This is a genomic window from Phyllobacterium sp. TAF24 (assembly GCF_052113785.1).
In the GTDB taxonomy this organism is placed as follows: domain Bacteria; phylum Pseudomonadota; class Alphaproteobacteria; order Rhizobiales; family Rhizobiaceae; genus Phyllobacterium.
On sequence record NZ_JBFRDN010000029.1, the window covers coordinates 1 to 54,590 of the forward strand.

General features: G+C 54.9%; 65 protein-coding genes (1 of these 65 running past the window's edge). 28 read left to right on the forward strand and 37 right to left on the reverse strand.

The features are described from left to right. Positions 1–939: 939 nt before the first annotated feature. The 5 genes from lpdA to AB4Y96_RS20750 form a co-directional block, all read right to left on the reverse strand. Positions 940–2,337 carry a dihydrolipoyl dehydrogenase gene (gene lpdA, locus AB4Y96_RS20730; RefSeq protein WP_441919567.1) on the reverse strand — a complete coding sequence of 466 codons (1,398 nt, stop codon included), beginning with the start codon at positions 2,335–2,337 and terminating at the stop codon, positions 940–942. A 4-nt stretch (positions 2,338–2,341) separates the two neighbouring features. Further along, complete coding sequence (locus tag AB4Y96_RS20735; RefSeq protein WP_441919569.1) at positions 2,342–3,640, reverse strand: dihydrolipoamide acetyltransferase family protein; 1,299 nt, start codon at positions 3,638–3,640, stop codon at positions 2,342–2,344. Positions 3,641–3,649: 9 nt separating this feature from the next. Beyond that, entirely contained in the window at positions 3,650–4,663 is a 1,014-nt protein-coding gene (locus AB4Y96_RS20740; RefSeq protein WP_091884692.1) for an alpha-ketoacid dehydrogenase subunit beta, read from the reverse strand. A 3-nt stretch (positions 4,664–4,666) separates the two neighbouring features. Beyond that, positions 4,667–5,914, reverse strand: coding sequence for a 3-methyl-2-oxobutanoate dehydrogenase (2-methylpropanoyl-transferring) subunit alpha (locus AB4Y96_RS20745; protein WP_091884694.1), 1,248 nt, complete (start codon positions 5,912–5,914; stop codon positions 4,667–4,669). Positions 5,915–6,205: 291 nt separating this feature from the next. After that, positions 6,206–7,354 (reverse strand): DUF2336 domain-containing protein, encoded by a 1,149-nt coding sequence (locus tag AB4Y96_RS20750; protein ID WP_091884696.1) that lies wholly within the window; start codon positions 7,352–7,354, stop codon positions 6,206–6,208. A 146-nt stretch (positions 7,355–7,500) separates the two neighbouring features. On the opposite strand from AB4Y96_RS20750, the gene AB4Y96_RS20755 reads away from it, so the two are divergent. Then, positions 7,501–7,995, forward strand: a complete 495-nt coding sequence (locus AB4Y96_RS20755; protein ID WP_441919649.1) for a MaoC family dehydratase — start codon at positions 7,501–7,503, stop codon at positions 7,993–7,995. After that, positions 7,995–8,861 (forward strand): HpcH/HpaI aldolase/citrate lyase family protein, encoded by an 867-nt coding sequence (locus AB4Y96_RS20760; RefSeq protein WP_441919571.1) that lies wholly within the window; start codon positions 7,995–7,997, stop codon positions 8,859–8,861. The genes AB4Y96_RS20755 and AB4Y96_RS20760 overlap by 1 nt, the downstream gene beginning before the upstream one ends. A gap of 359 nt (positions 8,862–9,220) precedes the next feature. On the opposite strand, the gene AB4Y96_RS20765 is transcribed toward AB4Y96_RS20760, so the two are convergent. Together AB4Y96_RS20765 and AB4Y96_RS20770 are read right to left on the reverse strand one after the other, a co-directional pair. After that, positions 9,221–9,826: a flavin reductase family protein gene (locus AB4Y96_RS20765; protein ID WP_441919572.1), complete on the reverse strand. Its 606-nt coding sequence runs from the start codon at positions 9,824–9,826 to the stop codon at positions 9,221–9,223. Between the two features lie 6 nt (positions 9,827–9,832). After that, positions 9,833–10,414 (reverse strand): nitroreductase family protein, encoded by a 582-nt coding sequence (locus tag AB4Y96_RS20770; protein WP_441919574.1) that lies wholly within the window; start codon positions 10,412–10,414, stop codon positions 9,833–9,835. 136 nt (positions 10,415–10,550) lie between these two features. Here AB4Y96_RS20770 and AB4Y96_RS20775 point away from each other — a divergent pair, with 136 nt between their 5' ends. Then, entirely contained in the window at positions 10,551–11,582 is a 1,032-nt protein-coding gene (locus AB4Y96_RS20775; RefSeq protein WP_441919575.1) for a hypothetical protein, read from the forward strand. Between the two features lie 3 nt (positions 11,583–11,585). Here AB4Y96_RS20775 and AB4Y96_RS20780 read toward each other — a convergent pair whose 3' ends face one another. The 4 genes from AB4Y96_RS20780 to AB4Y96_RS20795 form a co-directional block, all read right to left on the reverse strand. Continuing rightward, positions 11,586–12,407: a lysophospholipid acyltransferase family protein gene (locus AB4Y96_RS20780; protein WP_441919577.1), complete on the reverse strand. Its 822-nt coding sequence runs from the start codon at positions 12,405–12,407 to the stop codon at positions 11,586–11,588. 95 nt (positions 12,408–12,502) lie between these two features. Then, positions 12,503–14,485, reverse strand: a complete 1,983-nt coding sequence (gene thrS / locus AB4Y96_RS20785; protein ID WP_441919579.1) for a threonine--tRNA ligase — start codon at positions 14,483–14,485, stop codon at positions 12,503–12,505. Between the two features lie 327 nt (positions 14,486–14,812). Continuing rightward, on the reverse strand, positions 14,813–15,172 hold the full coding sequence (yidD, locus tag AB4Y96_RS20790; RefSeq protein ID WP_441919581.1) for a membrane protein insertion efficiency factor YidD: 360 nt from the start codon (positions 15,170–15,172) through the stop codon (positions 14,813–14,815). Positions 15,173–15,177: 5 nt separating this feature from the next. Next, positions 15,178–15,624 (reverse strand): iron-sulfur cluster assembly scaffold protein, encoded by a 447-nt coding sequence (locus AB4Y96_RS20795; RefSeq protein ID WP_441919583.1) that lies wholly within the window; start codon positions 15,622–15,624, stop codon positions 15,178–15,180. Between the two features lie 273 nt (positions 15,625–15,897). Between AB4Y96_RS20795 and folE the strand changes: the two genes are divergently transcribed. The 3 genes from folE (at position 15,898) to AB4Y96_RS20810 (ending at position 18,087) form a co-directional block, all read left to right on the forward strand. Beyond that, complete coding sequence (folE, locus tag AB4Y96_RS20800) at positions 15,898–16,524, forward strand: GTP cyclohydrolase I FolE (protein ID WP_091884717.1); 627 nt, start codon at positions 15,898–15,900, stop codon at positions 16,522–16,524. A gap of 27 nt (positions 16,525–16,551) precedes the next feature. Further along, positions 16,552–16,971, forward strand: coding sequence for a phosphoribosyl-AMP cyclohydrolase (hisI, locus tag AB4Y96_RS20805; protein WP_091884719.1), 420 nt, complete (start codon positions 16,552–16,554; stop codon positions 16,969–16,971). A gap of 141 nt (positions 16,972–17,112) precedes the next feature. After that, positions 17,113–18,087 (forward strand): patatin family protein, encoded by a 975-nt coding sequence (locus tag AB4Y96_RS20810; RefSeq protein ID WP_441919586.1) that lies wholly within the window; start codon positions 17,113–17,115, stop codon positions 18,085–18,087. 24 nt (positions 18,088–18,111) lie between these two features. Here the strand turns inward: AB4Y96_RS20810 and AB4Y96_RS20815 are convergent, their stop codons facing one another. Both AB4Y96_RS20815 and AB4Y96_RS20820 read right to left on the reverse strand, forming a co-directional pair. After that, positions 18,112–18,543: a CBS domain-containing protein gene (locus AB4Y96_RS20815; protein ID WP_112529875.1), complete on the reverse strand. Its 432-nt coding sequence runs from the start codon at positions 18,541–18,543 to the stop codon at positions 18,112–18,114. A gap of 129 nt (positions 18,544–18,672) precedes the next feature. Further along, positions 18,673–19,386 (reverse strand): rhomboid family intramembrane serine protease, encoded by a 714-nt coding sequence (locus AB4Y96_RS20820; RefSeq protein WP_441919588.1) that lies wholly within the window; start codon positions 19,384–19,386, stop codon positions 18,673–18,675. Between the two features lie 313 nt (positions 19,387–19,699). Here AB4Y96_RS20820 and AB4Y96_RS20825 point away from each other — a divergent pair, with 313 nt between their 5' ends. Continuing rightward, positions 19,700–20,329: a PAS domain-containing protein gene (locus AB4Y96_RS20825; RefSeq protein WP_441919590.1), complete on the forward strand. Its 630-nt coding sequence runs from the start codon at positions 19,700–19,702 to the stop codon at positions 20,327–20,329. 102 nt (positions 20,330–20,431) lie between these two features. Continuing rightward, positions 20,432–21,040, forward strand: a complete 609-nt coding sequence (locus AB4Y96_RS20830; RefSeq protein WP_441919591.1) for a PilZ domain-containing protein — start codon at positions 20,432–20,434, stop codon at positions 21,038–21,040. 6 nt (positions 21,041–21,046) lie between these two features. Here AB4Y96_RS20830 and AB4Y96_RS20835 read toward each other — a convergent pair whose 3' ends face one another. Next, positions 21,047–21,508 (reverse strand): cupin domain-containing protein, encoded by a 462-nt coding sequence (locus AB4Y96_RS20835; protein WP_441919592.1) that lies wholly within the window; start codon positions 21,506–21,508, stop codon positions 21,047–21,049. A 353-nt stretch (positions 21,509–21,861) separates the two neighbouring features. Here AB4Y96_RS20835 and AB4Y96_RS20840 point away from each other — a divergent pair, with 353 nt between their 5' ends. Beyond that, complete coding sequence (locus tag AB4Y96_RS20840; protein WP_091884738.1) at positions 21,862–22,470, forward strand: transglutaminase-like cysteine peptidase; 609 nt, start codon at positions 21,862–21,864, stop codon at positions 22,468–22,470. Between the two features lie 70 nt (positions 22,471–22,540). Here AB4Y96_RS20840 and AB4Y96_RS20845 read toward each other — a convergent pair whose 3' ends face one another. Continuing rightward, a complete protein-coding gene (locus tag AB4Y96_RS20845; RefSeq protein WP_091884740.1) occupies positions 22,541–23,068 on the reverse strand; it encodes a gamma carbonic anhydrase family protein in 528 nt (175 codons plus the stop codon). A gap of 142 nt (positions 23,069–23,210) precedes the next feature. On the opposite strand from AB4Y96_RS20845, the gene AB4Y96_RS20850 reads away from it, so the two are divergent. After that, entirely contained in the window at positions 23,211–23,936 is a 726-nt protein-coding gene (locus AB4Y96_RS20850) for a hypothetical protein (RefSeq protein ID WP_441919595.1), read from the forward strand. A 43-nt stretch (positions 23,937–23,979) separates the two neighbouring features. On the opposite strand, the gene AB4Y96_RS20855 is transcribed toward AB4Y96_RS20850, so the two are convergent. Both AB4Y96_RS20855 and cysE read right to left on the reverse strand, forming a co-directional pair. Further along, positions 23,980–24,186 carry a DUF3126 family protein gene (locus AB4Y96_RS20855; RefSeq protein WP_091884745.1) on the reverse strand — a complete coding sequence of 69 codons (207 nt, stop codon included), beginning with the start codon at positions 24,184–24,186 and terminating at the stop codon, positions 23,980–23,982. Positions 24,187–24,292: 106 nt separating this feature from the next. Beyond that, on the reverse strand, positions 24,293–25,117 hold the full coding sequence (gene cysE, locus AB4Y96_RS20860) for a serine O-acetyltransferase (protein ID WP_441919596.1): 825 nt from the start codon (positions 25,115–25,117) through the stop codon (positions 24,293–24,295). A 112-nt stretch (positions 25,118–25,229) separates the two neighbouring features. On the opposite strand from cysE, the gene AB4Y96_RS20865 reads away from it, so the two are divergent. Then, the gene (locus tag AB4Y96_RS20865; protein WP_441919597.1) at positions 25,230–26,039 is read left to right on the forward strand and encodes an enoyl-CoA hydratase-related protein; all 810 of its coding nucleotides are present in this window, start codon (positions 25,230–25,232) and stop codon (positions 26,037–26,039) included. A gap of 3 nt (positions 26,040–26,042) precedes the next feature. Here the strand turns inward: AB4Y96_RS20865 and AB4Y96_RS20870 are convergent, their stop codons facing one another. The 3 genes from AB4Y96_RS20870 to AB4Y96_RS20880 form a co-directional block, all read right to left on the reverse strand. Then, positions 26,043–26,798: an alpha/beta fold hydrolase gene (locus tag AB4Y96_RS20870; protein ID WP_441919599.1), complete on the reverse strand. Its 756-nt coding sequence runs from the start codon at positions 26,796–26,798 to the stop codon at positions 26,043–26,045. A gap of 231 nt (positions 26,799–27,029) precedes the next feature. Beyond that, on the reverse strand, positions 27,030–27,542 hold the full coding sequence (locus AB4Y96_RS20875) for a DUF192 domain-containing protein (RefSeq protein ID WP_441919601.1): 513 nt from the start codon (positions 27,540–27,542) through the stop codon (positions 27,030–27,032). Between the two features lie 10 nt (positions 27,543–27,552). After that, positions 27,553–28,134 (reverse strand): cold-shock protein, encoded by a 582-nt coding sequence (locus tag AB4Y96_RS20880; RefSeq protein ID WP_091884757.1) that lies wholly within the window; start codon positions 28,132–28,134, stop codon positions 27,553–27,555. A gap of 267 nt (positions 28,135–28,401) precedes the next feature. On the opposite strand from AB4Y96_RS20880, the gene AB4Y96_RS20885 reads away from it, so the two are divergent. The 3 genes from AB4Y96_RS20885 to AB4Y96_RS20895 all read left to right on the forward strand — a co-directional run bounded on the left by AB4Y96_RS20885 (position 28,402) and on the right by AB4Y96_RS20895 (position 29,561). After that, complete coding sequence (locus AB4Y96_RS20885) at positions 28,402–28,842, forward strand: VOC family protein (protein ID WP_091884886.1); 441 nt, start codon at positions 28,402–28,404, stop codon at positions 28,840–28,842. Between the two features lie 111 nt (positions 28,843–28,953). After that, complete coding sequence (locus AB4Y96_RS20890; protein WP_441919603.1) at positions 28,954–29,199, forward strand: BrnT family toxin; 246 nt, start codon at positions 28,954–28,956, stop codon at positions 29,197–29,199. Beyond that, positions 29,196–29,561, forward strand: coding sequence for a BrnA antitoxin family protein (locus AB4Y96_RS20895; protein ID WP_441919605.1), 366 nt, complete (start codon positions 29,196–29,198; stop codon positions 29,559–29,561). Before AB4Y96_RS20890 ends, AB4Y96_RS20895 begins: the two co-directional genes overlap by 4 nt. A gap of 25 nt (positions 29,562–29,586) precedes the next feature. Here the strand turns inward: AB4Y96_RS20895 and AB4Y96_RS20900 are convergent, their stop codons facing one another. Next, positions 29,587–29,793, reverse strand: coding sequence for a hypothetical protein (locus tag AB4Y96_RS20900; protein ID WP_441919607.1), 207 nt, complete (start codon positions 29,791–29,793; stop codon positions 29,587–29,589). Positions 29,794–29,986: 193 nt separating this feature from the next. Here AB4Y96_RS20900 and AB4Y96_RS20905 point away from each other — a divergent pair, with 193 nt between their 5' ends. From AB4Y96_RS20905 to AB4Y96_RS20920, 4 genes are all read left to right on the forward strand, one after another. Then, positions 29,987–30,226, forward strand: a complete 240-nt coding sequence (locus tag AB4Y96_RS20905) for a helix-turn-helix domain-containing protein (protein ID WP_441919609.1) — start codon at positions 29,987–29,989, stop codon at positions 30,224–30,226. A gap of 79 nt (positions 30,227–30,305) precedes the next feature. After that, positions 30,306–30,542, forward strand: coding sequence for a helix-turn-helix domain-containing protein (locus AB4Y96_RS20910; protein WP_091884768.1), 237 nt, complete (start codon positions 30,306–30,308; stop codon positions 30,540–30,542). Between the two features lie 16 nt (positions 30,543–30,558). Continuing rightward, complete coding sequence (locus AB4Y96_RS20915) at positions 30,559–30,789, forward strand: helix-turn-helix domain-containing protein (RefSeq protein WP_441919611.1); 231 nt, start codon at positions 30,559–30,561, stop codon at positions 30,787–30,789. Beyond that, positions 30,790–31,425: a hypothetical protein gene (locus AB4Y96_RS20920; protein ID WP_441919613.1), complete on the forward strand. Its 636-nt coding sequence runs from the start codon at positions 30,790–30,792 to the stop codon at positions 31,423–31,425. Positions 31,426–31,469: 44 nt separating this feature from the next. Here the strand turns inward: AB4Y96_RS20920 and AB4Y96_RS20925 are convergent, their stop codons facing one another. Both AB4Y96_RS20925 and AB4Y96_RS20930 read right to left on the reverse strand, forming a co-directional pair. Next, positions 31,470–32,537 carry a M48 family metallopeptidase gene (locus AB4Y96_RS20925; RefSeq protein ID WP_441919614.1) on the reverse strand — a complete coding sequence of 356 codons (1,068 nt, stop codon included), beginning with the start codon at positions 32,535–32,537 and terminating at the stop codon, positions 31,470–31,472. Further along, positions 32,527–33,621 (reverse strand): YjgN family protein, encoded by a 1,095-nt coding sequence (locus AB4Y96_RS20930; RefSeq protein ID WP_441919616.1) that lies wholly within the window; start codon positions 33,619–33,621, stop codon positions 32,527–32,529. The genes AB4Y96_RS20925 and AB4Y96_RS20930 overlap by 11 nt, the downstream gene beginning before the upstream one ends. A gap of 178 nt (positions 33,622–33,799) precedes the next feature. On the opposite strand from AB4Y96_RS20930, the gene AB4Y96_RS20935 reads away from it, so the two are divergent. Continuing rightward, positions 33,800–35,332, forward strand: coding sequence for an acyl-CoA carboxylase subunit beta (locus AB4Y96_RS20935; protein ID WP_441919618.1), 1,533 nt, complete (start codon positions 33,800–33,802; stop codon positions 35,330–35,332). A 39-nt stretch (positions 35,333–35,371) separates the two neighbouring features. Here the strand turns inward: AB4Y96_RS20935 and AB4Y96_RS20940 are convergent, their stop codons facing one another. Further along, complete coding sequence (locus AB4Y96_RS20940) at positions 35,372–35,509, reverse strand: hypothetical protein (protein WP_175540707.1); 138 nt, start codon at positions 35,507–35,509, stop codon at positions 35,372–35,374. Between the two features lie 310 nt (positions 35,510–35,819). On the opposite strand from AB4Y96_RS20940, the gene AB4Y96_RS20945 reads away from it, so the two are divergent. Further along, the gene (locus tag AB4Y96_RS20945) at positions 35,820–36,251 is read left to right on the forward strand and encodes a DUF2267 domain-containing protein (RefSeq protein WP_441919619.1); all 432 of its coding nucleotides are present in this window, start codon (positions 35,820–35,822) and stop codon (positions 36,249–36,251) included. 18 nt (positions 36,252–36,269) lie between these two features. Here AB4Y96_RS20945 and AB4Y96_RS20950 read toward each other — a convergent pair whose 3' ends face one another. The 11 genes from AB4Y96_RS20950 to AB4Y96_RS21000 form a co-directional block, all read right to left on the reverse strand. Continuing rightward, a complete protein-coding gene (locus AB4Y96_RS20950) occupies positions 36,270–36,449 on the reverse strand; it encodes a hypothetical protein (RefSeq protein ID WP_112529920.1) in 180 nt (59 codons plus the stop codon). 99 nt (positions 36,450–36,548) lie between these two features. Then, a complete protein-coding gene (locus tag AB4Y96_RS20955; RefSeq protein ID WP_441919621.1) occupies positions 36,549–36,914 on the reverse strand; it encodes a GFA family protein in 366 nt (121 codons plus the stop codon). Between the two features lie 82 nt (positions 36,915–36,996). Next, entirely contained in the window at positions 36,997–37,740 is a 744-nt protein-coding gene (locus AB4Y96_RS20960; RefSeq protein ID WP_441919622.1) for a GNAT family N-acetyltransferase, read from the reverse strand. A 9-nt stretch (positions 37,741–37,749) separates the two neighbouring features. Further along, the gene (locus tag AB4Y96_RS20965) at positions 37,750–38,928 is read right to left on the reverse strand and encodes an NAD(P)/FAD-dependent oxidoreductase (RefSeq protein ID WP_441919650.1); all 1,179 of its coding nucleotides are present in this window, start codon (positions 38,926–38,928) and stop codon (positions 37,750–37,752) included. Beyond that, positions 38,928–39,722 (reverse strand): YdcF family protein, encoded by a 795-nt coding sequence (locus AB4Y96_RS20970; RefSeq protein ID WP_441919623.1) that lies wholly within the window; start codon positions 39,720–39,722, stop codon positions 38,928–38,930. The genes AB4Y96_RS20965 and AB4Y96_RS20970 overlap by 1 nt, the downstream gene beginning before the upstream one ends. 9 nt (positions 39,723–39,731) lie before the next feature. Further along, positions 39,732–40,211: a GNAT family N-acetyltransferase gene (locus AB4Y96_RS20975; protein ID WP_091884791.1), complete on the reverse strand. Its 480-nt coding sequence runs from the start codon at positions 40,209–40,211 to the stop codon at positions 39,732–39,734. After that, complete coding sequence (gene gatA / locus AB4Y96_RS20980; protein ID WP_091884793.1) at positions 40,202–41,683, reverse strand: Asp-tRNA(Asn)/Glu-tRNA(Gln) amidotransferase subunit GatA; 1,482 nt, start codon at positions 41,681–41,683, stop codon at positions 40,202–40,204. The genes AB4Y96_RS20975 and gatA overlap by 10 nt, the downstream gene beginning before the upstream one ends. A gap of 12 nt (positions 41,684–41,695) precedes the next feature. After that, positions 41,696–42,178, reverse strand: a complete 483-nt coding sequence (locus AB4Y96_RS20985) for a GNAT family N-acetyltransferase (RefSeq protein WP_441919625.1) — start codon at positions 42,176–42,178, stop codon at positions 41,696–41,698. 8 nt (positions 42,179–42,186) lie between these two features. Continuing rightward, positions 42,187–42,474, reverse strand: a complete 288-nt coding sequence (gene gatC, locus AB4Y96_RS20990; RefSeq protein WP_091884799.1) for an Asp-tRNA(Asn)/Glu-tRNA(Gln) amidotransferase subunit GatC — start codon at positions 42,472–42,474, stop codon at positions 42,187–42,189. Positions 42,475–42,563: 89 nt separating this feature from the next. Then, complete coding sequence (locus AB4Y96_RS20995; RefSeq protein WP_441919627.1) at positions 42,564–44,120, reverse strand: hypothetical protein; 1,557 nt, start codon at positions 44,118–44,120, stop codon at positions 42,564–42,566. A 105-nt stretch (positions 44,121–44,225) separates the two neighbouring features. Next, positions 44,226–44,930 (reverse strand): metal-dependent hydrolase, encoded by a 705-nt coding sequence (locus tag AB4Y96_RS21000; protein WP_441919628.1) that lies wholly within the window; start codon positions 44,928–44,930, stop codon positions 44,226–44,228. Between the two features lie 117 nt (positions 44,931–45,047). Between AB4Y96_RS21000 and ruvX the strand changes: the two genes are divergently transcribed. Beyond that, on the forward strand, positions 45,048–45,542 hold the full coding sequence (gene ruvX, locus AB4Y96_RS21005) for a Holliday junction resolvase RuvX (RefSeq protein ID WP_441919630.1): 495 nt from the start codon (positions 45,048–45,050) through the stop codon (positions 45,540–45,542). Here ruvX and AB4Y96_RS21010 read toward each other — a convergent pair. Both AB4Y96_RS21010 and AB4Y96_RS21015 read right to left on the reverse strand, forming a co-directional pair. Next, a complete protein-coding gene (locus AB4Y96_RS21010) occupies positions 45,512–45,874 on the reverse strand; it encodes a DUF6105 family protein (protein WP_091884809.1) in 363 nt (120 codons plus the stop codon). The two genes, ruvX and AB4Y96_RS21010, sit on opposite strands and share 31 nt — an antisense overlap. A gap of 527 nt (positions 45,875–46,401) precedes the next feature. Beyond that, positions 46,402–48,033 (reverse strand): acyl-CoA dehydrogenase family protein, encoded by a 1,632-nt coding sequence (locus tag AB4Y96_RS21015; RefSeq protein WP_441919632.1) that lies wholly within the window; start codon positions 48,031–48,033, stop codon positions 46,402–46,404. 280 nt (positions 48,034–48,313) lie between these two features. On the opposite strand from AB4Y96_RS21015, the gene AB4Y96_RS21020 reads away from it, so the two are divergent. The 7 genes from AB4Y96_RS21020 to dprA form a co-directional block, all read left to right on the forward strand. Continuing rightward, complete coding sequence (locus AB4Y96_RS21020; protein ID WP_091884815.1) at positions 48,314–49,261, forward strand: ABC transporter substrate-binding protein; 948 nt, start codon at positions 48,314–48,316, stop codon at positions 49,259–49,261. A gap of 240 nt (positions 49,262–49,501) precedes the next feature. After that, positions 49,502–50,278, forward strand: a complete 777-nt coding sequence (locus AB4Y96_RS21025) for an ABC transporter permease (RefSeq protein ID WP_112529969.1) — start codon at positions 49,502–49,504, stop codon at positions 50,276–50,278. Next, positions 50,275–51,060: an ABC transporter ATP-binding protein gene (locus AB4Y96_RS21030; protein WP_091884819.1), complete on the forward strand. Its 786-nt coding sequence runs from the start codon at positions 50,275–50,277 to the stop codon at positions 51,058–51,060. The genes AB4Y96_RS21025 and AB4Y96_RS21030 overlap by 4 nt, the downstream gene beginning before the upstream one ends. A gap of 519 nt (positions 51,061–51,579) precedes the next feature. Then, positions 51,580–52,545, forward strand: coding sequence for an aspartate carbamoyltransferase catalytic subunit (locus AB4Y96_RS21035; protein ID WP_441919634.1), 966 nt, complete (start codon positions 51,580–51,582; stop codon positions 52,543–52,545). Beyond that, entirely contained in the window at positions 52,542–53,828 is a 1,287-nt protein-coding gene (locus tag AB4Y96_RS21040; protein ID WP_091884825.1) for a dihydroorotase, read from the forward strand. Before AB4Y96_RS21035 ends, AB4Y96_RS21040 begins: the two co-directional genes overlap by 4 nt. A gap of 20 nt (positions 53,829–53,848) precedes the next feature. Then, the gene (gene plsY / locus AB4Y96_RS21045) at positions 53,849–54,457 is read left to right on the forward strand and encodes a glycerol-3-phosphate 1-O-acyltransferase PlsY (protein WP_441919636.1); all 609 of its coding nucleotides are present in this window, start codon (positions 53,849–53,851) and stop codon (positions 54,455–54,457) included. Further along, positions 54,454–54,590, forward strand: the beginning of a protein-coding gene (dprA, locus tag AB4Y96_RS21050) for a DNA-processing protein DprA (RefSeq protein WP_441919638.1). Its footprint extends 997 nt past the window's final position; only the first 137 of its 1,134 coding nucleotides appear in the window; its start codon is at positions 54,454–54,456; its stop codon lies off the right edge, out of view. The genes plsY and dprA overlap by 4 nt, the downstream gene beginning before the upstream one ends.

Consider the following 54,590-nt stretch of genomic DNA (forward strand, 5'->3'; position numbering starts at 1 on the left):
ACATAACACCATGAGGGAGATGGTGGGTTGCACAACCATTGTCGCGCCCTTCGACAGGCTCAGGATGAGGGAGAGTGTTGGCTGCAATGCTAATCGCCAACCGGTGCAGAATAGAGCACCTTGCAACCCTCCCTCTCCCTCATGGTGAGCTTGTCGAACCACGCGCTATGTTACTGCAACAATCTTTTCAAAGAAAAATCATGCCAACTTATCCAACACCATCCCAGCTCGCTTATTCTGATGGTGTCCTTTCCGGCGGGAATGCTCCGGAAACTTTCTGAAGTCAGGAAAGGATCGGTGATTTCATCTGCGGGAAGAACCCAACCGCAGGGGAAGCGGTTTTATCTCACAAGGGTAAAACCAGTCATCGGGACGGGTGATCCGGGAGTTTCTTGTCTCAAACAGGAAAATCTCTGGGAAACGCACTGATTAAACTACCAATACCAAGACTTCCGCGTTCCCCTTTGGATCGCCCGTCTTTCCCACCTTATCAATAGCCAGACGCAAAAGCGGGCGTGGCAATGGGAGAGGTGTGTTCTGCAACTGCAATGTTGAGAATGTATTCACCCCCCTCTGTCCTGTCGGACATCTCCCCCACAAGGGGGGAGATCACATTGACATYWRCGCCTTYGCACAACCGGAAACGTTGCAAATTGTGCAAAGGCGGCAGTGACAGCTGATCTCCCCCTTGTGGGGGAGATGTCCGACAGGACAGAGGGGGGTGAGCGCCACCGATACGTATGCATGGTGCGAGGTTCGTGGTTCGACAAGCTCACCATGAGGGAGAGTGTGGATGCAACGATAATCGCCCATATTGCAGATCACAAAGGCCGCAGAATCTAGCACCCCTCATCCTGAGCCTGTCGAAGGGCGAACCACAAACCACCCACAAACAAAAAGGGCGCCATCACTGGCGCCCTGATGCGGCAATAAATCTGATTAGATATGCAGCGCGTGACCCAGCGCCTTGAGGGCGGCTTCCTGAAAGCCCTCGCCCTGTGTCGGGTGGGCGTGGATTGTCCCGGCAATGTCTTCGAGACGCGATCCCATTTCCATGGCGAGCGCAAAGGAAGCCGAAAGCTCGGAAACCCCATGCCCCACCGCCTGAATACCGAGTATCAGATGATTGCTTGAAGCGGCGACCACACGCACAAACCCCTCCTCGCCTTCCTTGGTCATGGCGCGGCCATTGGCGGCGAAAGGAAAGAGCCCGATCTTGATCTCATGCCCGGCGGCTTTCGCCTCATCCGGCGACAGGCCTACCGTGACAATCTCTGGGTCAGTGAAACAGACGGCAGCAATGGCGCGCTTGTCCCAGCTGCGGTTTTCGCCCGCAACGATTTCCGCCACCATCTCGCCCTGCGCCATGGCACGGTGTGCGAGCATGGGCTCGCCGGTGACATCGCCAATGGCATAGACGCCCCGCATGGATGTGCGGCATTTGTCATCAATGCGGACAAACCGGCCATCCATATCGAGGTCGATCTCTTCCAGTCCCCAGCCCGACGTAACAGGCTTACGGCCAACGGTGACGAGTATCTTGTCGGCAGGAATTTTTTCATCCTTGCCATCAGCCGTTTCAATGAGCAGTGCATCGCCCTTGGTGGCAACGCCCTTGGCCTTCACACCCGTTAATACGGTGATGCCAAGCTCGTTCAGGTGTTTGACCACCGGACGGGTCAGTTCCGCATCATATTGCGGCAGAACTTTTGACTGTGCTTCGACCACAGTCACCTTGGAGCCAAGCTTTGCATAGGCAGTGCCGAGTTCAAGTCCGATATAACCACCACCGACAACCACGAGATTTTCAGGAATCTCAGGCAGTGACAGCGCTTCGGTCGAGGAAATGACATTGCCGCCAAAGGGCAGTGACGGCACTTCAACCGGCGCTGATCCCGTGGCAATCACCACATTTTCCGCGCGGATGATCTGTTGGCCCGTCAGCGTTTCCACCTCGATTGTCTTGCCATCGCGGAATTTTGCCTTGCCCGTGACGATCTTGACATTGGCTTTCTTGAGCAGCCCGGCAACGCCATTGTTCAGGCGGCTGACAATGCCGTCCTTCCAGGCGATCGTTTTGGAAAAATCAATCGCGGGTTCGGTAACGGAAATGCCAAGCGGCGTCTGCTTTGCGGCGAAATGCGCGACCTTTGCGAATTCATCCGCCGCGTGGATCAGCGCCTTGGAGGGAATGCAGCCGACAAGCAGGCATGTACCGCCAACCTTTGCTGCCTCGACAATCACCGTGTCGACATTGAGCTGTCCGGCCCGAATGGCGCAGACATAGCCGCCGGGACCAGCGCCGATGACCAGCAGCTTGCAGGAAATATCTTTCATCGGATCAACCCTCCACGAAAATCAGCGCTGGTGTTTCGAGCAGCGTCTTGATCCGCTGAATAAAGACAGCGGCGTCCCAGCCATCGATGACGCGATGATCGAAGCTTGAGGACAGGTTCATCATCTTGCGCGGGATAAAAGCCGCACCGTCCCACATTGGCCGCGTCATCATCTTGTTGACGCCGATAATGGCGACCTCGGGATAGTTGATGACAGGCGTGGTGACGATGCCGCCCATGCTGCCCAGCGAGGTGATGGTGATGGTCGAGCCAGTCAATTGCTCGCGCGTTGCCGTGCCTGTTTTGGCAGCGTCTGCCAGAAGATTGACTTCGGCAGCACAGCCCCAGAGATCACGCGCTTCCGCATGTTTAACGACGGGCACTACAAGACCCGAAGGTGTCTGAGCAGCGATACCAATATGCACGCCGCCATGCTGATGAATGATATTGGCGTCATCATCGTAGAGCGCATTCAGCTGCGGCTGTTCGGCAATGGCTTTCACCATGGCACGCATCAGGAAGGGCAGCAGCGTCAGCTTTGGCTGGTCGGCGCGCTTCTTGGCATTGAGCAAGGCACGCAGCTCTTCCAGCGATGTGACGTCGATTTCTTCGACATAGGTGATGTGTGGAATGTGCGATTTGGCAATCGCCATTTTTTCCGCAATCTTGCGGCGCAGGCCCACCACCTTGATTTCCTTGACCGATGTATCGGGTGCAAGACCTGAGACCACAGGCTTTTGCGAGCCACGGGCAAAGAAGGTGTCGAGATCCTCATGGGTAATACGTTCGGCAGGACCAGTGCCGGTCACCTGCCTGAGGTCAACACCCGCATCTCGGGCCCGCAGGCGCACGGCCGGTGAAGCAAGTGCCTTGTCGCCCTCGGCACGCGGTGCGCCGATGGTCACAGGCGCAGCCAAGGGTGTGTGAACAACCGGAGCTGCGGGTTTTTCAACCGGCTTCTCGGCCTTGATCTCGGGCTTTGGCACGGCCTTGACGGGTTCAGCCTTTGGCTGTTCTGCCTCGGCAGGCTTCGCCGATTCCGGCGCCGGGGCATGGCCCTCGCCTTCGATCTTCAGGCGGATAATCGGCGAACCGATGGCAATCACCTGCCCGATCTCACCGCCCAGCCAGATAATTTCGCCGTCCACGGGTGACGGAATTTCTACGGTTGCCTTGTCGGTCATGACGGCGGCAAGGACCATATCCTCGCGCACGAGATCACCGACCCTTACATGCCATTCGACAAGTTCGGCCTCTGCAACGCCTTCACCGACATCCGGCAGCTTGATGACATATTCACCCATCGCCAGCTCCTACCCTTCCAGCGTTTCAACGAATGCACGGCCAACGCGCGCGGGACCGGGGAAATAATCCCACTCCTGCGCATGCGGATAGGGCGTATCCCAGCCCGTGACCCGCGCAACCGGTGCTTCAAGATTGTAGAAACAATGCTCCTGGACGAGTGCCGCCAGTTCCGCGCCAAAGCCTGATGTCAGCGTTGCTTCATGCACGATGACGCAGCGGCCCGTTTTGGCGACTGATTCCACGATGGTTTCAAGATCGAGCGGCAACAGCGTGCGCAGATCGATGATCTCCGCGTCGATACCGGTTTCCTCGGCGGCAGCTTGCGCGACATAGACCATGGTGCCATAGGTGAGGACGGTCAGTTCTTTGCCTTCGCGGCGCTTGATGGCCTTGCCCAGCGGCACCGTGTAGTGGCCATCAGGAACCTCACCTAGCTCATGCTTCGACCACGGCGTAACCGGGCGATCATGATGGCCGTCGAAAGGACCGTTGTAGAGCCGTTTTGGCTCAAGGAAGATGACCGGATCGGGGTCTTCAAGGGCTGCAATCAACAGGCCCTTGGCGTCATGCGGATTGGATGGCACCACCACTTTGAGCCCCGATACATGGGTGAACAGTGCTTCCGGGCTCTGGCTGTGCGTCTGTCCGCCGAAAATACCACCACCGGCAGGCATGCGAATGACAATCGGGCAGGTAAAGCCGCCATTGGAGCGATAACGCAGCCGCGCCGCCTCCGATACGATCTGGTCATAGGCCGGATAGACGTAATCGGCGAACTGGATTTCGATGCATGGCTTCAAACCATAGGCAGCCATACCGATCGCCGTACCGACGATACCCAGTTCGCTGATCGGTGCATCGAAACAGCGCGTCTTGCCATATTTCGCCTGCAGACCATGGGTGCAGCGGAAAACACCGCCGAAAAACCCGACATCCTCGCCGAACACGACCACATTGTCGTCGCGTTCCATCATCACATCCATCGCATCGCGGATGGATTCAATCATTGTTTTACGCGGCATTGATCAAACTCCCGCCTGCTGACGCTGTCGACGCAGATGCGGCGGCATTTCCTCATAGACCCCTTCGAACATATCGCGCGCCGATGGCTTGCCACCCGCATGCAATGTTCCAAAGCTTTCAGCTTCCTTCTGGGCAGTGATGACAGTGTCGAGAATCTCAGCTTCGGCCTGTGTGTGGCGTTCTTCGGACCAGACACCGCGACCGATCAGATGGTTCTTCAGGCGCATGACCGGATCACCCAGCGGCCAGGCATCGGATTCGGTTTTTGGCCGGTAGGCGGAAGGATCATCCGAGGTGGAATGCGCACCGGCGCGGTAGGTCACATATTCGATAACCGTCGGCCCGAGATTGCGTCTCGCCCGCTCAATCGCCCATTTGGCCACGGCAAAGACGGCAAGATAATCATTACCGTCAACGCGCAACGCGGGCATGCCGAAACCAAGACCGCGCGCAGCGAACGTACCCGCACCGCCACGGGCAATGCCCTGGAAGGTGGAAATCGCCCACTGGTTGTTGACGATGTTCAGAACAACCGGCGCCTTGTAGGTGGACGCGAAAACGAGGGCAGCGTGGAAATCCGACTCTGCCGTCGATCCATCGCCAATCCAGCCTGCAGCAATCTTCGTGTCATTCTTGATCGCCGATGCCATGGCCCAGCCAACAGCCTGAATATATTGCGTGGCCAGATTGCCTGAAATCGAGAAGAAGCCATGTTCCTTGGAGGAATACATGATGGGCAGCTGGCGGCCTTTCAGCGGATCTTTCTCGTTGGAATAGATCTGGCACATCATTTCGACCATCGGATAATCATTCGCGATCAGGAGACCGGCCTGCCGATAGGTCGGGAAATTCATATCACCCGGTGCGAGCGCCTTGCGGAAGGCGCAGCTGACGGCTTCTTCACCCAGATGCTGCATATAGAACGAGGTTTTGCCCTGCCGCTGTGCGATCTGCATGCGCGCATCGAATGTGCGCAGCGTCATCATATGGCGCAGACCTTCAACCAGTTGCTCGTCCGAAAGCTCGCCAGCCCAAGGACCAACCGCTTCGCCATCCCGGTTCAAAACACGAATGATGGAAAAGGCCAGATCGCGGATTTCTTCCGGATTGGCATCAACGGGCGGGCGGCGCACCGAACCTGCTTCAGGAATATTCACATTGGAAAAATCCGGCTCGCCGCCGGGGCGCACGGCCGGCTCAGGCACGTGCAGGCTTAGTGGACCAAATTCACTAAGGGAATCATCAGACATTCAGCAGACCTCCCAGTCAGGCGATTTTCCACGCAGTCTAACATGAAATATTAGGTCAGTAATACTGTCTTATTATTCCGCCCTCTCCTCCCAGAGCTGCAGAAAATTGGTAACATCCGGATATAACCATCTGAAATAAATACTTGTTCCGGACGAACGGTGGTTTTGTTTTCGCTCAGCCTATCGCAAAAAAGCAATATTGCATCCCAGAATACGCGAGCCGCGTATTCATTCGTTCATCCGGGCATCTGATTTTGTAATCAAATGCGCGCTCAACCATGAAAACAGGGCTCAGGCAGCAGCCATCGCCAGCGCATGATCCCGCGCATTCTCTCGAATCGCCTCCAGATAGATCTTGCGCAGCAGGGACTGCATATCATCGTTAGCGACAGTGAAATCCCCCGATAGACCATGATTCTCAGGCACAAGATGCTCCATCATGCGGCGGGTGACTTCCTGTGGTCCAATCGCCAGCTTGCCATTGGCAACATCACGCCAGGCATGAAGCGCAATGCGCAGCGGTTGATGGGTGCTGTCAGGCAGGCCAGCGGCGGTGAACAACGCGCCAAGTGCCGCATCGCGGCCATCAATCAAAAGGTTGCGCACCCGTGAAAGGGTATGGCCGGACAATGAAACCAGAATAGCGCCAAAGAAATCGATCTTGCCCGAGGCGACAATGCGGATGACGAAGGCGGTGGTCAGATCACCACGCAGCTGCAAATGTTCAATCAGTGCCGGATATTGCTCCGGAGGCGTTGCGGCCACGAGGCTGATCGACGCCTTTACGCAGGCTTCACTGGTAATGCGCTTTGCCCGGCGCTCGCCCATCAGCGCCATGACGATATCCATCCGGCACAAGGCTTCAGCAACTTTCAGCGCCAGCGCATGGCGGCAATCGGCTGGCAATCTATTATCATCTGCCAGAAGCGCACGGATATCGGCCACATGGCCAAAGCGCTCGATCAGGCGACGAAAACTGATATCGGCGATCTGGGCGCGGGTATTGGCGAGCAGCGCAAGCATTGCGACTGGCTCGGCAATCTCGATAAGAGCCGCACTGACAGCGAAGGAAACCTTCGCCCTGCCCGCAATCACCTTCTGGGTTTCGCCGCAGCCACCGGCGATGCAGTCGATCAGGTCAATATCGGTCAGCACCGTGGACCTTGCGAGCATATAGGCAGCGATTTCGATCTGGTCGCGGGCAAGGCTGGCAACGATATGAACAGGTGCATGTGCGCTGGTTGAAAACGCTTCCGCCAGTGCAAGGCGCACCTTTGGCGAGGGATCATCAAGCAGCAGCGTCAAGGCGGCTTCCGCCGCACAGCGGTCTTCAAAGGCACGGCCAGTTTCAAGATAGATATGAGCCAGAGCCCCTGCAGCGTGGCAACGTTGTGCCGCCGCAGCATGTCCGACCATTGCCAGATAATGCTGTATTGTCATGAACTGTTAAACCCCAAGCTTTTTATTAAGACGGAGGCTAATGGCAAAAGGTTTACGATCGGTTCACCATATCGATTAACCATACTCAATTGACGTCCTGAGAGAAGTTTTCTCCGGCCCGTTGCGAAGCCGGTAAAGCCGCCCTAATCTTTTGCAAAAATTCGCATCGAGGAGACGCCAGACAAATGGCCGGACTATATCTGGAAGAATTCGAAGTCGGGCACGTCTTCAATCACAGCCTGCGCAAGACCATCACCGAAAGCGACAATATGCTGTTTTCGGTTATGACCCTGAATACACAGCCGCTGCATATTGATTTTGACTTTGCCGCCAAGACCGAATGGGGCAAGCCGCTGGTCAATTCCCTGTTCACGCTGGGGCTGATGATCGGTATTTCGGTCAATGACACCACTATCGGCACCACCATTGCCAATCTTGGTATGACCGACGTGACCTTCCCTTCCCCGCTGTTCCATGGCGATACGGTGCGGGTGGAAACATCTGTTCTGTCAACACGGCCCTCCAAATCCAAGCCGGATCGCGGCATTGTCGAGTTTGAGCATCGCGCCTACAACCAGAACGGCGTTCTTGTTGCCAAATGCACGCGTCAGGCGATGATGAAATCCAAGAGTGCTGCCTGATGCGCTCGCTGCTGTTTGTTCCGGGCGATTCGGAAAAGAAACTGGAAAAGGGTCTGACCAGTGGTGCGGATGTGCTGCTGATCGATCTTGAGGATTCGGTCAGTGCCGAGCGCAAGGATGCAGCCCGGCAGATCGCTGCGGATTTTCTGAAATCCCACCGCGATAAAGACGCGCCGCGTCTGTTTGTGCGGATCAATGATCTTTCCAGCGGCTTGGCCGATGCGGATCTCGATGCGGTGATGCCGTCGCTTCCTCACGGCATTCTTCTGCCCAAATCCAACAGCGGCAAGGATGTGACGCGCCTTTCAGCCAAATTGAACGTGCATGAAGCTCATGCAGGCGCGGCAGAAGGCTCGACGCAAATACTTGCGATTATCACCGAAACCGCGCTTGGCACGTTATCGACAGCCACCTATCCCGATGCCTCGTCGCGGCTGATTGGTTTGAGCTGGGGTGCGGAAGATTTGTCCGCCGTGATCGGTGCACGTGCGGTGCGTGATGATAATGGGCGCTATACGGATGTGTTTCGATTGGCCCGTGCGCTGACAGTTCTGGGTGCTTCCGCCGCCGATGTCGCTGCGATTGATACTGTTTATATCAATTACCGGGACGATGAAGGTCTTGCGCGCGAATGTGCGGAAGCCGAACGGGATGGATTTACCGCAAAACTCGCCATTCATCCGGCACAAGTGCCCGTGATCAACGAGGTGTTTACGCCATCCATTGACGCGGTCGCCCATGCGCAAAAAATCATTCAGGCATTTGCCGATGATCCCACTGCCGGTGTTATCGGCATCGACGGCCTGATGTTCGATCGCCCGCATTTGAGAAGAGCGGAGCGGTTGATGGCACGGGTGGGTGGTTAGACAACAAGATTGCAGGACTGTTGCGGGTGGTTCGTGGTTCGTGGTTCGACAAGCTCACCATGAGGCAGATGGGTGATGCAACGATAATGTCCAACGTTGCGGCCCATCACAGAGTTTGCAGAATATCACGCCCCTTCATCCCCACTCTCCCTCATGGTGAGCTTGTCGAACCACGAACCACGCAGGTGCTCACCCCCCTCTGTCCTGTCGGACATCTCCCCCACAAGGGGGGAGATCACATTGACATCAACGCCTTTGCACAACCGGAAGCGTTGCAGATTGTGCAAAGACCGTATTGAAGGCTGATCTCCCCCCTTGTGGGGGAGATGTCCGACAGGACAGAGGGGGGTGAAATTACATCACTCCTCCCATTTCGGGCGGTACATCTGAAATGTCTCTGATACCGTGGCGAAATCCATATAGCCGAGGCGGGAGACCGGCTGGGCCTTGGTCATATCGACAAGACCATCTTTGAGAATTGCCTCGTTGATATGCACACCGACCACTTCACCCGTGACCATGATTGCTTGAACCGGATTGCCGTGCCGATCCTTCGGATGCTGGATATCGGTCACAACGCATTCCAGCGTTGCAAAAGCCTCGGCCACACGCGGCGCGCCGATGAGATTGCAATCGGCGGCATGAAGCCCGGCATATTCAAATTCGCTGATACCGCGCGGGGCATTCACCGATGTCTTGTTCATGGCAACAGACAGGTTGGCGCTGACCAGATTGGCGGCAAATTCGCGTGTTTCCTCAATGAAGGTCACACTGTCCTTGCGTCCTTCCGAGGAAAACATGATCAGGCACGGTTTGGTGCTGATCATGTTGAAGAAGGAGTAAGGCGCCAGATTAACCCTGCCATCAACTGAGCGGCTTGATATCCAACCGATAGGACGCGGTGCAACAATGGCCTTTAGCGGATCGTGCGGCAGGCCATGGCCATCATCATATTTGTAGAACATTGATGCTCAGCCCTTCCAAGGCCCGGAATATTCCGACAGGATGTCCTTCACATCAGGGCGCGGGCGCTCCGGCACTTTTGTATCGCAGGTGCCAATATGGACAAAACCGGCAACCCGTTCGTGTGGTGCAAGGCCCAGCAAGGCGCGGCCCTTTTCATCGGAGGAATACCAGTTGCTGATCCAGTTGGTGGCATAGCCAAGGCCATTGGCCGCATGAACAAGGTTCATTGCCGCTGCGCCCGAGGACAGGAACTGTTCCCATTCAGGAATATGATGATCCACCTTGGAAAAGATCACGCCGATGACCAGCGGAGCGCGGGCAAAGCGTTTCAGCTCCTGCTCGCGGCGCTGCTCGGTTAGCGGCCCTTCCCGCTCTTCGGCAAGGTCAGCCAGATATTTGCCGACTTCAACGCGGGCATCGCCACGATAAAGCACAAAGCGCCAAGGGGTCAGCCGACCGTGATCGGGCACGCGCGAGGCAATGCGGATCATGGTTTCGATATCCGCATCGCTTGGGCCCGGAAGGCCAATGGCCGAGATGGGCGTGGAGCTGCGCTGCGACAAAAACTCTATAATGGGAGAAGGCATAGAATGATCCATGGAATGATGTACCAGGTCCTGTTTTTCGAATGGGCGGACAATGTCTTGGTTTCATCGCCTGTGTAAAGTCACGATCGTGCGAAAAAGCCTTGAAATTGCCACCCGCTTGAGATCAAAACAGCGAATGGGCAAATTCTTCAATCAGCAAGCAGCCATTGGCTCCGGCAAACACAGGCAATTGCTTGTGGCGCTGGCTGTGAGCCTGCTTGCCCCGGCAAACTTGTTTGCCGGGAGTGCATCGGCACAGTCGCTTGCGCCTGAAGTAAAGCTACCGACGATTCCCGCCATCAATGAATATGCCAATCCGAAAGCGCCAGCCAACAACCCTATTGCCAATGAGCCGGAACTGGTTCTGTCGGCAAAGCTTGCGGAAAATGGCGAAAATATCGGGCGCGGCCTTGTCTGGCGCGTATTCTCACCGGAACCTGATCCCGACGGCAAGTTGCAACTTCTTGCAACTTCGAAGGGCGGCACAACCTCGTTCAATCTGGCACCCGGCAGCTATCTCGTGCATGTGGCATTCGGACGGGCGGGCGCCACAAAACGCATCACCATGACGCGCGCCAAGCGCAACGAGACGATGATTCTTGATGCGGGCGGGGTTAAGCTGAATGCCGTTCTCTCAGGTGGCGGGCGTATTCCGCAGGACCAGCTGCGCTTCTCGATCTATGAAGATCATGAAGATGCAACGGGCGAGCGCGCGCTGATCATCCCCGACGTCAAGCCGGAAAGCGTTGTGCGGCTCAATGCCGGGACCTATCAGATCGTTTCCAATTACGGCACAGCCAATGCGGTCATCCGTGCGGATATTCGCGTCGAAGCGGGCAAGATCACCGAAGCCAATGTGGAACACCGCGCGGCGCAGCTGACCATGAAACTGGTACGTGAAAACGGCGGTGAAGCACTTGCGGATACGGCCTGGTCTGTACTGACGACCTCAGGCGATATTGTGCGTGAAAGCGTGGGCGCTTTTGCATCCATTGTTCTGGCGGAAGGCGAATACATCATCATCGCCAAGAACAAGGACAAGATTTACCAGCGCGATTTCAAGGTCGTTGCCGGGCGCAATCAGGATGTTGAAGTGCTGGCAACAGGTGGCGCCAGTGCGGCGTCCACAGCCAATCAACCTGTTGGCGGCGACGAACCGCTGGATTAATGCCTAGCGGGACTTGGCCGGATCAAGCGAAAACACCGCGCCATACATATAATCCAGCAAAGCTTTACGATCGACCAATGGGGCAAGTTCCGACCAGTCCATGGTTCGGCCAATGCGCACATTGATGGCCTTCCCCGACAGTTTACGGAATTCCCGGATAAGCAGCGAAATACGCAGGGTCATGGAAATCTTGCTGGCAAGATGGAAGAAGCGACCATTCTGTCCACCGAAATATACAGGAATGACCGAGGCCTTGGCCTGCTGCACCAGCTTTGCCGGGAAAATCTTCCATGGAAGGTCTTCCGCCCGGCCAAAGCCCTTGCGCGCTGTCGCAACGCCGCCCGCCGGGAAGACAACAATGGTGACGCCCTCTTTCAACAGGCGCACGGCTTCGTGACGTGTCGCCATATTCATCGCCATGGCTTCCTTGGTCTCGTCAAAACAGACAGGCAGCGCATAGGGACGGATTTCCGGCACTTTCATCAGGTCATTATTGATGAGTACCCGGAACGGACGCCCGAGCTGTTCGGCCAATGCCAGGGCGGCAATGCCATCGCCAATCCCGAAAGGATGGTTGGCAACGATCACCAGCGGTGTTTCAGGCAAATGCTGCGGCGGCCATTGATCCTGAACATCGAGTTTGATGTTGATCAGGTCCATCATGCGGCAGAACACATCGATACCAACAGGGACAATATCCGTGCGCCACGCATTGTAGAGCCGCACATAATGATCGCGGCCCGACAGACCTTCAATCGAACGGATCAGCCATTGCGTTGCGCGTGACTGGGTGTCGTTGGCGTAGGAGAGTTCTCTGAACTGCACGTTTGCATCCCGGCAAATAGTGAATCGGCTGAATAATCACGCCATTCCATGACAGCGTGATGAAATTCACCACGCTGTCATAAAGTGTTTCGGGATTACTCGGCGGCCAGACGCAAAAGATCGGGCGGCGTTGCTTCATGGCTGAGCTGCTTAAGGGCGTCGTCAAGGCTGAGTGAAACCTGATTCTGCGAGCCAAGACGGCGCATGTTGACCGTGCGCTCTTCCGCCTCACGCATGCCGCAGACGAGAATGACCGGCACTTTCTGCAAGGAGTGCTCGCGCACCTTGTAGTTGATCTTCTCGTTGCGGAAATCCGTGATGACCTGAAGACCAGCAGCTTTCAGTTCCTTGGCGACCTGCCTGCCGTAATCGTCCGCTTCCGTGGTGATTGTGGCAACCACGACTTGCACCGGCGCAAACCACAGCGGCAGATGACCGGCAAAGTTCTCGATGAGAATGCCGAGGAAACGTTCCATCGAGCCACAGATGGCACGGTGGATCATCACCGGCTGTTTCTTTTCCGAGGTCGAGTCGATGTAGAACGCACCAAAACGCTCAGGCAGATTGAAATCCACCTGTGTCGTTCCGCATTGCCACTCGCGGCCAATGGCGTCCTTCAGCGTGTATTCGAACTTGGGGCCGTAGAAGGCACCCTCGCCCGGCAGAATGCCGGTTTTGATATCGCTCGACTGCTGCTGGATCTGCTCCAGAACGCCCATCATGACCTCTTCGGCGCGATCCCAGAGCGCGTCCGAACCGACACGCTTTTCGGGACGTGTCGAAAGCTTGATGGTGATCTCATCGAAGCCAAAATCCTTGTAGACCGACAGGATCAGATCATTGATGCGCAGGCATTCGGCCGCCATCTGTTCGTCCGTGCAGAAAACATGCGCGTCGTCCTGTGTGAAGCCACGCACGCGCATCAGGCCATGCAGGGCGCCCGATGGTTCATAACGATGTACATTGCCGAATTCTGCAAGCCGTACAGGCAGGTCACGGTAAGACTTCAAGCCATGCTTGAAGATTTGCACATGACCCGGGCAGTTCATTGGTTTGAGCGCAAAAATGCGTTCATCATCGGTTTCGTCGCCGGCAACCGTCACCTTGAACATGTTGTCGCGATACCAGCCCCAGTGACCCGACGTCTCCCACAGGGATTTGTCGAGGACCTGCGGTGCGTTGACCTCCTGATAGACGCCATCGAGACGGCGGCGCATATAGCTGACCAGCGTCTGGAACATGCGCCAGCCCTTGGCGTGCCAGAACACAACACCGGGGCCTTCTTCCTGGAAATGGAACAGGTCCATCTCACGGCCAAGCTTGCGGTGATCGCGCTTCTCGGCTTCCTCAAGCACATGCAGATAGGACTGCAATTCCGCATCGGTTGCGAAGGCCGTGCCGTAAATGCGGCTGAGCATCGGATTGTTGCTATCGCCGCGCCAATAAGCACCGGCCACTTTCATCAGCTTGAAGGCATTGCCGACCTGCCCCGTCGAGGCCATATGCGGGCCACGGCAAAGGTCATACCAGTCGCCCTGCGCATAAATCTTCAGGTCCTGATTTTCAGGAATGGCATCGACAAGCTCAACCTTGTAAGCCTCGCCCTTGTCGGCAAAGACTTTCCGAGCCTTTTCGCGTGACCAGATTTCCTTGGTGAATGGCTTGTTGCGGCCAATAATCTCGCGCATCTTCTTCTCGATGACAGGCAGGTCATCGGGCGTGAAGGGCTCGTTCTTGGCAAAATCGTAGTAAAATCCGTTTTCGATCACCGGACCAATGGTGACCTGTGTGCCCGGAAACAGTTCCTGCACGGCTTCGGCCAGAACGTGGGCACAGTCGTGCCGGATCAGCTCAAGCGCACGCGGATCATCGCGGGTCAGGATTTCAATGCTGCCGGAAGCCAGCAGCGGGTCGGAAAGATCGCGCACAACGCCATCAACCGCATAGGCGACTGCCTTCTTGGCAAGGGATTTCGAGATTGATTCAGCAAGTTCCGCACCAGATATGGCAGCGTCATATTCGCGCGTCGAGCCATCGGGGAATTGCATGGATACAGTTTTGGAAACTGTCTGTGACATCATGTTGCTCCTATCCAGTCCCGCCAACGGTTGCGGGTGGTGTTTGGTAACCGGAACGGCTCCGGCGAGCGGACTTTTAATCAGAGTTGTGACCGGCGTAAAGTACCTGTGGATGAAAAGGGGATTAGGCTGCCTTACTTTACCTCAAGCCCCTTTTCTCCGTCATCCTCGGGCTTGACCCGAGGACCCACGGTAAACAGCAGGAATACATCCGCAATTTTTTAAGTTTCACGTTAGGGCAAACGTTGAATGCGCCGTGATCTCGGCTACTCAGTCGTGGGTCCTGGGGTCAAGCCCGAGGATGACGGAGAGTGGGAGAGATGGGTGTCAACTCTGCTTGCCAACACCCCAATAGCGCCAAGGCAAGTACCACACAAACCGCGCATCGAGCGATGTCGGCACAGGATCATGACCATGGCTGCCACCGGGGCCGCAGCGGACAAAGCGGAAGAGCCCCATCCAGCCACCCGTCCACAACCCATAGCGGGCAATGGATTCATAGGCATATTCAGAACAGGTCGGCAGGTGCCGACAGGAATTGCCGATAAAGCCTGATAAAGTCAGCTGGTAGAGCCTGACAAAGCCGGTTCCAAACAATCGTCCCGGGGTTTTCGGCCAGACACCGCCCCAGTTACGGGAATATTTCTTGGGTTTCCCGGCGGGATCATCAGCCGAATGCTCACACATGAGCGTCAGGCCGCAGCTTCGGCGTTTTTCTTCTCGATCTGGTCGAGGCAATCGACCACGGCCTCGAAAGTCAGCATGGTGGAATTGTGCCGCGCCTTGTAATCACGCACCGGCTCCAGAAACTTCAATTCCTCGAAACGCCCTTCCGGCGGCGTGCCATTTTCTTTCAGCATTTTAAACATGGCATCGCGCACATCGCGCAATTGCTGGCTTGTCGCCCCGATCACATGGCGGGCCATGATCGACGAGGACGCCTGACCAAGGGCGCAGGCTTTGACGTCATGGGCAAAATCCGTCACCACACCGTCTTTGACCTTGAGATCGACAATCACCGTCGAGCCGCAGAGTTTGGAGTGGGCTTTTGCGGATGCATCGGGGCTATCCAAACGTCCAAGCCGTTGAATATTTCCTKCAAATTCCAGAATACGCGTATTGTAGACGTCGTTGATCATAATGGACTTCCGCACCTCATCCGAACCAAAGTGTAACCAGAGAATTGTCTGGTATTTGGCCCTATGAATCCTGAATTCACTCTCTATATAGTATTTGAGCGGGCCAGCATAAAGCACCATGGCGTAAATTCTGCGACAATGGTATTTGTGATCGCCCAGGCGGAAGCTTTCGGGCCAAGCCGGCTTCAATACACCGCGTACTCGTTACGGAACGATTATCGTGTATTGCCGTTTAACTCGTCGCTCCTCTGAGGGCGACTACGGGAGATCGCGATGGATGCGGTAATAAAAAGTTTGCAGTCAACGACTGTCAATCAGAACAATCTACGACGTCCGACACAGGAAGAAGCGGAAGCAGCAGTGCGCACGCTGTTGCTCTGGGCCGGTGACAATCCGGATCGTGAAGGTCTTCTGGATACGCCGCAGCGCGTCGCCAAGGCCTATAAGGAGTTGTTCTCGGGCTATGATGAAAGCCCTGATGACGTGCTCGGCCGGACCTTTGAGGAGGTCGCCGGATATGACGATATTGTCTTTATAAAAGACATTCCGTTCTTTTCACATTGCGAGCATCATATGGTTCCCATTATCGGCAAGGCGCATGTTGCATACCTTCCCGATGGCGAAAAAGTGGTTGGCCTGTCCAAGATTGCCCGCGTGGTTCACATGTTTGCCCGCCGTCTGCAGACGCAGGAGAGCATGACGGCGCAGATTGCCAATGCCATTCAGGATTCGCTGCGCCCGCGTGGTGTAGCCGTCATGATCGAGGCCGAGCATATGTGCATGGCCATGCGCGGTATTCGCGTCTCCGGCTCGACAACAACCACGACCACTTTCACCGGTGCGTTCAAGGCTGACGTCAACGAGCAGGTTCGCTTCATGACACTTCTCAAGGGTCGCTAGGCGCTTTCATTTCCAGAATTGGCATTCATGAGCAACGGTTCCTTTTCGTCTCCCCTTGCGGACAAACATGACAATGAAGAAGGCGCGGTGTTTGCACCGCGCTTTGACGCTGCTGGTCTGGTGACCACCATCGTTACCGATGCGCATGATGGTCATTTGCTGATGGTGGCGCATATGAATGCGGAAGCATTGCGCCTCACTTTGGCGACCGGTATTGCCCATTACTGGTCCCGTTCGCGTCAGTCGCTCTGGAAAAAGGGCGAGACGTCAGGAAATCTGCAATCAGTCGTAGAAATGCGTACCGATTGCGATCAGGATGCTCTTTGGCTCAAGGTGACAGTGGCTGGAAATGGCCCTACCTGTCACACTGGCCGCAGATCATGTTTCTACCGCCAAGTCGTCAGCGAAAATGGCACATCCCATCTGGTCATGACACCCGCGACGTAGCGCAACTTTTGCTACCAAGCACTGTCGAACGACTGCTCTCATTTTCGTTGGTTGGCTAAGCGGCCATAATTCCGCAATATTCATGCTTTGGATACCAAAGTGAGGGGATAATGTGCGAATACGACTTTAGGAGTGCAAGCCATGCTCGAATGGGCATCGCGACGGTTGCGTGCGGCGGAACCGATCGGCGTCACTGACGGCCCGAAGGTACCTGTTCTGGACCCGTCCCCACATGTTGAAAAAAGAGCCCCCATTGCGCTGGCGCTTGGCGGCGGCGCGGCGCGCGGCTGGGCGCATATTGGTGTCCTGCGTGCGCTTGACGAAGCGGGTATCGAAATTTCCATGATCGCGGGAACGTCGATTGGCGCACTGGTCGGCGGCTGCTATCTTGGCGGCAAACTCGATCAGCTGGAAGAGTTCGCGCGCAGCCTGACCAAACGCGGTATTTTCAGTCTGCTGGATCTGCGTTTCGGTGGCAACGGCATTTTCGGCGGCATGAAACTTGACCGCCGCTTGCGCGAGCATCTGGCCGAACTTGCCATTGAGGATTTGCCAAAGCCTTTCGTTGCGGTGTGCACCGAGATCAATACCGGTCATGAAATCTGGCTGACGCGCGGCAGCCTCATCACTGCCATGCGTGCTTCCTATGCCCTGCCCGGCGTGTTTGAACCCGTTGCCTGCAATGGCCGCATTCTGGTTGATGGCGCGCTGGTAAACCCTGTGCCGGTTTCCGTCTGCCGCTCCTATGAACAGCCGCTGGTGGTGGCGGTGAACCTGCATTACGACCAGTTCGGCCGTGCAGCGGTGATCAAGCATTCAGCGGAAGCACCGAGCGCGCAGGACCTCGAACCGGAAGGCGCAGGCAGCCATTTTCGTGCAGCGCGGGCCACGCGGCTTGGGATAACAGGCGTGATGATGGAATCCTTCAACATCATTCAGGACCGGATTTCACGCGCCCGCATGGCAGGGGATCCGCCTGATATCGCGCTATTGCCGAAAATCGGCCATGTGGGGCTTGCCGAGTTTCATCGTGCCGATGAGGCGATCAAACTCGGCTATGAGGAAACCATGGCCCGGCTCGGCGAACTCGAGCGCATGCAAAAGGTTGTTTTTTAAACCGCTAATATCAACGCAACCGCTTCAGGCGGTTGCGATATAGCTACGAATTTCTTCGGACTCGCGCTCGACCTCTTCGATACGCAGTTTCACCACGTCACCGATCGAGACGATGCCATGCAATGCCCCGTCTTTTTCGACTGGCAGATGGCGGAACCGTCCGCGGGTCATCATTTCCATCACCTGATTCACCGTGTGCATTTCCGAGCAGACACTGACCTTGATGGTCATGATATCCGAGATCGGACGCCAGAGTGCGTCGGCACCATCGGCAGCAATGGCGCGCACCACATCGCGCTCGGACAAAATGCCTTTAATAGCTCGTTTTTCATCCACGATAACAATTGCACCAATCTTGTGCTTTGCAAGTGCAGCAACAGCATCACCGAGTGTCGTGTCGGGTGCAGCGCTAAAAACGTCGTAGCCTTTGCGTTCCAGTATCAATTTGACTGTCATGTACGTCCTCCTTGCACATTAGCCTGATGAACACCTGACCGCCGGAATCCTCCTTTATCCCCGCGACCAATACGCCATGGTGCGCGTATGTTGCACCCAATGCAACAGCTTTGCAATTATTCCAACAGTTCAGCGCCGGTCACTGCGATCGAACAGGGCAACACCGAAAAAGCCAAGGAGAAAGCCGCCAATATGCGCTTCCCAGGCTATGGTTGCCGCGCCCTGGCCCGGTGTGAAGGCAAAAAGACCGGTTGCTATATTGGTAATGAACCAGACTGCGACGAAGACAAGAACCGTGCGGGTTCTCAAGGCGACCGCGATTGGCAGGATCGGTCCGGTAAACGCAGCAGAATTGCGCTGCGTTGAGCGGCGGAAGCCGAAACGCGCAGCAGCACCCATCATGCCTGAGATGGCGCCCGAAGCGCCAACCAGAGGGATCGGGCTTGCCGGATAAATGGCAAAATGCAGCATGACGGCGGCAATCGCCGTGACGACCCAGAACAGCGATGTACGCAGCGGCCCGATACGCGCAGCGAGCGGCGAGCCAAACGCAGCCAGCCAGATCATGTTGAGCGCGATATGGGCAAAACTGCCATGCAGGAAGGAATAGGTGACGGTGGTGAGCCACGCCGCCGGTGAATAAAACCCGCCAAACTGGGAAAAGCGCGCCGGGATGAAAGCATAATCCAGCAGGAAATTATTGTCCTGCGCGTCGGTCAGCACATAATTCTCGATCAAAAACACCGCGACGCAAATCGCAAAAATGGCAAGGATGACGCCGGGAATGTTGAAGATAGGCTCGCGTGCCGGTGGCTGATTGTGCGCGTTCGTAGGCTCGGTCATTCTTCCCGCCGCTGATTCACTTGAGAACTCTGCTTAGCAGCAAACTCACCAAACAAAAATAAGGCCGTTCAATGAACATGAACGGCCTCAATTTGAATACTTCAACAGATAACTCTACTCGCCATCCTTGTGGCACAGAGCACCCACCCGCTCAATCTAAACCATTTGTTAACCTTGACTGCCCCCCACGGTGGACACAGCCGCATCATCAATGGCGCTTCTGAGCCGCCGGTGCGAATGTCTGGCTCGTTACACACACTCTCCATGCAGAATTAGAAACCAGCGGGTCTCAACCCTCAACCGGAAGCATCATATGCGGCATGATGGAGCGAGCGAGCTTTTCGCCTATTGGAACGATCTGCGCGGAACCCGCGCAGCACCGGAGCGGCGGGAAATATCACCTGCCCTCATCCGCTCGCGCCTGTCCGACACGTTCATCCTGCGCGCCAGCGGGGCATCTGAAGCACGCTTCCGGTTGGCCGGAACACGCATCTGCTCGATCTATGGACGGGAACTTAAGGGCCAGACATTTACCTCAATCTGGCAGGCCAAGGACAAAGCAGTCATTGCGCGGATCATTTCCAGCAGCCTGACAACCAAGACCGTCGTCCAGTCCACCTATGAGGGCAAAAGCAGCCGTGGCCGCAAGATGCTGTTCAATCTCATTCTCCTGCCGCTGGCAAACGAGGTGAATGAACGGCATCTCCTCGGCATGATCACCGCCGCGGGTAAACCGTTCTGGCTGGAATCCGATGCGATCATCGAGAACAGTCTCCGGTCGATATCCATGGTCGACCCGCTTCAATCAACTGTTGTGCCGGTCAATCATCCGTTACAGGAAGACCACAGACTTATGGTGGCGAACAGGCTGTTGCCTGCTCCCAATGGCAGCCGCCGGGTGAGGCATCTCATGGTTTTCGAAGGTGGAAAGATCCCCGATTAGGTCGGTAAACTCTAATAAATCCTTACCCTGTTACCTCGCCGTTAAGACTTGTGTTCTAATCTGGATTGATCGAAATCCATTTTAGCCTCCCGGATACACTTCATGCATCTGACCCGTGACGATACAAATCCGACTATCGGCGCCATGGGAAAGTTTCATCGCGTGAAGGTGGAGCTTTATGGCCGCTTCATGCTGGAAGACCGCACCGAGCATGTCTGTCAGATCGACGAGATGTCGCCGGGCGATGCCCTCTTCACGACGGAAGTCATGGCAAGCACCGGCGAGCGTATCATCGCCTATATCGATCATATTGGCCGGGTTGAGGGGCATGTGGAGCGTCTGGTCAGTGGCGGCTTCCTGCTTGCGCTCATTGCTTCAGACCGCAAGAAGAACAAGATCGCGGCGCAGCTGACCTGGCTTGCCAACAAGCATGAACTTGATATGCCCGAGGACCGGCGCCATCAGCGCATTGCGCCAAGCAATCCGATTTCCATGCTTGGCATGTCCGATGGCCGCGAATATCCCTGCCGTATCATCGATCTGTCGATTTCAGGTGCCGCCGTCGAAATCCGCATGCGCCCTGCCCTGAACAGTCAGGTTGTTCTGGGTTCCATGCGCGGGCGTGTCGTGCGCCATTTCGAAGAAGGGATCGCGATTGAGTTCGCAAACGTCCAAAGCCGCGAAACAATCGAAGTCGCCTTCGAGAACTAGACGGCTTCAGGAGCCGGTATAGGGCGTACCGTCCTTGTGGACGAACCGGCCATCGGAACTGGCGCTCATCATATCAATATCGGAACAGGTGATAAGGTCTTGCGGGTTGCGTGAGCCCACCTCGAGATAAACAGCCATAGCCGACGATCTGTTGATCATGTGATGGCCATTACCGGTGTTTTTGGCAAACGTTGCACAGTCGCCTGCTTTCAATATCGTTTCGCCGCCATCTTCGACAAGCGTCACTTCCCCTTCAAGGATATAGACAAACTCGTCCTCGTGGCTATGCCAATGACGCTGGCTCGACCAACTGCCTGCCGGTAATGTCATCAGATTAACGCCGAAATCACTCAGACCACCCGCATCGCCAAGACGCCGCCGCGTCCGTGCGGCGCAGGGTGCATCGAAAGGCGGCGGATAACCTGAACCAGGACGGACAGGCACGGTGGCAAGATCGATCTTGGGCATGGAACGGCTCCTCCTTTGCGAACCCGCACGTTAAACGAAAGCCGCCCTTAAGAACAATCCATCACTACCTTCCGTCTTGGTTACCAAAAGCATACATTTTGGCCGAATGTGGGCGATGCAGCTTTAAGTGATTGTCAATCACACTTTATTCGGAAAAACAGAACTTTAACCCCTATATACTTTGTAAACTTCCACGTATTCTTACTTTAAATAAAATAGTAATATTTAATAATACTTTGCAAACGCTCAATAGTTTATTTTTTACTACTTATTTTTCTCACATTTATTTCTTCTATTTACCAGCTGGTCAATGTCTCCATGCCATTCTCGCCTTAACCGGGGAGACGACGGTAATGATAAAAAGCATGATTTTAGCGGGCGCAGCCCTTCTTATGATGACCATGACTGTACAGGCAGGACCGGTACGGTCTTCGGCAACAGTGATGCAAACCGGCGGGCGTACATCACAGCCGATCGGTCATTATGATTTTTGCCAGATCTATCAGGATGAATGCCGCATCAAAAGCATCAGCGATACGCCTGTAACGTTGACGCCAAAGGTCTGGGCACAGCTGGTTCAGATCAACACCACTGTGAATACGCAGATAAAGCCGGAAACCGATATGGAAATCTGGGGCAAGGCGGAAGTCTGGTCCTATCCAACCACTGTCGGCGATTGTGAGGATTATGTTCTGCTCAAGCGCAAGATGCTGATCGAGCGTGGCCTGCCCGTTAATTCACTGCTCATCACTGTTGTCCGGCAGATGAATGGCGAAGGCCACGCAGTTCTTACCGTGCGCACGGATCGCGGTGACTATGTGCTCGACAATCTGGAAGCGCAGATCAAGCCATGGAACGAAACGACCTATGACTATCTGAAGCGCCAGTCGATCTACAATACGGGCGCATGGGTTTCGATCAGTGACGACCGGCAGGTTCTCGTTGGCAGTATCGCGCAGTAGGATTTACACACCCGCTTTCATGATAAGCCAGTTCCGGCAACGGAGCTGGCTTTTTCATGAAGCCCACAGATCAGATTGGCTCCATGCCGCGCATGAAGCGCTTGCCATTCTCGACATAATGGGCAGCCGAGAGTCTGAGCTGCTCAATGGCCGCGTCATCCAAAGTGCGAATGACACGAGCGGGCGAGCCGACGATCAGCGAATTATCGGGAAATTCTTTGCGTTCCATCACAAGCGCACCGGCTCCCACCAGCGAGTTTTTGCCGATCTTCGCGCCGTTGAGAATAATGGCACCCATGCCAATCAATGTATTTTCGCCAATGGTGCAGCCATGCAGCATGGCGCGGTGGCCGATGGTGCAGCCCTCACCGATTGTCAGCGGATAGCCCATATCCGTATGCATCACCGTGTGCTCCTGCACATTGGTGTTGCGGCCAACATGGATGGGTTCATTATCGCCGCGCAAAACCGACCCAAACCAGATGCCGGCATTCTCGCCAAGGAAAATCCTGCCAACCAATACGGCATCGGGCGCGATCCAGTTTGACTCCCGGTGTTCAAATTCGGGCGCGTGGCCATCAAGCGTATATATGGGCATAAATCCTCCTGAGATTCGCTGATGCCAGCTTAGCCACCCAAATGCGTTCTTCACAGACGATTAACCATAAATCAGCACTTTGCCGCTAATCTTCTCCCGATCTCAGGCAGCTTCAAAAGCTGCCAACAGGACCGGAAGAGCGATGCAAACCTCTGCACAGCGCGTGGAACCGATAACCGGCAGCCCTTTTCTGCAGCGCATCTTCTATGGCGTGATCGCTCTTGCGGTGATCACCGCAGCACTGGCAGCCGCCGGGCATTATTTCGGCCATACCATTTCGCTTGGCGGACATACGGAAGATACGACGCCGCACGAGATCGTTATCGGCAACAGTGTGCTTGAATTGCCTGCCAATGCCATCCGCTTCCGGGCGCAGCGCCGCGACGGGGTGGCCCAAAGGGTCGATCTCTATCTGCACTGGCCCGATATGCAGGGTTATCAGCCAACATTTATCAAGGATTTCAATGGCGCAGGTGAGACAAAAACACTGCTGTTTTTGACCTTCGAGCCACGCGCCACATCCCGCGACATGTCAGGCCGCTATGGCCCAATCTATAGCACGCTGACCGATGGTCCCGGCATCAAAGGCCCATCCGGACTAACCATCCAGAATTTCCTGACAACAAGTGGCTTCGTGAGCGAACAGCTTGTCACCTCATCCCAAAGCAAAAATCGCGAATTGTTTGTTGCCCGCTGTCTCAATGAGGAAACATCAAAAGCCAATCTGGCATCTTGCCAGCGCGATATCTTCATTGGTGAGGATTTGCAGTTGACCTACCGTTTTCCGCGCGAATTTCTCGCGAACTGGCAGGAATTGGACCAGAAGGTCCTGAGCTTTGCGCAAGGTCATCTTAAAACACCGAAGTGACGCCACGGAGGGCGGCACTTCCACTCACGACGGCGTTTTGCCGTCAGAGATCCATGTCCAGGATAGCCATGGAGAAGTTGTAGGACAGTTCGCCCTCGTCTTCATCCTTGTAGATCAGGCCGAGAAATTCATCGCCAAGATAGAGTTCAGCTGAGTCGTCCTTGCGTGGACGCGCCTTTACCGTGAGGTCCGTGTTTCTGAATGTGCGCTTGAAATAGCTGTCGAGTTTTTTCAGTTCTTCGGGTTTCACGCGGTTTCTCCTGTCGAATAGATAATCTGGAAGCGGGCTTGTGGCATGCGATAACCGGCCCTGTAAAGGGCCGGTGTTGTCGTTTCTGGCAGCTGAAGTCTCTGCTTCAGTCGAAATTGGTGACAAGCTGGTCCATGGCGCGGGACGGTTCCGTACAGCCGGCTTCGCCAACGACGCGGGCGGGAACCCCGGCGACGGTGACATTATGCGGAACGGGTTTCAACACCACGGAACCGGAAGCGACTTTTGAGCAATGGCCGATTTCAATATTGCCAAGGATGTTGGCGCCAGCGCCAATAAGAACACCATGGCGAATCTTTGGATGGCGATCGCCGGTTTCCTTACCCGTACCGCCAAGCGTTACGCCCTGAAGGATCGACACATTGTCTTCAATGACGGCAGTCATGCCCACAACAATGCCGGTGGCATGGTCGAAGAACACACCCTGCCCCATAGGCACGGCGGGATGAATATCCACCTGGAAAACCGAGGAAGAGCGGCTCTGCAGATAGAGCGCAAAATCTTTGCGGCCCTCATTCCACAGCCAATGCGCCAGCCGGTGCGTCTGGATTGCCTGAAATCCCTTGAAATAGAGGATCGGTTCGATGAACCGGGTGCAGGCGGGATCGCGGTCATAAACAGCCTGAATGTCGACGCGCAGGATTTGCGACCAGCCGGGCGTCGCTTCCATCATCGCGGTAAATGTCTGGCGCAGCAGTTCCGATTCCACATCCGGATGATCAAGCCGCTGCGAAATGCGGTGAATAACCGCCTGTTCCAGCGACTGATGGTTGAGAATCGTGGTGTAAAGAAACGTGGCAAGAAGAGGCTCCTGACAGATCGTCTCTTCGGCTTCGGCGCGGATGGAAAGCCAAATCGGGTCCATCTGCTTGACTGAACCGGCCAATTTCATCGGGTTGCTTGCGGACATGTCCTACTCCAGGCAATCAGCCAATATTCTTGCTTCATCCTCTAGCATACGGCAAAAATGATATTCTGACACTTCAAATTCCTGAACTCTGGCCCCAAGAAAAATTGAAGATATGATCGACTTGTCTGAACATCATCCGGCACTGCCAGAGGGTCTGCATTTCACGCATTCGGATTATACCGCTACCATTTTCTTCGACAGGCCCGCCAGAAAAAACGCCATCACCGCCGCGATGTGGGCTGCATTGCCGCAACTCATGGCTCATTTGGACGGCAATCCTGACGTGCGCGTTGTGGTTTTTGAGGGCGTGGGAAGCGATTTTTCTGCCGGTGCTGATATCAGCGAATTTGAAACGRTGCGCAAAGATGCGCAGACTGCACGTCTTTATGAAACGCAGAATGTCCAAGCTTTTGAAGCAGTTCGCAACTTTTCCAAACCCAGCATAGCAGCCATTCGCGGCATCTGCTTTGGTGGTGCATTCGGTATTGCGGCGGCTTGCGACCTCAGACTGGCAACGGATGATGCACGGTTTTGCGTTCCACCGGCAAAGCTCGGCCTTGCCTATCCGCGTCAGGCAATGGGCGATATTGTCGAGGCTGTTGGTCCGCAAATGGCACGCTTTCTCACTTTTACCGGAGCTGTCATCAATGTGGAAACGGCGTTCAAAAGTGGCTTTCTGCTTGAGATCACGAGCGCGGAACAACTTGACGAGCGCGTATCCGCAATTTGCGCCGAAATCACAGGCAACGCACCACTCAGCATCAAGGCATCCAAACGGGCGATCCGCGCGGCTCTTTCGCGCGAAAATACCGACCTCGCCCAAGCCGATTATCTGGGTGACCTAACATTCGACAGTCTGGATTATGCCGAGGGACGTGCGGCCTTTCGCGAAAAACGCAAGCCGCGTTTCAACGGCACATAACCGTTAAAGCGGGTGTTCCTTGAGGAATTTAACCACGGCTTCCTTGAACACCTTGTCGCCCACCGCAAGCATATGATCGCGGTTCGGGATATCGATGGCCTCGCCATGCGGCATCAGGGCCGCCAGCTTATGCGGGCTGCCGCCAATATCATCCTTTGTTCCGACGGCAACCAGTGCAGGCTGGGTGATGCGCGCCATATTGGCTTCGCTGATTTCCTCCTTGGAGGTGATCACACAGGCTGCCAGGGCAATCTTGTCGCTTTTGGTTTTGTCAGCAAACATGCGGAACATTTTTCCGCGCGGATGCGTCACTGATTCAGCATCATCAGCCAGCAGTGCCTCGGCAATGGGATTCCAGTTACCGGCACCTTCGACCATACCGATACCAAGCCCGCCAAAGATAACATCATGCACCAGTTCCGGATGTTCCAGGGCCAGAAAGGCGGTAATGCGCGCACCCATGGAATAGCCCATCACATGGGCTTTTTTGATACCGAGATGCTTGAGCAACGCAGCAGCGTCACCCGCCATCAGTGTCGGCGTATACAGTGATTTTTCGTGCGGCTTATCGGATTGGCCATGACCGCGATTGTCAATGGCAATCGCCCGATAGCCAGCGGCCGTCAGCGTCGGAACCCAACCCGGTTGAACCCAATTGTAAAAATGCGATGAGGCAAAGCCATGGATGAGCAGGATCGGTTCGCCCTCGCCTTCATCAATATAAGCGAGTTTTACTCCAGCATTTTCAAAGAATTTCATAGGGTGGGTACTCATTGATTTGGTGCAAAAGTAAGAGGGTTTTTGCTGGGATACAAGTTCATGGGTTTGAATGTGGTCGTGGTTCGTGGTTCGTGGTTCGTCAAGCTCACCATGAGGGAGAGTGTGGATGCAACGATAATCGCAGAAATTGCAGATCATAAAGATTGCAGAATAAAGCTCCCCTCATCCTGAGCCTGTCGAAGGGCGAACCACGCACAATGTTTATGCAGTCTACTTCTTGGCACACTTTCCGCAAACCGCTGCAATGGCAGGGTGATGTACCTTATCACCGACGGCAACACCCAACCGCCGTGCCGTGCCAGCCTTGACTTCGATAACAAACCGCACTGAGCCCCCTGAGGAAATTGTCGCACGAGAAAACGGCACCGCATTTTCGCGAATAGCCGAGACGCGCCCGTTTTCATCGAGGAAAATCATGTCGAGTGCCGAAGGCGTGTTTTCCATCCACATGGTGACCAGACGGCTTTCCTCAAACACAAACAGCATGGCGCTGTTGTCTTTCAGATCGGTGCGGAACATCAGGCCGCGCTCGCGTTCCTCATCCGTATCGGCCACCTCGACCTGAAAGGGCACATCGCCCTTTGCGGTGTTGATGACAAGCGGTGCCGCATCGATTGCCAGATGCATCGGCTGCTGATCCGCTGCGCGCACGGGCAATACGGCAAAAGCGAGCACAAAAAAGCCGATCAGGAGAGATCGGCACAATCTGATCGATAGTGTCATCGGGAAATCTTTAATGGGATGCCGGCAGTTGCGTGCCGATATCGGGGTGAACCTCGGATGCCATCAGGCCCTTGTCGCCATTGCCAAAGCGAATGAGCACGACCTGTCCCGGACGCAGTTCGGTCAGACCGAAGCGGCGCAGGGTTTCCATGTGAATGAAAATATCTTCGGTGCCTTCGCCGCGGGTAAGGAAGCCAAAGCCCTTGGTCCGGTTGAACCATTTGACCAGAACACGTTCCAGACCGCTCGAAGGCGTGACAGTGACATGTGTGCGCACCGGCGGCAGTTCCGTCGGGTGAACGGCGGTGGAGCTGTCCATGGAAAGCACGCGAAAACACTGCATGCCGCGCTCGCCCTGCTTGACCTCGCAAACAACGCGCGAACCCTCAAGCGCGGTCTGGAAGCCATCACGGCGCAGGCAGGTCACATGCAGAAGAATATCCGGCAGATCAGAATTATCAGGGACAACAAAACCATATCCCTTGGCGACGTCGAACCATTTGATAGCGCCCGCAACCTCGATGAGGTCGAGGCCATCGGACAATTGTTCATCATCGGGGGAATGCTGGGCTGATACTGGTCTGTCTGACATGAAGCGAGCCCTCCTCTCCTGAAACCAAACACTGATTCTCTTAATTCAGAATAACACCTGTCCGATGGATGAGGGCAAGTATCATCTGACTGTTTTTGTTGAAAAACAGGTGCAAATCTCTTCAACACCCGGTCAACCGCCCTTCACAAGACCGTTAATTTGTGGAGCCACCAAAATAATGTTACCAAAAAGTCGTAGGCGTTTCGCCTGAGCAATCCGATGATTGCCCCAATCTTTCACACACTGACGAACATCCAAGGGAAAACGATGCGCTATCTTCACACAATGGTCCGCGTCCGCGATGTCGCTGAATCGCTGGATTTTTACTGCAATAAATTTGGCCTTGAGGAGATCAGGCGTACGGAAAATGAAAAAGGCCGCTTCACGCTGATCTTTCTGGCGGCACCTGACGATAAGGGTCGCGCAGTCGCCGAACGGGCACCGGAACTGGAACTGACATTCAACTGGGACCCGGAAACCTATACGGGCGGACGCAATTTCGGCCACCTCGCCTATGCCGTCGAGAACATCTATGAGACCTGCCAGACTCTGCAGGACAAGGGCGTTACCATCAATCGCCCGCCGCGTGACGGCAATATGGCCTTCATCCGCTCGCCCGACGGCATTTCCATCGAGCTCATCCAGAAAGGTCCCGCCCTGCCGCCGCAGGAGCCGTGGCTGTCCATGCCGAACACCGGCAGCTGGTAACTCCGCTTATTGTCGTTCTTCGCCGCTCCTGATGGGGCGGCGCTGACCACAGGCACTCTCTAGGTACAACTCCCAATACCTTGTGCATCTCATTTAATGTAGTTACATTATATGAAGATCGTCTGGGATGAACCGAAGCGGATTGCTAATATCGAGAAACACGGCCTCGATTTTGTCGATTTACCTTTTGAGTTTTTCGCAACGTCGATACCACGCCCCGCAAAAAAGGCTCGCCTCCAGGCGATAGGTTATATGGGAGACGAACTGATTTCCGTTATTTTCGTTGCTCTTGGCACAGAAGCGATATCCGTCATTTCAATGCGTCCTGCCAAAAGAACAGAAAGGAACTTGATATGACCATCAAGAGCCAGACAAAGCGAGCAGCTTCCGCCGAAACAAAAAAGGAAATAGCCCGCGGACGTGGCATTTTGCAAAAAGACTTCACTCCGGGTCGCGGCTATACACAAGAAGACTGGGACGACGTTTCTGACAATCCGGAATGGACTGAAGAGGACATAAAGAATGCCAAGCCTTTCAAGGACGCATTTCCGGAATTGTATGAAAGCATCCAACGCGCCAGAGGCCGCCCGCCCGTCGATACTCCCAAAAAGCAGATAACGCTTCGTGTCGATCAGGATGTAATTGCCAAGTTCAAAGCGACGGGCAAAGGCTGGCAAAGCCGTATCAACGAAGTGCTCAAACAGGCAAAGGTGAAATAGGTCGGCAATCTTTGTCTGGTCTCGTTTACCCTGCCGGTGCGTTGCGCGCAGCGTCCAACAGAGCATTGATGCTTACGATACGGTCATCGACAATATTGCAGATAGTTTGAAGAGCATTCTGCTGCCGTTCATTGTCGATATCGGAAGTGGCCATAGACAGGACTTCGACGAGGTGCGTGACCTCCCTCAACATGTTGCCCGCATCAACGAGTTTGGCTGATTGACTGCTCATGATTTGGCCTCGTTTAGATGAGTGATTCTGTGCATTTCAAACGAGCCCTTCTGCTTCGCTGGAGCGATCATGCTCTGCATGGCGCGCTATATCTGTCTATATTAAATGTTTCAATTGTTAAACATCACCTTTCAAAGGTCAATCTATTTTCGACTCTTCTGGCAAAAAAGGTCAGAGCTTACTAAAATGAAGCATGATTACATCAGCCCAATGCCGCGCAGGTCGCGCCCTTCTCCAATGGTCTCAACAACAGCTTGCGGACGCGGCCCATATCGGCGTCGTCACCGTACGGCAGTTCGAAAGCGGTGCGGCTGAACCGCGCCACGCAACGCTTGATGTCATAAAACGCGCTTTTGAAGCCGCAGGGGTCATTTTTGAAGCTCGCGGTGAAATGGTTCCCGGCGGCCCCGGCGTTCGTCTCGCGGAAGGATAAATCGGTACGTCTAAGGTCTATATTGCCGTCAACGCATTGCTATGGGACAGTTGTTTGACGTCGATTGTTGGAGAAAACATTGCTCACGACTGGCAATCAGCTTCGTGCCGCACGCGCACTTATTGATATGGATCAAACAACACTCGCCAAAAGTGCGGGTCTGAATATCAACACCATAAGCGCCATGGAAAAGAAGGGAGCGACTGGACTTACAAGCGGGCTCGACAAAATATACAAAATTATGCGCGTTCTTGAGGAAGCCGGCGTCGAATTCCTGAACCATGGGCAACCCGGTGTAAGACTGCGGAAAGATTGATGGAACAGGGGGAAACTTGATAAACCCTGATCAATGCAGAGCGGCACGCGCGCTCGCCAATATGTCTCAGGATGATCTTGCCAAGGCTGCCAAGGTGGGCTTGTCGACGGTTCGCAATTTCGAAATAGGCCGCTCCGTACCAGTCACCAATAATCTGGAAGCCATTATGCGGGTGCTTCAGGAAAAGATTGTGTTTCTCTCCAATGGTCAGCATGCTGAAGGCGGACCGGGTGTGAGGCTTAAATAGATGACAAACCAGATTATTTCGTTCCGGGAATTCCTTAAAACCGGAATCCTCGGACCGCTTTCCACTGATATGAAACTGATCGACGTGGCCGAGGCATTGGGTGTGCCCACTTTCTTTTTTCTTCATCCCGACACTGAAGATGTGCCCGTCTATTGGGGTTACAATAAACTCGAGATTTCTTTCGAAGTTGAACCTCCTCATCCGATGCAATGGTTTCAGATAGAACATGCCGGTGGACTGGAGGGCGATTTTGAGGCCATTTCAGACAAGATTCTGCTTGCCCTTGATGGCTTCAATGGAGACACGAAGCCGTCAGAATTTCTACTTGGCGAATTATGGAATCCGGACGAAGTTATCGTAAATTTGGGTGCTTTGGCAGACGATATTGCGCTCAATATTTGTGCGGGGAAAATATCTGTTCTCTTCCAGTTGGATTCTACATTCATAGTGGACGGCGATGCCGAGCGTTACATTGTGACAGCGGACATCATCCAGATCATCAATGATATTGACGGAAGAACCAGCCTCGACAGTGTTTACTCTCATTTAAGTGCGGAAGACGCCATAAAATCCAACACGTGGAGACATCCAATTCGGATCACTGGTCGCGAATATCTTAAGGCTATCTCGACCTGATTTCGAACGTGAGACCTCTGCATCAACTGTACCGAGCACAGTTTCTAATTCGCCGCTGCCTTCGCCTTCAACTCCTGTGCGTAATCAAGCACCATTTGGCGGCGTTCCGGCGTGCCGGGGTGGGTTTCGAGAATGCTGGTGGAGCTGTGGTCATTGAGCTTGTCCTCAGCCATCGCAAAGAAACGTGAAATGGCGGTCGGATCATAACCCGCCTTGAGCATCAGCTCGACGCTGTGCCGGTCGGCTGCACTTTCATAGGCGCGGGAATAGGACAGCGCCAGCAGGCCGCCGCCCTGCACCAGAATATCATGGGTACTGTCACCAATATCACCGCCGATCAGCATGATCAGCCCGGTCACGCCTGCCGCGCGGTAAAGCTGGCGCAGACTGTGCTTTAGCTCCACATGGCCGATTTCATGGGCAAGCACGCCCAAAAGCATTTCCGTATCGCCATCAGCGAGTTTTATCAGTTCATCGGTGATGATGACCGTACCATCGGGCAGCGCAAATGCGTTGGGGCCGATAACACCGCCTTCGCGAAATTGCAGATCAAAACCGCCTGCCCCACGGTCCGACTTGGCCGCAATTTTCTCAAAGCCATCGTGCAATTTGGTTTTTTGGTCATCCGGCAGGGTGCTTGCCGAGAAGACTGTCGTATCCAGCGTTTGCAATGTGCCTTTGGACATAAGCTCCGGCACAACTGGCGGCGTTACCAGAACTGCAACCTCAACCAGAGCTGGCACAGCAAAACGATAGATGGAGAAGGCGAAAACGACTGTCAGGACAACAAACAGCAGCAGGCGCGGGTGAAAACCTTCCGCGCGATGGACCCATCCGGCACGGCGGCCTTTTTGCGAGGCAACCAGCCTGTCGATGGCGTCATTATCAGATGTCTGGAAATTGGTCTGATCGGCAAAGGTCAGCCGCCGCGGAATGGAGCCGACCCGATCACTGATCTCGATGTTGGCGAAGGCGGCGGCGGACAAAACTGTCCCATCCGCAGCAATGACAGACACTGTATCATCGGCAAATATGAGACTGGCCTCCCTGCCCGCACTTGAACCTTCGCGGTACCAGAGACCAGTCGTTATTTTGCCGATGTCAGAAGCCAAAATCGATGCCCTCTATATCCATGAATTCCGACCCGACGGCCGAGCCGGTATCCTTGATATCGGAGAAGATTTCACCGACATCGCCATCAAACACAATAGCGGTGTAATCGGCATGGAATCGGGCGAGCCTGACAGCAGCCCATGGCCGCATCAATCCAAGCGTGAGGAGCGTGACGAGAAGATTGGAGATCACCACCCAGGCATAACGCCATCTTGGCATGTCCGAGTAGAGATAGTGACGGCTGTCAAACGTGGTGGCGCTAAAGCCAACGTTGCGCACGCCTGCCGTATAAAGAAGGCCGATGGCTGAATAAATCAGGCCGACAGGTAGAAGCACAAGGTAAACGAGCAAAATCGTGCTGATGTCTGGCGGTGTACCGTTCGCTAAATGCTCAGGATTCAATCCTGCCATTAAGCCTGATGAAATTGTGGCGGCAACGAAAAGAAGAAAGGCTCCACAGACAGTCAGAATCGCTGGCAATATCCACACACTATAGAGGGAGCCGAGTGTTGGCTCCGGCGAGAATGCCTTCCCACCATAGCGCAGGTTGCCAAGTGTGTAGCGCAGCGTCCAGCGGCTGGCGATTGGTGCCAATATGCCGAAGGTAACCACGGCCACGAGACTGCTCAGGAAAAAAGCGCGCACCGCTCCCCAGTAGCCGCCCACGAAATCAAAACGCACATTGCGATAGCTCGTTACACGCGCAGTGAAGCGAAGGCCGCGTAGGATCAGCCATGGAATCGCAATGAGGAAAACAAGCGCCAGGATGAAACCGGCGATTGGCAGGAAATGCAGCAACAGGTTGTAGATGATGAGGTAGCCGATGACGATGATACGGCCGAGCAAAATCTGCGTTGGCCGGGCGTGGTAATCGAACCAGCTATCTGCGAGTTTGGTATTGCCGTAGAAATAGCGGTTACGCCGCACCTTGGCCCAGGCAGAATAAATGCCGAGAGTGACAATCGTCAGAAGTACATTGACGATCCAGATGCCAAAATATTCCTTTGCACTACCGGAAAAAGAAAATCGATGACCTGTGTATTCAGCCGGGCGGCCAAAATGACTTTGCGGTGAGCCTTCCATGTTTCCCCCGAAACAGTTTTGTCCAACAGGACCCCAAGAACTTGCTTAGCCTGACTTGAGGCGGGATAGCAATCGTACCGCCGAAATTTCCCACGAACTCACATTTGATATCGCAGACAAAGCGCTTTCACCCGCCCGATTGTCCTGATATCAGAAATGACACAATGTGGAGGATGCCATGAAGGATGTGCTGATCGAGCTGGAGCGCCGCAGAACTATTGCGCGCGAGGGTGGTGGCAAAACGCGGATTGATGCCCAGCACAAGCGTGGCAAGCTGACCGCGCGCGAGCGCATCGATATCTTTCTCGATGAAGGCTCCTTTGAAGAATTCGACATGTTCGTCGAACACCGCTCCACCGATTTCGGCATGGAAGACACCAAGTTCGCTGGCGACGGCGTTGTCACCGGCTGGGGCACGATCAACGGCCGCACGGTTTTCGTCTTCGCCAAGGACTTTACCGTATTCGGTGGCTCCCTCTCCGAAGCCCATGCGGAAAAAGTGCAGAAAATTCAGGATATGGCGCTGCGCAACCGCGCGCCTGTCATCGGGCTTTACGATGCGGGCGGTGCGCGCATTCAGGAAGGCGTGGCGGCACTTGGCGGCTATGCGGAAATCTTTCAGCGCAATGTGCTGGCATCGGGTGTCATTCCGCAAATCTCGGTGATCATGGGGCCATGCGCCGGTGGCGACGTCTATTCCCCTGCCATGACTGATTTCATCTTCATGGTGCGCGATACGTCCTATATGTTTGTCACCGGGCCGGATGTGGTCAAAACCGTCACCAACGAGACGGTCACAGCCGAACAGCTTGGCGGCGCATCGATCCATACGACAAAATCGTCGATTGCCGATGGCGCCTATGACAATGATGTGGCGGCCCTGTTACAAATGCGCCGTCTGATTGATTTCCTTCCGGCATCCAACACGGCTGAGATTCCTGAAATCGAGTGCTTTCAGAGCACGGAAGAGCCTGATCATTCGCTGGATAGGCTGGTGCCTGACAATGCCAATAAGCCCTATGACATCAAGGAACTGATCCGCAAAACCGTGGATGAGGCTGATTTTTTCGAAATTCAGGAAAATTTTGCCAAGAATATCGTTGTCGGCTTTGGCCGTGTCGAAGGGCGCACGGTCGGTATTGTCGGTAACCAGCCCATGGTTCTGGCCGGTGTGCTCGACAGCGATGCATCACGCAAGGCAGCACGCTTCGTGCGCTTCTGCGATTGCTTCAGCATTCCGATTGTCACCTTCGTCGATGTTCCGGGTTTCCTTCCCGGCACGGCGCAGGAATATGGCGGCCTGATCAAGCATGGCGCAAAGCTGCTCTTCGCCTATGCGGAGGCAACAGTACCAAAAATCACCATCATCACGCGCAAGGCCTATGGCGGTGCCTATGACGTTATGGCGTCAAAGCATCTGCGCGGCGATATCAACTATGCCTGGCCCTCGGCGCAGATTGCCGTGATGGGTGCCAAAGGTGCGGTGGAAATCATCTATCGCAAGGATATTGGCGATGCGGAGAAAATCGCAGCGCATACGAAGCGTTACGAGGATCGATTCCTGTCGCCGTTCGTGGCTGCCGAGCGCGGTTATATCGATGAGGTGATCATGCCCCACTCCACGCGCAAGCGGGTTTCACGGGCACTGCGCATGTTGCGCAACAAGGATCTCGAAAATCCCTGGAAGAAACATGACAATATCCCGCTTTGAGGGCGGGATATCGGTATTCGTATACAGTAATTTGAAGATTTAGCGGCGGAAGCTGAAGCCGCCGCTGGATTCGCGAAGAATTTGCGAGATCGTGCGCTTGTCGCATGGCTCTGCCATTTTGGGGGCGGCCTTTACAAGCTTTGCGCTCGACTTCACTGCAACCTTAGGTAATTTCATGACGCGTGCTTCAGATGGCGACGACGTTTCGTTATTTATTGATAGCATTGTTCACACCTCAAGTTTAACTACCCTCATTAAGAGAATAATCTTGTTCAGCATGCGTCTGTATTTCGGATGCATTGTGACAATAGGAAAATTCAACCGATTTAACAAATCACTATTTGTATCCGATTTTGACTCTCGTTTGAATAAAACTAACAAATCGCAAAAAGGTTCCCCACCCTTAAATATCACGCAAATATTACACTTTGAAACAACAGTAAAAGGCATTATCTCCGATAGAATATGGTTAACAGGGAGATGCCCGATGACCCAGCCTCAGGACATTGTTTACGCGTCAAAGCAGTTTCAGGATTGGCTCACCGCTCTTAAACAACAGGCTGATTTCTCCACCCATAATCAGAGCTTTGCCAGCATGCGCAGTGTGCTACACACCATCCGCCGGCACATGGATATGGAAGCGGTGCTGACCTTTGCCGATGCACTGCCGCCATTGCCGCGCGGGCTGTTCATCGAGGGTTGGCGCCCTGCCCCTGCACAACCGCTTGAATCCGAGCAGGCTCTTGTACGGGCGGTCTATAAGGATATTGCGGCACATCATAACCCACCTGATACAATCGTTCGCGATGTATTCAAAGTTCTGGCCGCGCATCTGGATACCCATGCTGCTACAACAGCGCGGGCGCAACTGCCAGCCGTTCTGCGACCGCTCTGGCCACAGAAGAACAGAATGCACTGATACGGGATTTAAGGTCTCTCAGCTCGACTGAATGCCGACCTTGCTTTGGATCTGGTCAATTGTCTCCTTGACGAAGAAGGTCAGACCGGCAGTTGTCGTCACAATGTGTGTGCCCGTTCCGTAAGGATTGAACGAAACGACATGCGCAAAATTGAGTGTGATGAGATCGCCGTTAACGTCGGTCAGTTTGATCCACATGGCCTTACCTCCCTCTATGACTTGAACAACGTGTTTCCCGATACGCTGTTCCCACCAAGGAAGCAGGATTCCCTAAATCAAGCAATCGAATAGCAAATCCTACCAGAGATTCTTGCCGTCTATGATTTCTGTCGGCACAGAAGCAATATCGAAATCGTCGAAAAGGCGGATATTGACGGAAATACGCGGGTTTTCAAAGTCGGGCTTGTAGTCTGTCCACGACGGATTCTGCGAATAGGTGCCGCAACCGCAAACATTACAATGGTGATGCTTGTTGAAACCATTGCGATTGTAGACAGCATCCGCCTCAGGCGTGACAGTCAGCTTGACCTGATCGGGCGTGTAATAGGCCCACAATGTTCCGCGCTTTGTGCAGAAGGTGCAGGTACACACGGTTGCCGTGGCCGGAGCCTCGCTCACTTCAAATTTGATTGCACCGCAGTGACAGCTTGCCAGAATACCCATCATTATCCCCCATATGGATGATCCAATGTCAGCAGGTATAACTGACACCTCCTGACAGCATATTGTCAGGAGCGATTATCACTCAAGGCTTCCTACGATAGTGATAACTATAGAGTTCCCTGTCAAAACCCAGCGAAGCATAGAGCGCTCTGGCGGGTGGATTGTCAGCAAGAACCTGTAGGCATGCTGCCGCTGCGCCTTCATCCTTCGCCCAGTCGAGCAAAGTCCCGACGACCCGCTGACCGAGACCGCGCTTACGGTAATCCGGGTCGGTGGCAACGGATTCCAGCACCAGCAGGCCATTGCTGATTGCACCATAGGCCTTGGCAACAATTTTGCCGTCCATCGTGACTGACGTGAAGGCTTTGGGCACGACAAGAGAGGCAACCATGGCGGTAAAAGCACTGTGATCTTCTTCGGACCAGCCGGATATGCGCTTGCTTTCACGCAGCCAGCCCGGCGTCATCTCGGGGCAAAGCTCGGCAGCTGCAGCGCTTCCCGCCTTGCGCTGTTTTAGATCGCAATAAAGCACCGCGCTACCGCCCTCAAAGCGATAGCCGCGTTCCACCAGATCAGACTCCATTTCATTGGCAATGCTGGGAACACGGAAAATAGAGCCACGGACAAGCGACTGATAAAGCTTTTCCGCAGCATCAATGACTTCAGCCGGTTCCGCACGCGGGCCGCGCAGCGGATTGACGGAATTGACCCGGCGAATGCTGCCACCGGAAAACCGCATCAGCCAGCCGCCGTGAATGACCTGCCTTGGCGATGGCCAGGCATTGAAACAGGCATCCTCAACACGCCAATTCAGATCATCCGTCACGTTCTTCTCCTAGACCGCCTGTCCTGCAACCCAGCCCGATGACCAAGCCCACTGGAAATTGTAACCGCCAAGCCACCCCGTCACATCAACGACTTCGCCGATGAAATAGAGCCCCTTGGTGGATTTGGCTTCCATCGTCTTTTGATCGAGGCCATCCGTGTCGACCCCGCCAAGCGTCACCTCAGCTGTGCGGTAGCCTTCGGAGCCAGCGGGCTTGACCTGCCATTCATTGATTGCCTTCTCGACACCGAGCAATTGCTTGTCAGAAATATCGGCAAGATGGTTTTGTATCCCGCTGTTTTCGGCAATCAGTTGCGCCAGCCGCTTCGGCAAAAGCTCGGACAGCGCAGTTTGCAGCGCCTGACGGCCATTGCGGGCGCGGGCGGCGCGCAGTGCCTCAAACACCTTGGTTCCCGGCAGCATGGCGACCGTGATCATGTCACCCTCCCGCCAATAGGAGGAGATTTGCAGGATGGAAGGTCCGCTCAAACCGCGATGGGTAAACAGCATGGCTTCAGTGAATTTCGTCTTGCCATGGCTGACAACCGCATCAACGGATATGCCTGACAAGGGTTTCAGCGGTACAAGCGTGTTTTCATCAAAGGTGAGTGGCACCAGCGCCGGACGGGTTTCTGTCAGCGACAGCCCGAACTGTTTTGCAATGTCATAGCCAAAACCTGTTGCACCCATTTTGGGAATGGATTTGCCGCCGCAGGCAACAACCAGCGAGGCGCAACGAACACGCTCCCCGGAGAGCGAGACCACATAGCCGTCCGTAACCGCCTCAATAGAGTCTACAACGGTCTGCAAGCGTAGCTCGGCACCGGCCTCTTTCATTTCCTTGACCAGCAAATTGATGATCTGCGTCGCCGAACCATCACAAAACAGCTGACCCAGCGTCTTTTCATGCCATGCAATACCGTAGCGGTCGACAAGAGCGATGAAATTGCGCTGGGTATAGCGGCGCAATGCGGAAATACAGAAATGCGGATTCTTGCTGATGTAATTTTGCGGGGCGGCATTCAGATTGGTGAAATTGCATCGGCCACCGCCGGAAATGCGAATTTTATCACCGGGGGCTTTCGCATGGTCCACAATAAGCACTGAGCGACCACGCTTACCCGCTTCCACCGCGCACATCATGCCCGCAGCACCTGCCCCGATAATGAGAACATCCACCTGTTTCATCATGGCGAGGGCAACAATTCATCAGTACGGCCGGTTGCCCAATAAGCGAAAAGCCCAACCCATTCTTTCACCACAATGGTGAGATTTTGCAGGGAATCCAAGGGATTATCCTGTGCCGGTCCGGGATATTCAATGCCGGAGGTGCGATAATCGGCAGGCCATGGCACCACATTGAATCCCGCCTTGCGGAAAAGGCCGACCGAACGGGGCATGTGGAAGGCCGATGTTACCAGCAGCCATGTCTCGCCGGGTTTGATATCAAGCAGCTTTTTGGTGAATTGGGCGTTTTCGTAAGTGTCGCGCGATTCATTCTCCAGAATAAGCCGGTCCTGCGACACGCCAAGCGCTGTCAGCAGGCGCGGCGCGGTGGCACCATCCCCCTCGCCATCAAGTACCAGCGTTCCACCGCCGCCCGTAACCACAACTTTTGCGTCGGGGTAGCGGCGCGCCAGAACGGCTGTCTCGACAAAACGATCGCCACTGGCATTGAGTTCATAGCCGCCGCGCACAAGATTAACGCCGCCCTCAAACCCGCCGCCAAGGACGATAATACCATCGACATGAGCAGGTGCCGGTGACGGACGTTGAAACCGGTCTTCCAGTGGATGCATAAGCAGTGCGCCAAGCGAACTCCATGCGGCAAGTCCAAGGATCAGAAATGAGAAAGCTGACGCGGTCATGGCGATGCGGCGCCATGAGAAGCAAACCGCGAAAAAAGCCAGTGCCATCAGCAGAATGGAAAAATTCAGCGGTTGAGCAAGAAACCAGAAGACTTTGGAAACAAAGAAAAACATTGAATAACCTTACGTCAAATTCGCCAGCATTTTGACTTTCTCAATCTCACGCTCAAGGCTCTCCGACCATTCGAGGCTTCGGTGCACGATCTGAAACCCCTCGCGTTCGTACAAGCGTATGGCACCGACATTGCGCGCATGCGCTTCAAGTCGGGCGCTGGAATAACCGGCAGCAGCGATTTTAGCCTTCAGAGCCTTGAGAATGAGCAAGCCAATGCCTTGCCCCTGATAATCCGGGTCAACCCACATATCCGAGATATAGTCGTCATTCTTGTCGCGCGCTCCCCAACCAAGGATAGTGCCACCCTCCTCAGCCACCAGCACGCTGGTAAAATGCTCTTCGGCAAAGGCTTCATAGGCGCGCTCGACATGTGAGCGCATGCCGGGCAATTCGGGTTCGAAGGAAAAGATGTTCGAGGCCCAGGCACGCATCCCCACCGCGGCAAGCGCCGCGATGTCGGCTTGCGTGGCAGGCCTGACTACCACCATTTCGGCGCGTTGAACTTGCCTGCGGCCTGTTCGATGACCCAAGCCGTCTGGAACAGGGTTTCCTCGTCAAATGGCCGCCCGATCAGCTGCAAGCCAAGCGGCAGGCCTTTGCTGTCAAGTCCGGCAGGAACCGCAATGCCCGGAAGGCCAGCCATGTTGACGGTGACTGTGAAAATGTCATTGAGGTACATTTTCACCGGATCAGCAGCCAAATCCTGATCGGCAATGCCGAAAGCCGCCGAGGGTGTCGCAGGGGTCAGGATCGCATCCACGCCCGCGTGGAACACATCCTCAAAATCCTTCTTGATCAGCGTGCGAACTTTTTGCGCCTGCAGATAATAGGCATCGTAATAGCCAGCCGACAGCACGTAGGTGCCGATCATGATGCGACGCTTTACTTCATCGCCAAAGCCGCTGGCGCGGGTTTTTTCGTACATGTCGACAATATCTTTGCCGGGAACACGCAGGCCGTAGCGCACGCCGTCATAACGGGCAAGATTTGACGAGGCCTCCGCCGGAGCCACGATGTAATAGGCTGGCAGCGCGTATTTGGTATGCGGCAGGGAAATATCGACGATGGATGCACCAGCGTCTTTCAGCCATGCGATGCCCTGCTGCCAGAGCTTTTCGATTTCCTCGGGCATACCCTCGACGCGGTATTCCTTGGGAATGCCGATCTTGAGGCCTGTTAATGGCTTGCCAATGATGGATTCATAATCGGGAACAGCGATATCAACCGAAGTCGTGTCCTTGGAATCAACCGAGGCCATGGATTTGAGCAGGATCGCAGCATCACGCACGTCGCGAGCGATTGGTCCGGCCTGATCCAGCGACGAGGCAAAGGCAACAATGCCCCAGCGCGAGCAACGGCCATAGGTCGGCTTGATTCCGACAGTGCCGGTGAAAGCCGCAGGCTGGCGAATGGAACCACCCGTATCGGTGGCCGTCGCACCGGCGCAAAGATGTGCTGCAACCGCAGCAGCCGAGCCGCCAGACGAGCCACCGGGCACGAGATCGGCGTTCGAACCATTTGCGCGCCATGGGTTTTTCACCGGGCCGTAATAGGAGCTTTCGTTGGACGAGCCCATGGCAAACTCATCCATGTTGAGCTTGCCGAGCATGACAGCGCCATCCGCCCACAGGTTCGACGTAACCGTCGATTCGTAATGAGGCTTGAAGCCATCAAGAATGTGCGAGCAGGCCTGTGTGTGAATGCCTTCCGTGCCAAAAAGGTCCTTGATGCCAAGCGGAATACCTTCCAGCGCTCCACCTTTGCCGGCGCTCAGGCGCGCATCGGAAGCCTTTGCCATATCAAGCGCCTTTTCAGGCGTGACGGTGATATAGGCATTCAGGGCCTCATTCGCGGTCTCGATTGCCTTCAAATATGCACTGGTCAGCTCCGTGGCGGTGATCGCCTTGGCTTTCAGCTGGTCGCGCGCCTCGGCAATGGTGAGAGCGGTCAGATCGGTCATATCAAGTCCTGTTTATTGGGCTGGCGTAAGCGCAAGCCGCTTTTCGTAAAATGCACTGTGTTCCGAATCCGGATAGTCGAGAAGCACGCCGCAGCGGGTAAAGCCGGAACGCTCATAAAGCCGCCATGCTGCATCAAAACCCGAACCAACGCCTGTTTCCAAAACGAGACGTGTCATGCCTTTTTCGCGGGCAAGCCCGGTTATGGCATCAAGAAGGATCGAACCAACCCGCTTGCCGCGCACGGACGGCAGGGTGAACATGCGCTTGACCTCGCCGATTTGGCCATCATGCTCTTTGAGAGCACCGCAGCCAACGGCATGGCCATTTTCGTCGCGGGCGATGAAAACGGTAGTGTCCTCACCGGCCATCTGTTCCACGGTCATTTTGAACTGGAATTCGACCGGTGACAGCGGCAGCAGATGCGCGTTCAACGCGTCCACAAGTGCGCGGACGTCATCGTGTAGCGGCGTCTCGACGGCAACCGTGATCGACATACCGGCGCCTACTCCACCACTTTCGGAACGACGAAGAAGTTTTCTTCCGTGATCGGCGCATTTGCCACGATGTCAGCGGCCTTATTGCCATCATTGACGACATCCTGCCGCTTCTTCATGGCCATCGGGGTGACAGAGGTCATCGGCTCGACACCGGCCACGTTCACTTCGTTCAATTGCTCGACGAAACCAAGGATAACGTTCAGTTCGCCGGTCATGCGCGTTGCGTCGTCCTCGCTCACAGCAATACGGGCAAGACGCGCGACGCGTTTGACGGTGGAAATATCGACAGACATTGGGATTCCCGAAATTCAAATCTTGATCAAAGAGCTATAGTGTCCGTTGCGGCCAAGCGCAACGGACAAGTCAGCACGGACAGCCCTGTTTACTTCGCCGTATCTGTGTCGGTGTTGTCTTCCTCGCCCTCGGGCGCATCGGAATCGATCGCGTCATCAGCACCGGGCACGGCAACCGGATCGGGACCTTTGACAGGATTTCCATTGATCGCAACAGAGCCATCAGCCTTCTGATCAACAACCCATTGGATCTTGCCGCCATCGATCTGCGTGCCAAAGTCTTTCGCCAGCTTGACGAACACGATGTACTGCTTGATCGTTTCATCGGTTTCGCCGGCTTTGTTCAGGCGCTCGACCACCTTGTCGAAGCCGGACATTTCCCAGGTCGTGTGGCTTTCAGGCTTCAGCGCCGCAAATGTCACTTCACCCTCGACGGTCAATTCGGCGTCGGGGGTCCGCACAAGGCTCTTCGAGATGACAAGCTTTGGTGGCGCCATCAGGAACTGGGCCGCAGTCTTCGCTTCAAACTCTTCCGAAATGACTTTCGCACGATTGAAATCCATATCCTCAATCGCGCCTTTGACAACGGTATCCAGATCGAGATCCTTGGTACCGACAGTAAGTTCCACGTCGGTTGGAAGGAAAGGCACGCCCCATTCCGGAATCGGCAAAGTGGGATACTTCAATCCGTTGGTTCGCAAGGTATAATGGTAGGCGCCACTCTTGCTGATACCGTCGAATTTTACATCCTGTGAGATATTCTGGACCGCAAAGCTGCCAGCTGGCGTTTCAACTGCGAGGTCTTTTAAATAGTGTGAAAAAGCAAGCTTATCCCAAAATGGTAAGATTGCTGTCAATTTTTGCCTCAGTGCAACTTCTTCAGGTTTTTTGAGTTTCTTTTGATCTCCGTGCGCGATAAAAAATGCCCACAAATCCATCATCTCATTGTTGCGAACGTTCTTTCCCTCCACATTTGAGCCCAACTCACCGGCGCCTACCGTCACCTTCACTGCATCGGTTGCGAGGGAATCCGGCTTGGCAGCCTCCCCGCCCGCAGGAGATGCCTCAGCCAACTTTGATGTTCTGGTGATTAAATTCTCTTTGAAATTCCTCGTTGATTGATTCGACGTGAAATCAACCCCTCCGGAAGTCGAAAGATTAGCAAGCATTTCACCTTTCGATGGACCGGTGCTGACATCAGCGTCCTGCATCGGATTCTTGATCGTCATCTTGGATGAATCGAAAGAGAATGTTGATTTCGAGAAAGTATTGATCTTGGGATCATACAAACCATTCAACTTGAAGCCTTCAGACGCCCAATCCATTATCTGAGGACCCGTTGGTCCTGTAAATTCTACTGAGACAGCGGGAAAGACTGTTGAGGAAATATCCCATGTTCCATCAGCCAATGGCTTGGTCAGGATGCTGTAATCAGTCAAACTGAGCTTAAATGCATCCTGTTTGGGCAAGGATTTCAGGAATGCGTCGGTATTGAATACAATACGATAGGCATCGCCTTCAGGCGTCACCTTCAAAATGCCCTTCTTGATTGCAGTCTTGCCGACATATTTCGACAAAGTATTGGCAAGTTGATCGGCGCCCTTGGCATCAATCGTTTGTGCGAAAGCTGGCGATGACAACGCCATGACGCAGGAAATCAGCAACAGTTTACGCACAATACCTCCAATAGTTCAGTCAATCGTCGTGGTGACGATTACGCGATGTGTGAGAATGGCTTTAGCAACCCAAACTCAAAGCGTAAACTGGTCATTTGTCTTGGCGACAAAGACCTGTGTCTTGCTTCCATCCATTGCAGCGACAAATTTGTCTGGCGTCTGGTCAATGATCGGAAACGAGCCGTAATGACAGGGGATCGCCTTGGCAAATTTGAAATAGCGCTGGGTCGCCAGTGCTGCCACCGCACCGCCCATGGTAAAGCGGTCGCCGATGGGGATTATTCCGATTTCCGGCTGGTGCAGTTCATTGACCAGCGCCATGTCGGAGAAAATATCCGTATCGCCCATATGATAGATTGTCGGCTCATCATCGAAATGCAGAACAATACCATTGGCCGAGCCCAGCGAATGCGAAACGCCATCTTCGGTGATCTGTGCCGATGAATGCAGGGCGTTGACATAGGTGACGGTGAAACCTGTATGTGAGACGGTCCCGCCGGTGTTTGTCGGATCGACCCGGGCAACGCCGCGATTGTTGAGCCACGTCACCAGATCGGCATTGCCGATCACCACTGCGCCGGTATCCTTGGCGATTGCAGCCGCATCGCCGACATGGTCGCCATGACCGTGGGTAAGCACGATGTGCGTTGCACCTTTCGCCGCTTCTTTGGGATCGACACCGTGCGCGCCGGGATTTCCGTTGAGGAAGGGATCGATCAGGATCGTGCTCTTGGCAGTTTCAATGCGAAAGGCCGAATGGCCAAGCCAGGTAATCTTCATGTTGTTTTCCCTTCATTCATCAGTCTTCACTCGCCACAACCGTCTATTGCAGCTATGTGACAATTATTCGAATTACAACGGCCTTTTATCGGCCAATTCAAGTGCAGGAAATCACCATTGACAGTTCTGACCATTGAACAGCTGGAAGATCATGTGGCAGACGGCCAGACTGTCGCCGGGCTTGATCTTGGCACGAAAACCATTGGCATCGCTATTTCCGACCGTGGCTTCTCCTTTGCCAATCCGCGTCCTGTGCTCAGGCGCAGCAAGTTCACCCATGACGCTCAGGACCTTCTGAAGGCACTGAAAAGTGATAATGTCGGTGCGATTGTGATTGGATTGCCTGTCAATATGGATGGCAGTGAGGGTCCGCGCGTGCAGGCAACTCGTGCCTTTGTGCGCAACATGGAAAAGCTGACGGAGTTACCCTTCATCTATTGGGATGAGCGTCTATCGACGGTTGCTGCGGAGCGCGCGCTGATCGGCATGGATGTATCACGGCAAAAACGCGCCGAGCGGATCGATTCCGCTGCGGCGGCTTTCATTTTGCAAGGGGCTTTGGACCGGTTGCAAAGCCTGCGTCAGGATGCAGACGACAATTCCTTCGAATAAGCAAGCGCAGCATTGGCAACCGCAGCGCGGTTTGCCCGGGCAGCCGCAGCGCGGTTCGCCCTGAAGACTTTAACCCAGGCGATAATCTGCTTGCGGCGGCGAAACGCGATCAGGCAGAGCACAAGCCCCGTATCGACGATGCATGCCCGCGCCACCAGCGGCGGAATGCTATCGGGCGCGATACCCAGAATATTCCCATAAATGGTGAAGACCAGATCGTGCATTTCACGGCTGAAGAAGTACATCCCCATGCTCAGATCGTAGTACGAAAGAAAGTACCAACCCCACAAAAAGCTCAATGGGCCCGCCCAGAATATCAGGAAGCTGCGCATTCATTACTCCTAGCGGGGATGAATCTGGTGGGTGTGTAACCCCGTGAAATCACGAGGTATTTTCGAATCACATTGATATCTGCTAAGAGTTTAGGCGCAACGTAAACCGTTTGTTAAGGTTAATTTCAAAAAATTTTATTAAAATTGAAGGTATTAGCGAGACCCTTTTTGGGGCATGCGAAATGGCTGATTCACCTCGATGCAAAATTTCTGACAAAAGTGGTTTGGTAGCGCTGTTGCGCGAGCGTGGTTCCTGGTTCGACAAGCTCACCATGAGGGAGATGGGTGGATGCAACGATAATCGTTAGCGTTGCAGAAATGGGTTCCCACCCCACCTTCGTCATCCTCAGTCCTCGGGTTTAACCCGAGGATGACCCGAGGACCCACGGCTAGAGAGATCAAACGAACGCGAAGGTTTGGTGTTTTCAATGGATGGGTCCTCGGGTCAAGCCCGAGGATGACGGGGAGAGAAAGCCCGAGGACGACGGAAGAATAAGACCTGAAGATAATAGAGGAGTGGATGCCCCTCAATTAGCAGGAGGATAGAGCGAATTGACGATGCTTTTGGCGTTGTGGCGGGCATCGAGCATGCCGTAGGTCGTGCGCCACTGTCCGCCGAGGCGGGTTTCAATGAAGGCATCGGCGATATCTTCCGAGTGCAGATGCCGCAATTCTGCACCGGCGGCGGCCAGCGCCAACTGTTCGGTGAGTATCCGTGCCGCGCCCTCGTCATTTTCCGCAACACGCATGGCCGCGCGCAACACTTCAACCGTGCCCTGCCCGCCGCGCCCAAGCTGCGAGCCGATCCAGTTCAGCACTTCGTCGAACAATTGTGGGCCCCGTTTCAGTACACGCAGCACGTCCAGCGCCATGACGTTGCCGGAGCCTTCCCAGATCGCATTCACAGGGGCTTCGCGATAATAGCGGGCAAGATTGCCCTCTTCGATGTAGCCATTGCCGCCAAGGCATTCCATCGCCTCGTACAGCATCGCCGGAGCGATCTTGGCGACCCAATATTTAACGACAGGCGTCATGACACGGGCAAAGGCCGCCTCGCCGCGGTTTTGGGCCGCGTTGTCGAAGGCGCGCGCCAGCCGGAACGTCAGCGCGGTAGCACCTGCCACATCGAGCGCCATATCGGCCATGACACGCAGCATCAGCGGCTTGTCGATGAGCGGACTGTCGAACACAACGCGGTGACGCGCATGTTGCACGGCTTCGGCGAGGCCCGCCCGCATCATGCCCGATGAAGCAATGGCGCAATCAAGCCGCGTCAGCGTCACCATATCGATAATGGTTTTGACACCCTCGCCCGGACCACCAACCATTTGGCCCAGTGCATTGTCGAACTCAACTTCCGATGAAGCACTGGAACGATTGCCGAGCTTGTCCTTCAGCCGCTGGAAGCGGAACCCATTGGAGGAGCCATCCGGCAGAATACGCGGTACTAGGAAACAGGACAGACCTTCGCGCGCCTGCGCCAGCACCAGAAACGCGTCGGACATCGGCGCGGACATGAACCATTTATGGCCGGTGATACGGTAAAACCCGCTGCCAGCCGGTTCGGCGCGTGTCGTGTTGGTGCGCACATCCGTGCCGCCCTGCTTTTCGGTCATGCCCATGCCGAGCGTCAGGCTGGCTTTTTTGGCCGGTGATTTATTGCTGGAATCATATTTGCGCGGCAAAACCAGCGGCGACCACTCGCGGTACAGGCTTGGCGACGCCATAAGCGCCGCCAGCGAAGCACTGGTCATGGTGATCGGGCACAGATGCCCGCATTCCAGTTGCGCCGTCATATAAAAGCGCGCCGTGCGGGACTGGTGCCGCAATCCATTTTCTACGGGACCATCTTCCCAGATCGACGAATGCAGCCCCTGCGCCACCGAACGGCGCATCAGCGCATGATAGGCTGGGTGGTAATCCACCACGTCAATGCGATTACCCTGACGGTCATGGGTGCGCAGCTTCGGCGTTTCGGTATTGGCCAGCCGCGCCAGATCCTGCGCATCGCCGGACAGCACAAATCGCCCGCTTTGCTCCAGTTCCGTCCGGGTTGCCTGCGGAAACCGCTTGGTAATCTGCATCAATAGCGGATCACCAAGATAGGCGTTGAGGCCGGTCATGGGGGGCGTCTGGTTGAGAACGTCGTGGGTTTTCAAGAAAATGTCCTGATCATTATTTTACTGTCTTTACGGCTGGCCTGTTTCATCCGAACAAGTCCGCACCACGGTCATGAGTCGTGCCATATATGGAATGAAGGTTCTGACAAGCGGTTAACCGATACATCTTCTTCTAGCTGAATCACGGCGCCGATGCAAAATGTCTCAGATGCGATTTTCTGCATTGATGCGATCTATTATGTCTAGACAAAAGAAAATCCAGCTGCCTATCATGCCTTTATATTCATCGTGCCAAAAAAATGAACAAAGGGGTCATCACATGAAATTCAAATGGCATATTGGTGTTGCGCTGGCAGCGGTTCTTGCCTCTGTCGCGCCGTCGCAGGCGGAGACGGCTGTTTCGGTTGGCCTGTCCGGCTGGACTGGCTTTGGTCCGCTGACTCTGGCCAAGCAGGCCGGCATCTTCAAGAAGAATGGACTTGATGTCACGCTGACAAAAATTCCGCAGGCAAGCCGCCATCTGGCGCTGGCTTCGGGCGATGTACAGTGCGCGGCAACAACGGTCGAAACATGGATTGCCTGGAACGCCAATGGCGTGGCCACCAAGCAGATTTTCCAGATGGACAAGTCGTTTGGTGCTGATGGCCTGGTCGTGCGCAATGACATTGCCAAGATTTCAGACCTCAAGGGCAAGGCAATCGCCGCTTCCGCCCCCGGTACGACGCCCTATTTCGATCTGGCCTGGATATTGAAGCATAATGGCCTGTCATTGAAGGACGTGAAGATCGTCAATCTTGAACCCGGCCCGGCTGCGCAAGCCTTTGTCGCCGGACAGAACGATGCGGCCATGACCTATGAGCCCTATCTTTCAACAGTGCGCGGTGCACCTGACAAGGGCAAGATCATCGCCACCACACTGGATTATCCCATCGTGATGGATACGTTCGGTTGCACCAATGCTTTCCTTGAAAAGAACCCGGAAGCGGCCAAGGCTCTCGCCAAAAGCTATTTCGACGCGCTGGATCTGATTGCTGCGGACAAGACCAAATCCTATGAAATCATGGGCGCAGATGTGAAGCAGTCGGCAGAAGTCTTTGGTAATTCAGCACAATATCTGCGCTGGCAGGACAAAGCAGCCAATCAGGCCTTCTTCGAAAAGGATTTTACGAAATTCTCCGAGGAAGCTGCTGATCTCCTGCTTGAAATCGGCATCATCAAGAAGAAGCCTGATATCAGCACTATCGTCGATACGAGCTTCATCAAGTAGTCGGCGGGCTGCAGGAAGATGGTGCGTGGTCGTGGTTCGTGGTTCGACAACCTCACCATGAGGGAGAGTGAGGATGCAACGCTAACTTTAGAGATCGCAGATCAAAAAGATTACGGATCACGAGGGTTGCAGAATATGGCTCCCTTTCATCCGCACTCTCCCTCATGGTGAGCTTGTCGAACCACGCACCACGCACCTTCATCCTGCAGCCACAACCTTTCTCATCTGATCGGGACACACATGGTTCAACCTCTCCAACCCATCAGGGCATCGTCACGCATCCTGCTTGGCGTGCTTTTCTTTATTCTGTTCATCGCCGCATGGTCCGTGGCGACTTTTGGCGGTTTCGTGTCGAGCACGTTTCTCGCCGATCCCCTGACCATGCTGCATGATGGCTGGTTTCTGCTGTCAGAGCAGAATTTTCTTTATGATATTGGCATGACCATCTGGCGGGTTGTCGGCGGCTTTATCATAGCAGCTATCATTGCTGTTCCGCTTGGTGTTGCCATGGGCGCTTATAAGCCTGTTGAAGCGATGCTGGAGCCTTTTGTTTCTTTCGCCCGCTATCTGCCAGCCTCCGCCTTCATCCCGCTGCTGATCCTTTGGGCCGGTATTGGCGAAATGCAAAAACTGCTGGTGATTTTCATCGGCGCCGTGTTCCAGATTATCCTGATGGTTGCGGTGGCCGTGGCCAATACGCGCCGCGATCTGGTGGAAGCCGCCTATACGCTTGGCGCCAATGATCGCGGTATCGTCAAACGTGTGCTCATTCCGGCCAATGCGCCTGACATTGCCGAAACGCTGCGGCTGGTGCTTGGCTGGGCGTGGACCTATGTCATCGTCGCCGAAATGATCGGTGCCTCGTCTGGGATCGGCTACATGATCATCAACAGTCAGGCATTGATGGCCACGGGACAGATCATTTTCGGCATTATTGTTATTGGCGTAATCGGCCTCATCTCGGACTTCCTGTTCAAATCCGTCAATCGTTGGCTTTTCGCCTGGAGGCTCGCATGAGTACGCTCGTCATCAAGGGCGTCAGCCGCATATTTCCCGGCGTGCATGGCGGCCAGCCGACACAGGCTTTGCAACCGACTGATCTTACCGTCGCACATAATGATTTCGTCTCGATCCTCGGCCCGTCAGGCTGCGGAAAGTCGACACTCCTGCGCATCGTCGCCGGGCTTGACCGGCCAACCAGCGGCACGGTGACGCTTGATGGGCAGGAGGTGAAAGGTCCGGGCGCCGATCGCGGCGTGGTGTTCCAGTCCTATACGCTATTTCCGTGGCTGACGATTGAGCAGAATATCGGCTTTGGCCTGCGTGAACGCGGCGTTGGCGAAAAGGAAAAAAGCGAGATCGTCGCCTCCTACATCGACAAGGTGGGTCTGCGCGGTTTTGAGAACCACTGGCCAAAACAGCTTTCCGGAGGCATGCAGCAGCGCACCGCCATTGCCCGGGCGCTTGCCAACAATCCGAAAATCCTGCTGCTCGACGAACCCTTCGGCGCGCTTGATAATCAGACCCGTGGTCTGATGCAGGAGCTTCTGCTCGGCATTTGGGAACACGAGCAGAAAACCGTGATTTTTGTTACGCATGATATTGAAGAAGCGATTTTTATGGCCTCGCGGGTGGTGACGATGTCGGCACGTCCGGGCCGGATCAAATCCATCATGCCGGTGCCACTTGGGCATCCCAGACATTATACAGTGAAGGCGAGCCCTGAATTTACCGAGATGCGGTTGAAATTGACGGAGGAAATCCGCAGCGAGGCGATTTTGGCAGCGGGGGCGCATTAGATATAGCTGTATGTGGGTGGTGCGTGCTTCGTGCTTCGTGCTTCGTGCTTCGTGCTTCGTGCTTCGACAAGCTCACCATGAGGGGAGAGTGTGGATGCAAGATTAATTGCAAAGATTACAGATCATAAGGTCACTGATCACCTGCGTTTCAGAACTTGACTCCCTGCAATCACCCCAATCCCCTCATCCTGAGCCTGTCGAAGGGCGCAAAATAGTTCTGCAAACGGCATCGGTGCGTGGTTCGACAAGCTCACCATGAGGGAGATGGGTGGGTTGCAGGGAGTCAAGGTCGGCAACGTTGGTGAGTTGCCTATGTAATCTGCAACGTTGGCGATTAGCGTTACATCATCCCTCTCCCTCATGGTGAGCTTGTCGAACCACGAACCACGCTCATGCAGCAAACCACGCTCATGCAGCACACAACAATCTTTGAACCAAGGATTTTATTGGGGAACATGGCAGGATATCATGCCAGGTGCTTGCGAGGCGGCGGCATCAAGCCTATAGGGGGGACTTGATATGACATCAAAAGCGCTCCCCCTCCTGTTTCCCCACCGCCATTTGCTTGGCATCAAGAACCTTTCCCCCGAGGATATCAATATTCTTCTCGACCTTGCCGACAGCGAGATTGCTGTTTCGCGTCAGTCGGAGAAGAAGAAGAGCGTCCTGCGCGGACGAACGCAGATCAATCTGTTCTTCGAGGCTTCGACCCGAACACAGTCATCCTTCGAGCTTGCCGGAAAGCGGCTCGGGGCTGACGTGATGAACATGTCTGTGGGTAATTCCTCGGTGAAAAAGGGCGAAACGCTGATCGATACGGCCATGACGCTCAATGCGATGCGGCCGGATATCCTGATTATCAGGCACAGTTCCGCCGGTGCTGCGGCGCTGCTGGCGCAGAAGGTCGGATGTTCCGTGGTGAATGCCGGTGACGGTGCGCATGAACATCCAACGCAGGCCCTGCTTGATGCGCTGACAATCCGGCGCGCCAGGGGCAAGGTGGCGCGGCTGATCGTGGCCATTTGCGGTGATGTGCTGCATTCGCGTGTAGCCCGCTCCAACATTCTGCTGCTGAATGCACTGGGTGCGCGGGTCCGGGTGATTGCGCCATCCACGCTTTTGCCAGCGGGCATCAGCCAGATGGGTGTCGAGGTATTCAACTCGATGGAAGAAGGTCTGAAAGACGCCGATGTGGTGATGATGCTGCGCCTGCAGCGCGAGCGTATGGCGGGAGCCTTCGTGCCGTCGGTGCGTGAATATTTCCACTATCACGGTCTTGATCGCGAAAAGCTCAAACATGCCAAGCCCGATGCGCTGGTCATGCATCCCGGCCCGATGAACCGCGGCGTCGAAATTGCCTCGGATGTGGCCGACGGCTCACAGAGTGTTATTCAGGAACAGGTTGAGATGGGTGTTGCCGTGCGCATGGCTGTCATGGAAGCGCTGCTTGATCCGCGCCGCAACGCGGAAGGAGTGGCAGGATGAGCACGACTGTTCTGCACAATATCAGGATTGTCGATCCATCCCGCAATCTGGATGAAACCGGCACCGTGATCGTAAAAGACGGCATTATTGTCGCCAGTGGTGCCGATGCCCGCAATCAGGGCACGCCTGAGGGTGCTCATGTCATCGACTGTACCGGTAAGACTGTATTGCCGGGCCTTGTCGATGCGCGTGTGTTCATCGGCGAACCGGGTGCCGAGCACCGCGAGACCATTGCATCCGCCAGCCATGCGGCGGCGGCTGGTGGTGTGACCTCCATCATCATGATGCCGGATACTGATCCGGTGATCGACAACGTGGCCCTTGTCGAGTTTGTTCGCCGCACCGCGCGCGATACGGCTGTGGTCAATGTCTATCCTGCGGCGGCTGTTACCAAGGGTTTGCACGGCGAGGAAATGACCGAGATTGGCCTTTTGCGCGCCGCCGGTGCTGTTGCCATTACCGAAGGGCGTAACTCCATCGCCAATACGCAGTTGCTACGCCGCGCCCTCACCTATGCGCGCGATTTCGGGGTTGTGCTCTCGCATGAAACACAGGACCCCTATCTCGGGATCACAGGTGTGATGAATGAAGGGCTTTATGCCAGCTGGCTCGGCCTTTCCGGCAGCCCGCGCGAAGCGGAAGTTATTCCGCTCGAACGCGATCTACGGCTGGCGGCCCTGACAAAGGGTGCCTATCACGCGGCGCAGATATCGACCGCCATGTCGGCTGAAGTGGTGGCACGCGCCAAGCAGAACGGCATCAATGCGACGGCGGCCGTTTCCATCAATCATCTTTCGCTCAATGAAAACGATATTGGCGAATTCCGCACCTTCTTCCGCCTGCAACCACCGCTGCGGCTTGAGGAAGACAGGCTTGCCATGGTCGAGGCGCTGCGCAACGGCACCATCGATATTATCGTTTCTTCGCATGATCCGCAGGACGTCGACACCAAACGCCTGCCTTTCGCCGATGCGGCGGCTGGCGCCATTGGCCTCGAAACCCTATTGGGCGCGGCATTGCGGCTTTATCACAATGGCGATGTGCCGCTCATCCGTATTGTCGAGGCGCTGTCGAGCGGACCGGCCAAAATCTTTGGTCTGGATGCAGGCACACTCAAGCCCGGCGCCCGCGCGGATATGACCATAGTCGATCTTGACGAGCCATGGATTGTGAAGGAAGAAGATTTACGATCACGCTCCAAGAACAGCTGCTTTGAAAGCGCACGTTTTCAGGGCCGGGTTGTTGAGACGTTTGTGGCAGGAAAGTCTGTTTTCAGCATCTAAAGACCGAACCGGGGAAGAACATGGCGGATTTCATCAATGGGCAGGCAGGATATCTTTTTGCCGCGCTGGTTCTTGGCTATCTGCTCGGCTCCATCCCGTTCGGGCTGATCCTGACGCGGCTTGCCGGGCTTGGTGATGTGCGCAGCATCGGCTCGGGCAATATCGGTGCGACCAATGTTCTGCGTACTGGCAACAAGAAACTCGCCGCGGCAACGCTGTTGCTCGATATGTTCAAGGGCACTGCCGCCGTGCTCATTGCTGGCGTGATCAGCCCGCAGGCGGCGATTGTGGCCGGTCTTGGTGCTTTCCTCGGCCACATCTTTCCGGTCTGGCTGAAGTTCAAGGGCGGCAAAGGCGTCGCAACCTATCTCGGCGTTCTTATCGGCCTCGTCTGGCAAGTGGGGCTGATCTTCGCCGCCATCTGGCTGATCATTGCCTATGCAACCCGCTATTCCTCGCTTTCCGCGCTGATTGCCGCCATCATCAGCCCTATTGTGCTCTATTTCATGGGCTATCATCAGGTTGCCCTGCTCTTTGTTATTCTGACAGTCATTGTCTTCATCAAGCACCGCGAGAATATTCAGCGCCTGCTTGCCGGAACCGAAGGCAAGATCGGGTCCAAGGGATGATGGAAGAGCAGAAGGGCATCCGCCTTTCTGACAGTCAACGGCTCAGCTGGCTTCGGCTGATCCGCAGTGAAAATGTCGGCCCCGTTACTTTTCGACATCTGATTGCCCATTATGGTTCGGCCACGGACGCGCT

What these genes read in the sequence shown, in the direction of transcription:
- lpdA (WP_441919567.1), bottom strand. Translation starts at nt 2,337, where the DNA reads ATGAAAGATATTTCCTGCAAGCTGCTGGTCATCGGCGCTGGTCCCGGC.
- AB4Y96_RS20735 (WP_441919569.1), bottom strand. Translation starts at nt 3,640, where the DNA reads ATGGGTGAATATGTCATCAAGCTGCCGGATGTCGGTGAAGGCGTTGCA.
- AB4Y96_RS20740 (WP_091884692.1), bottom strand. Translation starts at nt 4,663, where the DNA reads ATGCCGCGTAAAACAATGATTGAATCCATCCGCGATGCGATGGATGTG.
- AB4Y96_RS20745 (WP_091884694.1), bottom strand. Translation starts at nt 5,914, where the DNA reads ATGTCTGATGATTCCCTTAGTGAATTTGGTCCACTAAGCCTGCACGTG.
- AB4Y96_RS20750 (WP_091884696.1), bottom strand. Translation starts at nt 7,354, where the DNA reads ATGACAATACAGCATTATCTGGCAATGGTCGGACATGCTGCGGCGGCA.
- AB4Y96_RS20760 (WP_441919571.1), top strand. Translation starts at nt 7,995, where the DNA reads ATGCGCTCGCTGCTGTTTGTTCCGGGCGATTCGGAAAAGAAACTGGAA.
- AB4Y96_RS20765 (WP_441919572.1), bottom strand. Translation starts at nt 9,826, where the DNA reads ATGTTCTACAAATATGATGATGGCCATGGCCTGCCGCACGATCCGCTA.
- AB4Y96_RS20770 (WP_441919574.1), bottom strand. Translation starts at nt 10,414, where the DNA reads ATGCCTTCTCCCATTATAGAGTTTTTGTCGCAGCGCAGCTCCACGCCC.
- AB4Y96_RS20775 (WP_441919575.1), top strand. Translation starts at nt 10,551, where the DNA reads ATGGGCAAATTCTTCAATCAGCAAGCAGCCATTGGCTCCGGCAAACAC.
- thrS (WP_441919579.1), bottom strand. Translation starts at nt 14,485, where the DNA reads ATGTCACAGACAGTTTCCAAAACTGTATCCATGCAATTCCCCGATGGC.
- yidD (WP_441919581.1), bottom strand. Translation starts at nt 15,172, where the DNA reads ATGTGTGAGCATTCGGCTGATGATCCCGCCGGGAAACCCAAGAAATAT.
- folE (WP_091884717.1), top strand. Translation starts at nt 15,898, where the DNA reads ATGGATGCGGTAATAAAAAGTTTGCAGTCAACGACTGTCAATCAGAAC.
- hisI (WP_091884719.1), top strand. Translation starts at nt 16,552, where the DNA reads ATGAGCAACGGTTCCTTTTCGTCTCCCCTTGCGGACAAACATGACAAT.
- AB4Y96_RS20810 (WP_441919586.1), top strand. Translation starts at nt 17,113, where the DNA reads ATGCTCGAATGGGCATCGCGACGGTTGCGTGCGGCGGAACCGATCGGC.
- AB4Y96_RS20815 (WP_112529875.1), bottom strand. Translation starts at nt 18,543, where the DNA reads ATGACAGTCAAATTGATACTGGAACGCAAAGGCTACGACGTTTTTAGC.
- AB4Y96_RS20820 (WP_441919588.1), bottom strand. Translation starts at nt 19,386, where the DNA reads ATGACCGAGCCTACGAACGCGCACAATCAGCCACCGGCACGCGAGCCT.
- AB4Y96_RS20825 (WP_441919590.1), top strand. Translation starts at nt 19,700, where the DNA reads ATGCGGCATGATGGAGCGAGCGAGCTTTTCGCCTATTGGAACGATCTG.
- AB4Y96_RS20830 (WP_441919591.1), top strand. Translation starts at nt 20,432, where the DNA reads ATGCATCTGACCCGTGACGATACAAATCCGACTATCGGCGCCATGGGA.
- AB4Y96_RS20835 (WP_441919592.1), bottom strand. Translation starts at nt 21,508, where the DNA reads ATGCCCAAGATCGATCTTGCCACCGTGCCTGTCCGTCCTGGTTCAGGT.
- AB4Y96_RS20840 (WP_091884738.1), top strand. Translation starts at nt 21,862, where the DNA reads ATGATAAAAAGCATGATTTTAGCGGGCGCAGCCCTTCTTATGATGACC.
- AB4Y96_RS20845 (WP_091884740.1), bottom strand. Translation starts at nt 23,068, where the DNA reads ATGCCCATATATACGCTTGATGGCCACGCGCCCGAATTTGAACACCGG.
- AB4Y96_RS20850 (WP_441919595.1), top strand. Translation starts at nt 23,211, where the DNA reads ATGCAAACCTCTGCACAGCGCGTGGAACCGATAACCGGCAGCCCTTTT.
- cysE (WP_441919596.1), bottom strand. Translation starts at nt 25,117, where the DNA reads ATGTCCGCAAGCAACCCGATGAAATTGGCCGGTTCAGTCAAGCAGATG.
- AB4Y96_RS20870 (WP_441919599.1), bottom strand. Translation starts at nt 26,798, where the DNA reads ATGAAATTCTTTGAAAATGCTGGAGTAAAACTCGCTTATATTGATGAA.
- AB4Y96_RS20875 (WP_441919601.1), bottom strand. Translation starts at nt 27,542, where the DNA reads ATGACACTATCGATCAGATTGTGCCGATCTCTCCTGATCGGCTTTTTT.
- AB4Y96_RS20880 (WP_091884757.1), bottom strand. Translation starts at nt 28,134, where the DNA reads ATGTCAGACAGACCAGTATCAGCCCAGCATTCCCCCGATGATGAACAA.
- AB4Y96_RS20885 (WP_091884886.1), top strand. Translation starts at nt 28,402, where the DNA reads ATGCGCTATCTTCACACAATGGTCCGCGTCCGCGATGTCGCTGAATCG.
- AB4Y96_RS20890 (WP_441919603.1), top strand. Translation starts at nt 28,954, where the DNA reads ATGAAGATCGTCTGGGATGAACCGAAGCGGATTGCTAATATCGAGAAA.
- AB4Y96_RS20895 (WP_441919605.1), top strand. Translation starts at nt 29,196, where the DNA reads ATGACCATCAAGAGCCAGACAAAGCGAGCAGCTTCCGCCGAAACAAAA.
- AB4Y96_RS20900 (WP_441919607.1), bottom strand. Translation starts at nt 29,793, where the DNA reads ATGAGCAGTCAATCAGCCAAACTCGTTGATGCGGGCAACATGTTGAGG.
- AB4Y96_RS20905 (WP_441919609.1), top strand. Translation starts at nt 29,987, where the DNA reads ATGATTACATCAGCCCAATGCCGCGCAGGTCGCGCCCTTCTCCAATGG.
- AB4Y96_RS20920 (WP_441919613.1), top strand. Translation starts at nt 30,790, where the DNA reads ATGACAAACCAGATTATTTCGTTCCGGGAATTCCTTAAAACCGGAATC.
- AB4Y96_RS20930 (WP_441919616.1), bottom strand. Translation starts at nt 33,621, where the DNA reads ATGGAAGGCTCACCGCAAAGTCATTTTGGCCGCCCGGCTGAATACACA.
- AB4Y96_RS20935 (WP_441919618.1), top strand. Translation starts at nt 33,800, where the DNA reads ATGAAGGATGTGCTGATCGAGCTGGAGCGCCGCAGAACTATTGCGCGC.
- AB4Y96_RS20940 (WP_175540707.1), bottom strand. Translation starts at nt 35,509, where the DNA reads ATGAAATTACCTAAGGTTGCAGTGAAGTCGAGCGCAAAGCTTGTAAAG.
- AB4Y96_RS20945 (WP_441919619.1), top strand. Translation starts at nt 35,820, where the DNA reads ATGACCCAGCCTCAGGACATTGTTTACGCGTCAAAGCAGTTTCAGGAT.
- AB4Y96_RS20950 (WP_112529920.1), bottom strand. Translation starts at nt 36,449, where the DNA reads ATGTGGATCAAACTGACCGACGTTAACGGCGATCTCATCACACTCAAT.
- AB4Y96_RS20955 (WP_441919621.1), bottom strand. Translation starts at nt 36,914, where the DNA reads ATGGGTATTCTGGCAAGCTGTCACTGCGGTGCAATCAAATTTGAAGTG.
- AB4Y96_RS20965 (WP_441919650.1), bottom strand. Translation starts at nt 38,928, where the DNA reads ATGAAACAGGTGGATGTTCTCATTATCGGGGCAGGTGCTGCGGGCATG.
- AB4Y96_RS20970 (WP_441919623.1), bottom strand. Translation starts at nt 39,722, where the DNA reads ATGTTTTTCTTTGTTTCCAAAGTCTTCTGGTTTCTTGCTCAACCGCTG.
- AB4Y96_RS20975 (WP_091884791.1), bottom strand. Translation starts at nt 40,211, where the DNA reads ATGGTGGTAGTCAGGCCTGCCACGCAAGCCGACATCGCGGCGCTTGCC.
- gatA (WP_091884793.1), bottom strand. Translation starts at nt 41,683, where the DNA reads ATGACCGATCTGACCGCTCTCACCATTGCCGAGGCGCGCGACCAGCTG.
- AB4Y96_RS20985 (WP_441919625.1), bottom strand. Translation starts at nt 42,178, where the DNA reads ATGTCGATCACGGTTGCCGTCGAGACGCCGCTACACGATGACGTCCGC.
- gatC (WP_091884799.1), bottom strand. Translation starts at nt 42,474, where the DNA reads ATGTCTGTCGATATTTCCACCGTCAAACGCGTCGCGCGTCTTGCCCGT.
- AB4Y96_RS20995 (WP_441919627.1), bottom strand. Translation starts at nt 44,120, where the DNA reads ATGGCGTTGTCATCGCCAGCTTTCGCACAAACGATTGATGCCAAGGGC.
- AB4Y96_RS21000 (WP_441919628.1), bottom strand. Translation starts at nt 44,930, where the DNA reads ATGAAGATTACCTGGCTTGGCCATTCGGCCTTTCGCATTGAAACTGCC.
- AB4Y96_RS21010 (WP_091884809.1), bottom strand. Translation starts at nt 45,874, where the DNA reads ATGCGCAGCTTCCTGATATTCTGGGCGGGCCCATTGAGCTTTTTGTGG.
- AB4Y96_RS21020 (WP_091884815.1), top strand. Translation starts at nt 48,314, where the DNA reads ATGAAATTCAAATGGCATATTGGTGTTGCGCTGGCAGCGGTTCTTGCC.
- AB4Y96_RS21025 (WP_112529969.1), top strand. Translation starts at nt 49,502, where the DNA reads ATGGTTCAACCTCTCCAACCCATCAGGGCATCGTCACGCATCCTGCTT.
- AB4Y96_RS21030 (WP_091884819.1), top strand. Translation starts at nt 50,275, where the DNA reads ATGAGTACGCTCGTCATCAAGGGCGTCAGCCGCATATTTCCCGGCGTG.
- AB4Y96_RS21035 (WP_441919634.1), top strand. Translation starts at nt 51,580, where the DNA reads ATGACATCAAAAGCGCTCCCCCTCCTGTTTCCCCACCGCCATTTGCTT.
- AB4Y96_RS21040 (WP_091884825.1), top strand. Translation starts at nt 52,542, where the DNA reads ATGAGCACGACTGTTCTGCACAATATCAGGATTGTCGATCCATCCCGC.
- plsY (WP_441919636.1), top strand. Translation starts at nt 53,849, where the DNA reads ATGGCGGATTTCATCAATGGGCAGGCAGGATATCTTTTTGCCGCGCTG.